This window comes from Caballeronia sp. LZ008 (genome assembly GCF_031451435.1).
Taxonomy (GTDB): domain Bacteria; phylum Pseudomonadota; class Gammaproteobacteria; order Burkholderiales; family Burkholderiaceae; genus Caballeronia; species Caballeronia zhejiangensis.
On record NZ_JARUXK010000003.1, the window covers coordinates 1,104,967 to 1,162,637 of the forward strand.

A 57,671-nucleotide genomic window follows, 5' to 3' on the forward strand; every position below is an offset into this window, starting at 1 on the left:
GAGTCCATGCCAGTCATAGGTGTCCACCTCAAGATAGGTGGACACCTATGCTCCTCGCTACTGTCGCTCACTGCCAGACGTCGAAGATGGACCGCTTACAGCCTTTAGTGCTTCAGCACTTGCGGATTTACCATGTTTGCCTTAAGAGTGCCGTTCAGCGCCTCGATTAGATTCTCAGCCGCATTCTTATTCATCGCCTGACGCGTCTCATGCGTAGCCGATCCGATGTGAGGCAGCGTCACGACGTTCTCCATCTTCAGCAGAGGCGATTCCACTGAAAGCGGCTCTTCCTGATACACGTCAAGTCCAGCACCCGCGATGACGCCATCCTGCAGTGCCTTGACGAGAGCGGGCTCGTCGACGATGGGACCACGTGACGCATTGATCAGGTAGGCACTGCGCTTCATCGCCTGTAACTGCGGTGTGCTGATGAGATTGCGCGTCTCCGGAGTCAACGGGGCTTGGAGCAAGACGAAATCGGAAGTTTTAAGCAATTCGTCAAGACTCACCTTTTTCGCTCCGTACTCACGTTCGGCCTTCTCGTTGACACCTTGGTCGACATAGAGAACGTTCATCTGGAAGCCCAACGCGGCCCTTCGAGCCACCGACGTACCGATCCGGCCGAGCCCAACGATGCCCAAGGTCTTGTGATGCACATCCACGCCGAACCTGTCCTCAGCAATCTTCTTCGTCCACTTGCCCGCCTTCACGAAGGCCGCCAACTCGGCCAAGCGTCGGGCCGTCAGAAGGACCAGCGAAAACGCGGTGTCGGCGGTGGACTCGGTCAGGACATCCGGCGTGTTCGTCAGCAGGATGCCGCGCTTGTTCAAGTAGTCGACGTCGAAGGCGTCGAAGCCGACTGAAACGGTCGAAAGGACTTTGAGCCTGCTTGCATCTGCGAGGGTCTCGGCATTCATCTTCACGCCGGTTCCGATCGCACCATCGGCGTCCTTAAGCGCTTCAATGAGCGCGCCCGGCTGCTTCGGATCGACGATAGTGACTTGCGCGTGCGAGCGCAGGTATTCGATCGTTTCTTCGGGCAGAGGCTTGTAAACTACAATTTTATTCATCTCAATATCCTTACGCTGCTGCAGCGCTGCGACTTGCCCCAGTTATCCTGAATGACTCAATCTGACGAACTGCCACGCGTCCGCTCTCGGGCATCGTTGCAATACGCCGGCCCACGGGGGCTAAATCCTTGGGCGCTTAGAGATCGCGCATCACGGCTGCCTTCGCAGTCGCTCCGCTGACCAGGAACGAAATGTCAGTGCCCGTGGAGACGTATCGAGCACCCATTTCAACGAATTGGGCGACCAGCTTCGGATGGGCGTTGAGGCCGCCGACCCCGAGGTGCTTGCCATGCTTGCGACAGGCTGCCATAGCCTTCGAATAGGCGTCGCGAACCAACTCGTGCTCGAACTGGCCAGCGATGCCAAGCGACGCGCAAAGGTCGTTCGTCCCGATGAAGAGCAGATCGACCCCCTCGATTGCTGCGATCTCGTCGACCGCGTCGAGTGCCTCTTTCGTCTCGATCATGATGACAACCATCGTCGCATTGTTCACCGCTTCGCCCACTTCAGAGGTCGGGAACGAGCGAAAGCCCATGTGCGGCATGACGCCACCATGAGAACGTTCCCCCAGCGGCGGGAACTTTGCGGCGCGTACAACATGCTTTGCCTGTTCGGCGGACTCGACGTGCGGGGCAATCACACCAAGAGCGCCGCCATCCAAGATGCGGGCGATGACGTCCGAATTAAGGTTCGGCAGCCTCACGAACGGAGCGACGCCCGAGTTCATAGCCGTCATACAAATCTGGGAAGCGGTCTCAATCGACAGAGTGCTGTGCTCAAGGTCGATGTAAAACGTGTCAAATCCGGCTGTCTTTGCGATGGTGACGATCTCGGCCGTTCTGACCAGACGGACAGTCATGGACAACGCGACTTCATCGCGCGCCAACTTTTCCTTTACAACGTTGTGGACCAAATCCCGTGCGGCTACTTTCATTTTGTCTCCTCAATCCCAGGCGCAGAGAAATCGAGCACGAATCGAGGTGGTCCATTCGGATACGAACAAATCACGCGAACTCTCTTCGGGCTTCGCATTCATCTGCGTCTGGGAAGATCAACTTCACTTTCTGACACCGTTGGCTACGGACATGAAGCCTCGACACAGTCAGGCTCTACATGCCTTCGCTAGGTCACCCACCGCGCTTAGCGGACGTTACCCAGCGCTCGCTTCAGGGCTGCGACGCCACTCCGCGGACTGGAGAGCACGGGAACGCGCAAGGACTGCAACTGCGGAACAAGTCGGGCCATGGACGCCTGAGCGAGTACGACTACATCAACCTGCTCCGCGAGCGCGGAGATCGCGTTTTTCACGATCTCATCATGCTTCGTCGCGTCACCACTGAGAAGAGCCTCAAACGCACCCTCGGCAATCCGCTCGGTCACTTCGATGGTGCGACCCAGCTCACCGGCCTTCTTTTTAATCAAGCGAACCGTAGGTTCGAGAGTCGTGGACACCGTAGCGACGACGCCAACCCGCGGCCCAATGGAGCTCGCCTCTTCCGCCATCGCCTCGTCGATCTTCACAATCGGCGTCGTCACGAACTTGCGGACGGAGTCAACTGCCTCCCCGACCGACGAACACGCGTTCAGGATGATGTCGACGTGCATCGCCTGTGCGTTCGACATGTATGAGTGAATTCTGCTCGCTACTTCGGGAGTCAGATGGCCGGCAGCTCGAACGTCGGCAAGCAGACTGTCATCGATGATGTTGATGACACGCGCCTCCGGGATCTGTTCGTTGATCTGCTCCTTGATGGGCTGTACAGTGACGGGCCCGGTGTGAACCACAGCAATCGTAGTCATAGCTTCATCGCCTACGTAATAAAAGCTTTGTTGGGACAGAAACATCGGGGGCGCGTCTTCAACGCACACCCCGAAGGCATCAGAACGTCGGGAGCACAATGCGGAAAAACTCAGTCTCCTCGATGGCTCGGAGCGGTACCGGGCCTTCGTTTGCTTCGAATTCGAACGCGGTATGCAGACCGTATTCTTTTCCTTCGAAATTGACCTTTCCCTTGCTCAGGAACAGCAATTCAATCGATGACTGCGTACCCGCGGCGAATGATGCGCCCGCCTCGATCTTCACAAAGCCGAGACGCGTGTTGCGCTCCGTAAACGAGCCGAGCCACTTAGAAGAGACGCCAGGTGTGCCTTCAGGGATCCATGCATAGCTAGCCGGATTCATGAGTACCAGGTCGCTATAGCGCGGCGGCGCGTATTCGAGCTTGTGACCTTTCACAGCTTCAAAGCAAGCCTCGAAGCCGTCTTGATTGTGCTTCTTACCCGCCTCGTCGTACCACGTGTAAATGCCGTCCTTGAATTCACCCTTTTGCTTCAGCGCCTGATTTGCAGCTTCACGCTCTTCAACGCTCACAAAGCCGTACCCATTCGCTCCCCCGAATTGGCATACCATCATCTCCAGACCTTCGGGACGGTCTTGAGGTCCGTAGTACACGCTCTCGGGGAAATAGCCCACCCATCCTTCAGGCAACGTCTTGCCTTGGCCGTAAGGAAAACTACCCTTGATGACGTAGCGGACCTGATCAAAGTTGTGACGGTGACTGGGTGCGACCCAACCGCCCGCGCCCGTGCGGCCAACATTGATTAAATAGTTGTTCGGGGAGCCCGGCTTCCCTTGAAGCAGAAATTTCTGCTCAAGGACACCTTCTCGCATGTTGCTACCAATCCTGCCGAAATCGGTCGACGACGCTTCTGAAACTCGCATTTGACCCTCCTTTGGTCACTATATGGCCGCCCGCTCTTTCAGAAACGCATAACGGCGCAAGACAAATTCACCACTTTCTACTTAGGTATCCTTCGTTTAACTTGCTGGATTTTTCTCAAAGCAAGAAACTGTCGGTCCTTACGGCTCAGCCACCAATCGAATGCCGCCCGACGATATCGCATGCCCTATGAATCACCTCAGTGCTATCTTGCATGGGCAATTCATCCAATCTTGCGGCGGATAAGCGGTTAGCTGAGCGCTCCAATCACGTCGGTAGCGTCATCGACGCTCTCAAGTTGTTGCACCAATTCTCGCGCCCTTCGAACAGCAGCCTCGGTGGGCGGTTTCGCAGCGACAGCCGCGCAACTTGCGAACTTCTCGCTGAGTTGCGACCAAGTCAGCGGCGCCTCCGGGCTGCCAGGAATGTTGTCTCCGAGTCTTTCGAACGTGCGACCATCTCGAGTGACGATTTCAATACGGCCGTCCGGCAGCTTAAAGGTCCAGTTTTGACCCGGATCCTCGACAGGCACGACTTTCGCTGCCATGGCGAGCACCTCAGGATCCTTCAAGGCTGCTTCGCTGAAGTCTGAGATACCCATCCGCCCTTTGCTCGCAGCTACCCCGATAATGAAGGGCAAGCTCATCTTCGCGTCTACGATCGTAGCTGGTGCTCGCCGCACTTCAATCGGGGTGCACATAGTCTTGGTAAAGTCGCCGACGAATGCCCGGATTGTCTCGATATCCGCGGCAGTGATTCCCGCCTCCTTCATCAATTCGATGGTGGCGTGAATATACGTATGCGAATTGCCCACTGCCGGCCACGCCTTGTAGAGCGTCGTCGCCCCAAGAAATTCCTCGCCTAATCCATGAAGCATCTTATCTCGGTCGTATTTCCCGCCGAAATAGACTTTGAAGATTCCCGCTTTCCCTTCAAACAACGTGTTGATTCCGGTAATGCCCTTCTGCGCCAGCAAAGCGGCGATTACCGCGCCCTTCGCAGTAAAGCCTGCATACATTCCGCGGAGGTCGCTACCGGTCGCGAAGATCACCTCCATCGTTCCGCAGGACTGCTGGCTGGCAATTCCAAGGGCATGACTCGTCTGTTCCGCAGAAAGGCCGAGAAGGTGGGCCGCCGACGCTGTTGCGGAAAACGCGCCAACCATCGACGAAAGATTCCAGTTCTGGTTCCAGCCTACATTGCAACGAATGCGCGCGAACAGATCTTGTCCGACTGCCACCGCCGTGATTAGCTTTTTCCCAGAAACGCCGCCCATTCGTTCGGCGATTGCGAAGACGGACGGGACGATGGAACTCGCCGCGTGCGCTCCCCATGGGGTTTGGTCGTCAAAGTCGAGGCAATGCGCCATCGAGCCGTTCGCGAATGCCGCCGAGATGGCAGGCAACTTACCGCCGAATCCAAGAACCGTACTTTCTGCGCTTCCACCACCCTGTTGCACGAGCTCGACCAAGGCTCGCACAGCTGGCTCCATTCCACTTGCGGCCAACGTCACGCCCAACGTGTCGAGGATGGTCTTCTTGGCCCCTTCAATCGCGTCTCCGGGCAAATCGTCGTACCGCGTGCGAGCGACGAAATCTGCGAAGTGTTGGCAAAGATCCAAGTTGTCATTCATGAAGAAGTTGCTCAGCGGATTCAAAAACAGAAAACACGTTCCCTATTGCGCATACCGCAGTTGCTTGGAACCTTGTTTTAGAGTCGTAGAAGGCTAGAATACCTCTCGCGTCTCGACGCCTTTCGACGATAAGCCCGCTCTGTTGCTCGCCTATATCGTTCATTGATTTTGCGCGTGACGCCTGTTTAAGTACAGTTCGTTTTCATCCCCAACCCGGTAAGCTGCGCTAACGGCAGCCTGTCCATTACTCGAGATGCCGCGCGGATCGGACTGACTGATGGCATAGGTGAGCACCATCTCCCCGAATGGGAGGAAACAGGCCGCGAATACGGCGCAGCTGCCAGCTGAGCCTCGCTATCCGGATCCGAAACGCGTAGGGGGACGTATTTGGGCTCGTTAACCCTAGTGCTCGCGTGCCCCTGCAAGCCGACGGACTGCCTCACGGGCGCTTAGGGGCGCCCACTACGCAGAGTGCTTTCGGCCGTTCGATGTCCGCTCACCACCGCTCCAGCGTCCCTTGGAAGCCCCAGCACGTCGACGACGCCCAGAAGACCGATGGCAGCCACGAACAGGAACGCCATTTGGAAATCACCTGCAGTCATCGCGTCGGACCCGTGACCGGACATCCAGCGGGAAAGCTGGAGCGACATCGCGCCCGCAGCAACGCCGATCCCAACACTCAATTGCTGAACGGTGCTCGAAAGCGACGTGGCAGCACTCATGTTCGACTTCGGAACATCAGCGAAACTAAGAGTGTTTAGTGCCGTGAACTGCAGCGAGCGCGCAAGACCACCCACAAAAAGAACGAAGAAAACTATTGCCGTCGGGGTCCCGGCCGATATGAGGCTCGTCATAGCCAATGTCATTGATGCAATGACTCCATTTACCAGCAGCACGGAGCGAAACCCAAAGCGTCGGACGATCCGAGTCGTGAAAACTTTCATTGACAGATTGCCGACAAATACTGCAAGCGTCAAAAGACCCGATCGGAACGCGTCCATTCCGAAACCCACCTGAAACATCAAAGGCAAAAGAAATGGCACGGCGCTTATGGAAATACGAAATAGCGAACCACCTCCCATGACGACGGCGAAGGTCCTGATTTTCAGCGTTGAAAGGTCGATAGCTCCGTTCTTTGCGCGCTTAAGGTGCAGCCAGGCGCAACCCAGACAGCTAATGCCGATCGTGAGGAGAAGTCCGAGCCTGCTTAAGGAAACGTCACCCCTCCCGATTAACTCCATTGCGTAGAGTAGAGTTGCGCAACCAATGCCACATAGGACAAAACCAACGATGTCAAACGAACGTAAATCCTGCTCTCGCCGGTTATCGAGCAGACGCATAGAGACAAAGACCCCGACGACGCCCAATGGAACATTGAGGTAGAAAATCCACCGCCATGAGAAGTAGGTTGTAAGAAAGCCGCCTAGCGGGGGACCTAGCACCGGCGCTATCAGGCCCGGCCACGTCACAATGGCGATGGCGCGCATCAGCCCTGCTTTTGGAGTGCTCCGCAGCACAGCAAGTCGCCCCACCGGCACCATCATGGCACCACCGATGCCCTGAACAACGCGCGCCGCCACGAACTCGCCGAACGTATCTGTGATGCCGCATAGTATTGAAGCAACCGTGAAAACGACTATCGCGCTTGTGAAAACGGTCCGAACGCCGAAGCGATCGGCAGTCCAGCCGCTGATGGGAATAAATACCGCAAGCGCCAGAAGGTACGCCGTGATTCCAAGGCTCATGTCGGCAACGTGCGTACCAAAACTTTGAGCCATCTGGGGAATCGCTGTTGCGATGATCGAGCCGTCGAGGTTCTCCATGAAGAAGGCCGCAGCGACGAGCATGATAATAGGCGTTGACGCGGACTGGGCCACCTTCGCGCCGCCGCTTGCCTTCATCGGCGTCTGCATCGCTTGCGCTTCCCTTTGGAACAGGAAGGAATACCCGCACCGCGAATCGCTGTAACCTGACCACGGCCGGCGACTGACCAAATCAGCTGGTCGAGAGCCGGCCGTCGCGCCGGGTTGGACGCTGCAGGTTGTTGCGGCACTCTCTTAAGGCCTATGGACATCAAGAAAACGACGCATATTTCACGTTTTGGAAAGCACGCAAGCCTTCAATTCCGCCTTCCGAGAACATGCCACTTTCTTTGTGACCGCCGAAGGGCGTCTCCGGATAGGTGACCCGCCAACCGTTGCAGATCACGTTACCAGCTTCCAAGTCGTTAGTCGCACGATGGAGGGTCGCGAAATCAGGAGCGTGCACGTAGGCGCCCAGGCCATAGGGCAATCGGTTCGACAGCGCGATCGCTTCCTCGTAGTCATCAAAGGGCGTCAATGCCGCGATCGGACCAAAAGGCTCAGCGTTCGACAGCTTCGCTTCAACTGTCGCATCGGCAACGATAGTGGGTTCGTAAAAGAAACCTGGGCGGTCATACCTCTTGCCTCCGGTCGTGATACGCAACCCGCACTGCTTTGCATCGGCAATGAGGTCCTCAATTGCCTTGAGACGCCTCTCGCTCTTGAGGGGCCCCATCTGCGTTTTGGAATCAAACCCGCACCCTACGACGATCTTCTTTGCTTCCGCCGTCATGGCCTCGACCACGTCCGCATAGATCGATCGCTGCACATAGAAGCGCGTCGGCGCGAAACATACCTGTCCGGCATTGGCGAACTTGGCAGCAACGGCTCGCTTGGCGAAGGTCTGGACGTCGATGCCTTCGAACGCCAACACCGGCCCATGACCACCGAGTTCCATGATTGGACGCTTCATGTGCGCGACCGCCTGCTGCGACAGGAGCTTACCAACAGTGGTCGAGCCTGTGAACGTAACGGCACGCGTCACAGGACTCTCTAGCAACTTATTGGACATCATCACGGGCTCGCCAGCCAACACCGACAGCACACCCGCGGGCAAACCGCACTCATGCACGATCTGGCCTAACGCAAACGCACACGCCGGTACCTCTTCGGAAGCCCGAAGCACAATCGAACAGCCCGCCCCGAGCGCGCCCGACATTTTGCGTGATGGCGTAACAAGTGGCCCATTCCAGGTTACGAACGCAGCAACCGGGCCCACAGGTTCGACGAGGGCCATCTGGCGCGCAATTAACTCCCTGGACGGAATAACGCGTCCGTAAGCGCGTCTGCCCTCCTCAGCTGCCCACTCCCACATCCCAGCTGCCACCTCGACCTCTCCAAGCGCCTCATTCCATGGCTTGCCCAGCTCAAGAACCAGGAGTTCAGCGAGCGCTTCCGCTCGCTCACGCATACGATCCGCCACCCGCCGCATGAGCTTGCTGCGCTCGAACGCCGAGGTGTTTCGCCAGATAGCGAATCCTTTGCTCGCAGCCTCGAGCGCTTCGTCCACTTCTGCTTCGGTTGCCATCGGAACAGGGCCGAGAACCAATCCTGAAGTGGGATCGATGACATCCATGGACAAACGACTGCTGTCGTATCGGACCTCTCCTGCAATCAGCTGGCCCAATTTTGGATAACGCTTGGCCGCTTCTGCTCTGATAGTGCTCATTTCATTCCTTCTGTCTACATTCCCGTGGAGCGACGTAAATACCCTATCGCCGCTACTACATCAAGAACACGCCCTTGCCACCACTTTGCCGGTTGAAAGCTTGATAGGCTTCCTCGGCTTGCTCCAGGCGCCAACGATCAGTGAACAAAGCGTCGAGGTTCAAACCTCGATCTACCACAAAGTCCGCACACGCACGCTGCCCCTGGACGGACATCGTCCAAGACGTGAGGATGCGGACCTGTGTGCGTAGATACTTGGCGAGTGACAGGCTAAATTCAGAGCCAATACCTACCAGACACACTGTGCCCCAAGGGCTCACCGAATCAAGGGCGTCACGGTTCGCAGCAGCGGCACCGGACGTCTCCAACGAAACGCTCGCGCCTTTCCCGCCCGTCAGTTCTCGAATTGCCTCCGCAACCGGGCCATCGAGCGGATTGATTACTGCATCAGCTCCGAACTCCTTTGCTGTCTTGCGACGGCTCTCGTCGATATCAAGTGCGATGACCCGCGCGCCCTGCGCTTTGGCGAGCATCGTTGCGGACAAACCTACGGGGCCTTGACCAAATACCGCAACAGTGTCGCGCCCAGTCAGGCCAACGCGCTCGAACGCACCCCACGCTGTACCGGTTCCACAGGAGATAGCGGCACCTGCCTCGAAGCTGAGGCGCTCGTCCAGCGGCACAAGCGTGTCGGCAGGCACTTTCATGTAAGGCGCATGAGCGCCGTGCGCGTCAGTACCGTAGACCGTGATCGGCGCGGTGCGGCACATTTGCGGCCAACCAGAGCGGCAGTCCGGACATCCCATGCACCCACTGTAGTGATGCACCATGACACGCGCACCCACGCGCGCGTGGGGCCCAATTGCACCTGGGCCGACTGCTACGACCACACCGCACGGCTCATGGCCAGCAATGACGGCGGGAACCTCTCCGGCTGGTCGGCGATACCAGTGAAGGTCGCTTCCGCACATCCCCGAAGCTTTGATTTCGAGAACGACCTCGCCCACGCCCGGAGTGGGATCTGGGAACGTTGCAAGTTCGAGTTTTGAATCACCGCGAAAGACGATACCGCGCATGTCTGAATTTCCTCTTCTGTATTAGCCATCGATTGCGGACAGCTCACGTAGCTTCTAGTAACGGTATGAGTGCCCCAAAACGGGACACTCATACCTGCAGCCAGCTGTGTTGCAAATCTTTTCGATCTATTAGCGTCGTGTCGCGGTCGACGCGAGCGCACTATCCGCGTCAGGCATTTCCTCTGGTTCCAACGCTTCCAAGGATTGCTGGTTCGTCTCTATGCCGGCCACCATGATCAGAATCGCGATGAAAATATATGCACCGGAGATGGCGAAGACAACACCCGTGATTCCAAAGCTGTTGAACAACTCGAGCACGATGAAAGGCGAGCCAATGAGACCGAGCCGTCCGAACATCTGCGCGACGCCACCTCCACGGAATCTATATTCCGTCGGAAACATTTCCGGCGTCATACCCAGCCCGAGCGTCAAGAATATAGCCACAGACGATACAAGCAGGAAGCCGCAGAAAATGATCGCGGTTGACGACGTCAGGAAGGGATAGATTGCACCGAGGCACGCACAAACGGCCGCAAACACCATGATCGCTGTACGCCGCCCCATCCGGTCAGAGACGTATGAAAGAAACAGAGGTCCTGCGATCCAACCCGCCATCATTGCAGCAGTGAAGCCGAGCGAATGTGTGACGCTCATGCCTTGCTTGACAAAGAATGTCGGCATCCAACCGGTAAGGCTGTACGACCCAAACAGGCAGATAACGTTGACCACAATTGCAAGCAAGGTACGTCGGATGACCGTTCGCGAGAAGAGCGTTGACAACGGTACCCAATGCGGCTCCTTGGCCGGCGCCTGCGGAGCGGACGGCAGTGGTGCCGTGACACCTGCGTCCTTTTCGATAGCCTGCATGATTTCTTCCGCTTCAGCGTGGCGTCCCACACGCTCCAACCAACGGGGCGACTCGGGAAGATGACGACGCATCCACCACACCCAAAGCGTACCAATACCACCGATCACAAACATCGGCCGCCAACCGATCCACGGAATAATGAATGTTGCGACAACAGCGGTCACAAACACCCCCGAGCCCCCAATAAGCGCGAGCTTCCCAAGGTATCGTCCGCGATGCGACGGCGGAACGAATTCAATGATGAGGCCATAACCCATCACATACTCAGCACCCATGCCGATACCCATAATGAAGCGAGCCGCTATCAGCCAATGCATTGACGGTGCGAGGGCGGATACGAGCGCCATTCCGCCAAAAATTGCAAGGTTGAACTGATACGCAAATCGGCGTCCGAATTTATCACTCAGCCAACCAGCGAGGGCAGCACCGATCGTCAAGCCCACAAACGTGGCAGACATGAAGATAGAGTTCAATTGCAATGTCGACCAGCCGCTCTTCAGCATCGCTGCAAGCACTGAGCTCGACAGCGTATTGTCGAATGAGTCAAAGAACATACCCAAACCGACTAACCATAGGACGCGCGTATGAAACGGTCCAATTGGGAGGCGATCAAGTCGCGCACCAGCATTTACTCTATTCATTCGAAGTCCCCTGGAAACACCATCACACTAGTCACTTGCATTGAAGCGCTCACCGGCGGGCAGCGCCCATCGGTTTCGTTGCACTTTTCCAGCGGCACGCGCAAAAACGTGAAAGCCGCGCGATAGCGCGTCGCCGCCAGAGCCAACGACAGATCAGACATAGGAACGAATAAGATCCAGCTCTCGCTGGTGAACGAAGCGACGCATCTGTCCATACTCTTCGGTCAACTTCAGCGAGCCTCCCTCAAACCGGACAGTGTCGGACCGATGCATTGGACGGTCTGAACCCGATTTACGGTGCCGCCGACGCGGCAAGCGGAGTGCGCGAGAGGCGTCGGCATTGCGGAGGTGGAGCGGACAGATTGATAGAAGTCGTCTCCCTGCTTATTCGGCTCATGGCCATCTTGTTGAGCTAAGTTTGCTCCGCGGGCCCTGTTGCGTACAGTTGATTATTCTTCTTTTTGCGTAAGCTAAGCTAACCGCAGACGGATTTAGTGTCAGGAAAATCTCCTTTCAAATCCGTAAAAACCCGATAGTTGGCGCGAGCCGGATGCCCTCGGGGTGCTTGTTAGTAGGGCGGTCAGATATTTCCAGCCGTATGACAAGGGGTTAACCCTAAGGAGCGCCACAACACCGCGACGGCAGGCGCAATCAGCTCGCAAACACATTGCGCTTCGCGGTGGTCGCTTGGCATTCGGACGAAGATCCAGTGCTCATCCGGCTCTCCGGTGGGCGCGTCGAACTGGCGCTCAAGCAAATCTTGCCAGGGCTAGGAAGAAGGAATGTGAGCACTGCCCCAGCAACGCGTCCGGGACATAGGGCATTGTCTAACGGCTTTGGAGATGGGCCAGAGCAGAGCCATAGCTAACCTTGCTGCCGTGTCGGCCGAAAAAGGATTTCGTTCACGTCGACATCGTCTGGCTGACTAATTGCAAAGGCGACCATCCTTGCGAATGAATCTGCAGGGATGGCAATCGACGAAGCCTTTCGGATTTCCTCCAGCACGTCCGGCTCGCTAATCGACTCGAGAAGCTCTGTAGCAACTGCACCGGGTGAGATAATGGTCGTGCGGATGTCATATGGCTTGACTTCTTGACGAAGCCCTTCAGATATCGCTCGAACCGCCCACTTCGTTCCGCAGTACACGGTACCGGTCGGAAACCAAGTATGACCTGCAACCGACGCAACGTTGATGATGTGACCGCTCTTCTGCCTCTGCATGTGCGGCAAAGCGGCCGCGATGCCGTACAGGACGCCCTTGATGTTGACGTCAATCATTCGGTCCCACTCTTCGATCTTGTAACGGTCGATCGGAGACAACGGCATCACCCCTGCATTGTTCAATATGACATCAATGCGGCCGAAGTCCGCTACGGCCTCGTCGACCAGACGACGAACCTGCGCAGCGTCGGTGACGTCCGTCGGGACCGCCAGAACCCGCCCGCCGTATTTTTCTGAGAGCTCAAGCGCTAGGGCCTCGATTCGTTCTAGACGTCTAGCCCCTAGAATAAGCGTCGCGCCCTCATAAGCGAGGAGTTGAGCCGTGGCAGCGCCGAGACCACTGCTCGCCCCGGTGATTGCAATTACCTTCCCTTCAATTCCCTGAGCCATACGGTTCTCCACATTCGAGCCATCATCGGGAGCAGACTTCAGAACAAGAAAGAAGCCAACCTATGGTAGGGGAAACGGCGGCCGGTTTTTATGCGCGAATGGTTATTGGACTTATGAGCGCAGCTCAGCATTTGAGGTCTGATCAAGACTCCTTCCGGCCTTTTGTATTGCCCAGGTAGTGCTGGACCACCGCTGAGCATGTTGTCGAACGATCGCGCCTACGCTGCGTCCGCGAGCCTAGATGGATTGGAAGGAGTACACGCGCGTTCACAAACTTCCTTCGCGACAGCAGTCGCAGTCAGCGAATCTTACCAGTCGATCTACAAAATCCGACTGGACCACAGAAGACGCTCCTGACATTGTCTTTTTGAAATCGATAGCCCGCTTGGCCGTCTTGCGGACAGTCTCGAGCACGTGCGCGTGTCGAGGCGCGATTTTTTCAATGAAGCTTGACTCTAGGAGAAAGCATTCGATTAAGCGTATGCGCGGCAATTGCAAATGCAGCCCTGCGTATACCTGAGACAGCCATCAAATGCTTTCGGTAGAGCGCAGCATAGATGAACTCAGCGACGTAGCCTTTCACAAAGATCTTCCCTCCACGGGACAGTCCAGCTACGCTCCCAACGACCGTCGATGACCCCAGTGAAACGAGAGAACCATGGTCCTTGTATTGAAAGATGCCGAGCGGCCGCCCGTCGATCCGATCGCACAACGCTTTGAACAAGAACGTAGCTTGTTGATGTGCGGCCTGGGCTCTCGGCGGGACCATGTTCTCCTTCGTCCATGCGCAACTCGCACAGTCGCCGAGCGCGAAAACGTTTTCGTCCATTTCGCTCTGAAGCGACCTTGACACTTTGACCTGGTTGATACGATTGACAGCGATGCCATCAAGCGATCCTAAAACGCCTGGCGCCTTAATGCCCGCCGCCCAGATAGTGACGTCGCTGGTTAGCGTCTGCCCATCGGCAAGCTCGATCTTCGTTGCGTGTACCCCAGTAACCGCTTTCGAGACAAGGACTGACACGCCCATGCTTTCCAACACGGTATGTGTCGAATCCGACACTCGCTGTGGAAGCGCTGGTAGAACCCGCGGACCGGCTTCAAGAAGGTTGATCCGCAATATTGCCCCCGGACCTTTTGTGAGAATCCCGAAGTGTTTGAAGGTGCTTTCCATCCGGCGCAATTCGGCTGCCAGTTCAACACCCGTAGCGCCAGCGCCAATGATCGCAATGTCAACGACTGGACTTTCGCCGGTCCAGCTTTGCGCTGTCTTTCTTAGGCACGCTTGGAGTAGCCGCTTGCGCAGCCGCTCCGCTTGCTGCAGGCTATCGAGGGTAATCGCGTGCTCCTCCGCCCCGGGCACACCGAAGAAGTGTGTGCGGCTACCTAGTGCGAGCACCAGCGTGTCGTACTCGATGCTGCGGCTCGGCAACACTTCGATGCCCTCCGTTTCGATAATTGGACCAACTTTCAACTGCTTCGTGCTTCGGTCAAGACCCGTTAGTTCTCCCTGAACGAAAGCGAAGTGATTCCAATGAGAATGTGCTGCGTAAGATATTTGATGAACGTTGGTGTCAAGGCTACCGACGGCGACTTCATGCAGGAGCGGTTTCCAAACATGCGTGGCGGCTTTGTCGACAAGCGTCACATGGGCTCGCTTGGACCTTCCGAGGCGATTTCCGAGCCGAGTGGCGAGTTCCAACCCGCCCGCTCCGCCCCCTACGATCACAATGCGATGCATTAGAACCTCCCTGTAGACAGTCAGTTGTAGCCTAGGATCGCAACAGAAGTTGCGTCGGCACGCTCCGGGACGTTGCCCGCAATAGTTGAAACAGGTCCCTCAAGGAGCTTCGAATATGAAGAGAACCGTTTCTGTGCAATGACGATTTCAGATGCCGAGCGCCGCGGATGAAAATCAGCTTGCCGAGTGAACTCGGCGTCATCGATTGAAGGATTCATGTCTTTATTGAGAAGTGAAGGTTTCATGTTCGATCCCGAATTTTCCGTCGGGTGAGCATGATTGATTTTCACGACGCCATTAAGGTTGAGCAAACGATATAAACGCGCAACATTGTGCGCAACAGGAAGGATGTGTGAGACGCAAGATTCCGAGTACAGACGCCCTCATTGCGTTTGAGGCTGCTGCGCGACATTTGAGCTTCACCAGAAGCGCTGAAGAGCTTTCGTTGACACAGAGTGCGGTCGGTCGACAGGTCGCCGCTTTGGAGGAGTACCTTGGGACCCCGATGTTCAACCGATTCAAGAGGCGGATAAGTCTCACAGAGGCCGGCGAACTCTACGCGAAAAGAGTTAGAGAGAACCTTGAGCGGATCGAACGTGACACGCTTGCGACCATGGCGCACCGTAGTGCGGGGGGAATACTTGAGCTAGCTGTGATACCTACCTTTGCTACGAGGTGGCTGATCCCCCGGCTACCAGAGTTCTATGCGAAGCACGAAAACGTCGTAATCAACTTGACCACCCGAGCGGCTCCGTTTCTCTTCAAGGACACGCCGTTTGATGCGGCTATCCATTTTGGCGATCCGGTCTGGCCAGGGTCGGTAACCAGATATCTGTTTGGAGAAGAAATTACGGCAGTGTGCAGCCCACGGCTGCTGGAGGGCAAAGAAAACTTGTCTGCACGCGAAGCAGCGGAGTTCACCCTGCTTCATCAATCTGCCCGTCCGGACGCATGGCGTCAGTGGCTCGCGCAAGCAGGCGTGCATGACGTTGACAGTATGAAAGGACAGCGATACGAGCTGTTCTCGATGCTCGTAGAGGCAGCCAAGGCGGGGCTTGGCGTTGCGTTGATCCCAAGGTTTCTCATCGCTCATGAACTGAGGTCCGGAGAGCTTGTAAGGCCGTGTGATTTGAGCTTGCCGAACGACAAGGGTTACTACCTCGTTTATCCGGAGCACAAACAAAACTCTTCGCTAATATCGACTTTCGAGCGTTGGCTCATCTCGGCTGCAGAGGATTACGTTCGCGACGACGTTGCGATGAATAATCAAGGATTACGTACGAATCCTCATCAACAAGGACGCTTCGATTAACCTCGCGCGGGGAAAGCTGGAGCATGTCCGCCAGCGCCTACCTCCCTGCGAGCAAAGACAAGCTAACGCACTGCGGGCTGAAGGTCGCGCCTCCAACTCACGCAAGTCAACACCGCTTGCGTTCGGCGTCGGACCGCTGCCGTAAGCTGTTGTGCATGTGAAGCCGAAGTGCTCTCCGAGGTTCTTGTGTTCCGCTTCGAATGTGCCGTGGATCATGTTCGAGAGCAGCTTTTTGAGCCGGCTTCTCGGGCCCGGTGCCCGGGAGTGCAGCCGCTCGATCACGAGTCCGGCCGGCGCCCACGCGGCGACAAGCCGGTTCAGGCAACAGCCAACTTCGCTCTCCAGTCAACAGCGCATCCCGGCGACCTACTTGCGGTGCCGTGTATGTCGAACTGATCTGAGACCGCGCATCTGAGGCTACTGAGCAAGCTTCGTTATGCGTCGATCGTAATGTTCGAGCTTCCAGCGCCACTGCTGGCCGATCAGGTCACCCTGATCTGTGGCGAACAGGATACTGAGTCCCAGGTCCAGGGCGAGCGATTCGCACCTCGGCTGGCAGGCAGCGCGCGACGCCGCGAAAGCATCCGTGACGGTGGTCAGACATCCGCCCCGGTGCCTGTCGAATGACAAGACGGCCGATTCGAGTCAGCGTGTTTGGGGCGGTGTCGTTTGTTCTCGAACGCACCCGTCGAAAACACTGCGCAGGGCCTTGATGGAATGGCGTCGGCCACCGCTGACCAGGAAGCAACGTCATGCTATAACCTACTCCAGTTAGGTCCATCGACAACGCTCAGCACAGTTTGCTGCTTCCGACAACAGCATCCCTGGTTGCGGGATGCGTAAACTTACGGGTCCCATACACCCTCCGTCGGAGCAACATTCAGTTAGCGCAGAGCGAGTTCTCAATAATTTCTCGGCACAAGATGCCGCCGCCCGATAATCACTTCCCTGGCTGCCAGCCGCGCAGCGGCCCTCAAGCGCTTGATACACGAGAGAAGAAGGTATGCTTCCGCAAACACATGCTCCAAACGATTGAGCATATTCTCAGGTAAGCATATCGTCTTCGAGAAAAGGAAATACATGCTCACAAAAGAAAATCCTCAAGTGAACACGTGTTTATTTGAGAGTAGAAAGGCAATACCGGGGCCCCTGACTTTAGCGCAGGTGCCCCTTCCATCGGTCATCGCTTGACCGACTCCGCCAGACTGTTTCGGGTCCCGCGCCTCTAGCTTCGCCAGCGCCTCCGCTTTTTCAGGCCCCATCCCCGTGGTGCGGAATTTTCTCCAGCGCGCCACCGGTCACAACCCGTCCACGCATGAAGGTCACCGCCGAAGCTCTTCAGTCGGAAGAGTTGGCATTAACGTCGGGCGGCTCGTGCTCGGCCAACGTGTGACTATGCGAATGTATAACATCCAGCCGCGATTAAAACAATGCGCTGTTCGCGCGGGACTGCCCGTTCATTGCAAAATGAAACAATAGAAGCCGTTATTTCAAAGCGAAATTCAGAAAATTCAATCGTGAAGTTTATTGTAACAATACGAATTGAGGCGGCAGAACAGCCGACTTTCATCCAATGAAGGATGCACGCGGCATCGCGGCAAGGGCCTCGTGCCCAGCCGATACTGAGCCACCAGGTCGATGGCTAAGCTGAAGCCGGCCGCACAGCTCGACGTACCGATACGTCGATGCCTGTTTGGCTGGTGCCCAGCGTGTCGGTCGTCTGCTTCTTCATCTTTCTTTGCCTGTCAAGGCGAGCCTCAAAGCGCTCCGCGAAGCCAAACGCGTGAACAATCCTGCTGAAACGTGTGATGGCCGTGCCCGTGTTCCTGGGGACCACGAGGTGCATCGGAAGCACCTGCCTGCTGAACGGAACTGCCTGCGGACGCTCAGGGATTCAACAGTGTGGAAGCTACGTCGCAAGACAGCTTACAGTCGGCGACATCGAAGTCGCCCGCCTGACCAGCCAACTCGAGCCTCTCGCACGCGAACGATCCACCGTTATGAATCGCGACCTTCCGCAACGGCTGCACGACCTCCTCCGAACCGGGAGCCGTAGACCCGCACTGCTCTTGATTAGCCATAACGGGCACCAACCATTGCTCCAATTGGCTCGCACGTGCTTCCTTCTCGGTCCTATCGGAACGTCATGCGGGATGAGGCGGCGCGAAAGACGACGGCGCACCGCTCACGATGCTACTGGTCACCGCGCACGAGCGCGGGCTTGCTGTCGGTTCATCGTACGCGAACTCCTCCCGCTGGCCTTGGTACCGCGCTCCTTCATGCCACGCGCAAGCGTTCGGCCCTCTGAGACCGGAATGCCCAGCAGGATGCCGTGGCTTTCGAACGTGAGGTTCAGCTTTGTAGCGTCGAGTCTAATATAGGCACTTTAGCACCCGCATCCATGCCCTTGTCTCGCTCGCCCCACGCGATTTACCAACGGTCACCGGGCAACGGCTGGACCCGTCGCCGTGCACGTCACCGCCGGTTAAGTTATTCAGCACAATGTCGCAACCAGGGTCGCGGATGCGCTGATTGATCTAGGGACGCCAGAATTGGGAATGCGTGTAAACAAATGCGTTGGCGACTTGTAGGCAGCCGCCGGCTGCGTTGGCGCCGATATCGCTCGCGTAATCCTGCAGCGCGGTTCTGACGTACCAGCCAGACGTCCTCGATCCGTCGTGGCATCTGCGAGCGCCGTCGGCATTGGTCATTGGGGATCTCGCTTCCTTTCGCTGGAACGGGGTTCCAATTGCGTGGGGCGACGAACAGTCTGGCGTTGCATCGCGGTCACCATGGTCGAGGATCGCCGCAACGATAACCCGGCCCATTGATGAAGCGCTCAGCCGCGCGAGTATTTGCATCATTTTCCGCCGCGATACGGACCGAGTTCGGCACCCAGGTTTGTGGTTGGTCAGCGATATCGCATAGGAACTCGACTTGAACCTGATTGGGCGAGTGGAAGCGATTGGCGGTGCCGTCGTTTTGCCACATTGCGCCGAACGCGTACTGGCCGATCCCGTGGAAGTAGAAATAGTCGCAGCCTTTTGCGGTACAGGCACCTTGTGGCCCCGCTCGATGACCGCCGACGCTGCCGTTGTCCCAATTGTATTTCTGAAAGTAGGCGTGCCAGCCCTCATGCATGAAGTCCCCTGCACGTGATGCAGGATTGGCGTTCGCCGAGCTTGAGTTATAGAGAAGGCACGACGTTGCAACCGTGCCGTTGTCATATGAGCCAAAAATCGAGGTATCGTCGGTTGGTACGTGCTTGAGGTGATCGTGGAAGTTGCTTGACCGCGCCTCGGCTGTCGCACGGTAATCAACTGTTCCATGAAAAGACTGATCGTTATTGTCCGCGAGCCCGTAGGTAACGAGATAGGCTGCATTCCAGTGCTTGGGATACTCTAGATTGACGTTGCATGCGTCGTTCCAACCACGGTTTGCCCAGTCGTCGCTGTTCATGTCATAGGCTTGATACTGCCAGAGATAGAAGGCGTCCCAACATTGATGGTCAGCCCACAGATCCTTGTCGGCCTGACTTGCGTCCCTTTGGTTGCAAAGCGCCTGCGCCGTACCGGGTAGCGGGAGCGACAGAATCAGCATGAACGCGCAGACGACACCCTTAGTTCGTGGCTTCACTGTTGCCTCTTCGAGTCGGAGTTCGAACGATCGGTCGGCGGCGAGATCTGCGGCTCGTCAAACGTATGCTCACCTTCGATAGCTCGATGCGCACGGGTTGGTTCGGGTGCCTTGAGTTCCGGATACCGTTCGGCGTACACAGCGAGTTGGCGGTTGAACTCGTTCGGGCTCATGCCGTCAACGCGCACAGGCCGATGGACGAGCAGGCGCTCGTCTTCACGCAAATATTGTGACAGCCTGCGGCGTGCCTTGTCGGTGTTTCCCGCGTTCCAGAGATAACTCGATGCGGCTTCGACCCGTACGGGCTTCAACGGATGCTCGGCGACGACTTCTAGCGTCGCCTGAAGTGCGCCTGCGGTACGCGCATAGGGCAGTCCGTTCGCCGCTTTCACTTGCAAACGTTCCATCGCTTCCGCTTCAGGCGATAGCCCTAGCTCGCTCGTCTCTTGTCCGTCGAGCGGCAATGGCTGATGGAGAAATTCGATGAGAAACTTTGTGCCGGTGGAACTCCGCTGCTCGCCAATCAGCGATAGCACGACAAGCGCTTGTGAAAAATCCACCTTCCGTGCACGGTTGAATTCCGTGATGAGCTCGCTGGCAATCGCCTCATTGTTCTTTGACGCCTGAATCGCGCTGCGTACCACTTCGCGCTTTGAAACCGGTGCGACGCTTGCCGCCGCTACGAAGGAAGGAACGTCCTGCGGACCTCGAAGTGCGGGCAAGGACGCGCTTTCGCGAACGCTGCGCGACTGAGCCGGCGAAAGGCCTCGGGACTGAGCGGCAGTTGGGGCGCCCTTGGGGGTGCCAACCGAAACGCTGCTGCCATTCGACTCGGGGATCGCGCAGCCAGCAAGCAGCACCGGAACGGCGAGCAACATTGCCTTGGTTCTGAGCAGAATATGACACTTCATAACCCGAATCCTGTCACTGGACCGCACGTGAACACGCGTCGTCAAGCGCGTACGTCTATCACTAAACAATCTCTGACCGGAGCTCCGGACCATTTCACTGTAGTTAGTTGTAGGCTGCATAGCAAGATGGCCGTAATTTTGCTAAGCGCTCACGACGTTGGTGCAGGCATGGCGCAGTCTCGACGCACGTAAGCCGACGTATCCAGCCATTTCTGGCACCGTGCATCTTGCTGTCGGAAGGCCTTCCAGCCAAACGGCTGCCGCACCCGCCCGCGCCGACGCGTTGAAATCATCGCTCTTACTTGAATGCGGCCGCGACTTCGTCTACAACTTCGTTGCGCAAGCCTTACGGATATATACTCCGCGCGGGCAGGACGCCGACGCCAAAAAGCGCTCCGCTGGCGGCCGAAAGAAGCAATTCGTGAAGGACGATCGCGGTATTTTGTGACGATTAGCGACTCAGCGTGGCTTTCGGCACGCTCGAAATCGGGGCAGCCGACGTAGTTCTAACGGGCGACGCGAAGCTAGACGGTGCGGTAAAAGCCTGGAACCGACGAACTTCATGGCACTGGACCTGACCGTGCGTCCATGGCGGAAGATGATCAAGACCGGCACGTCCTCAATGCGGACGCCGATGGTAAAACCGATTGCGTGGCAAGCAGCGAATTGGCGGAGCCAGGATGTCGGTTTGAATGTCTGCAACGGATTTTTGTTTTGGCCGCAAGAATTGCGCTTCCGTTTCGCGACACATCAACCGGACATGGCTATGGCGGATGACATTCACGTGATCGACTGGGTCTGCGGCACTGGCGCGCGAGCGGTGCCGCGGGGTTCGTCGGTTCCTGAGATTGCCCAGTTATATGCACTGGGGCTGTATCGGGCCTGGTTCCGGAGCGTCTATCCTGCGGGAGAGGTGTTCACCGAATGGGATCTCGTCGGCAAGGTTAGCGTGGGTATGGGCCGGACCGCCATCGACATGGCTTTGAAAATCATCAAGTCCGACTTCCGAAACTATTATTCGAAGAGTCAGCGCAACCGCATGCGAATTCGCGAAGGCACACCTGCCTCCGGGTTGATTGAAGGACGCAGCGTTCGTGCCGACGGCCTCGGCATCGCACTGGACCCAATTCATCGCGCAATCGTCGCCGAGCTGATCGAAGTGACCACCGTCGACGAAGCAGAGGCGACGATCATCGAAGACATTCAGCCGAAGCTGGCGCTCCTGCGCGGCCCGATTAAGAAGCTGCTTGAGCGCGAATTGGCCGAGGCGAGGACAGGAGTCAGCTCAATGCTCCCGGAATTCTTCAATGCGAGCGGGTCGCCGTGGGTAATTCCGTTGCCGTTGGCGATCGTGCCGATTTTTAATGACGTCACGCGCGAAGTGACTGTGCCGCAACGCTTCCGCTGGATCTGCTTCGGCCCGACCTATCGCTATCGTCCGATCCTCGGCGGGTTCGCAGCCCCCGAACCCGAAACCGCGCCAGCGCGCGGTCTGATTCTTTACAGCTATCACGAAGCGAGCCAACCACAAGGCGTTCCGCAGGAGGTGCTGAGGCGGTTTCGCGATTGGGCAAAGCAGCAGCAGCGTCGCTATCAGCGGCTCGAACTCTTACCGACGCCCGAAATGTCACGCTACTGGCAAGACAACAACGATGATCTGAAACAGTTACTCGGCTACGTGGCGCTGGCAACGACGGCCGTCGCAGTCGTAGTCCTCGCTATCTACCTGGCACCGCTCGTCGCCGGTGCGGCGACTGCCGCGCTTACGCAACTCGGGGCGGGCGCTGCACTTGACTTCATAGCGGTGAACGCCGCCGCACTTGTCGCGATGATCTCGGCAAACGTGCCACAAATCATGAACTTCGCGCGCTCGGCGGTGCAATCCGCCACGAGCTTTGGCCCTCGCTTCGGCTACGCGTTCGCCCAATGAGTCGCGCCTCACTTCGACGAGAAGACAACGATATACACCGCAATGAACGACTTGTTTAGATTCCTGATGATGCGCGCGGCGAAACCCGCCGCCGACACCGAAACCGACAAGCTCGCGTTCTCTAATGAGGCGAAGCGGCTCAGCCACGGTGAAGTCCATCTGTCTCTCGCTCGAATCGGCGCTGCAGTACGAAACAGTGAACGCTTCGTTGCCTCCGTTCAGGCGCTCCGACTTGGCGAACGCGTGCTAGCGGTGATGGGGAAGCTGGGCCCGCCGCCGGTGTCCGGCGCTAAGGTGCGCGAAACCGTGGAAGCCGTTCTTGGCAAGTCAGCCTCCGAAACTGTCGTGAGCGACGAGTTCAAGGACGACTTGGCGCGTCTCGGTGACTCTCTACTCGCGATGAAGATCACGTCCTCCGGTCATGGCGCGGACGCCGCAGAACTCATCGCTGCGCGTCGCGCGTATACGCTCATCGAGCGCAGTGCGAACACCGATGATGCGCTCCACTGGCTGCCTATGCTTTACGATGCCGTAGCGCCGCCAAGTCAGGCCGCGTCGCCGATGACGGAAGCGTCTGTCGAAGCCGACGAGGACACCGGCGCATTGGAGAAGCTCGATATTCAACTGAGGCAAATCGACGACGCGCTGTCACACCTAGCCGAAATGCGGCCGGCTGATCTGTTGCCAATCGTGCCGCCGCCGAATCAAGGACCGCCAAAACACGACGAGATCAGCGTTCTCCCGGAAAGCGGCGGCGCCTCCGCTGCGCATAGCCTCGGTGGGTTCCGGCTGAACACAAACGCGATTGGACGCATGCCGGTCGGCGTTTCGCAAGCGCTTGCCACTTTCGATATCGACGTGCGTCGGGATGGCCTCCCGGCCATGACCGTCCGGCTCGAGCAAAAGAAAGCGGCGATGTTAAGGACGAAGCGCGGTCTTATGAAAACCACCGCGAAAAAAGTGCATGCGCTGGGCAAGCATTTTCTCGCAGACGGCCTTGCGATTGGCGGCGCGCCGCGCGGGCGGATGCCCACTGGATCGGGACAGGTTTCTCCGGTCGGCATCGGCGAACTTCTCGTCGTCAGGCAGCACACCAAGGCGTATGTGCCCGGTGACGTGGCACACATCGAAAACGTGCTGAAGACCGAGAAGATGTCGCGCGAGACGCGTCGCCTAGAGCGCAGTGAGACGACTTTCGTCACCGAGACCGAGACGACAAAAGAAGAAGAACGCGACACCCAGAGCACGGAGCGCTTCTCGCTCAAGCGGGAAACGTCCGACACGATCAAGAGCGACTTCGAGATGAAAGCGGGGCTTGCTGTTGATGCGCGCTATGGACCCATGGTAGAAGTGAAGGCCACGATGGACATCGCCTCAGGCACCTCAGAGGAGAGTTCTACAAAGCAGTCCTCAGAGTTCGGCAAGGACATTGTGAACCGCTCGGTCAGCAAGTTGACGGAGAAAGTGCGGGAGCAGCGCAGCATCACGACGATCTCCGAATTCGAAGAGAAGGTCGGACACGGCTTCGACAACACGGCAGGCAACGGGCACATCAGCGGCGTGTACCAATGGGTAGACAAGCTGATGGAAGCACAGGTCTACGACTACGGAAAACGTCTCATGTTTGACGTCGTTGTTCCGGAGCCGGCGTCGTTCTACATCTATCTAACGGACCGCGAAAAAGCCGAAGGCGCAAAGATCGAGAAACCCAAGGAGTTCACTCTCTCGGCTGATGACATCGACGAAACAACGTATCTTGACTCCGCCCGCGAATACGGCGCGACGGGAATGGAACCTCCGCCCGCTCTTTACAAGATGTTGGCCAAGGCGTGGGATGGCGCGCCGGGCCCAAGCGCGGACTACATGAGCAAATCCGAGACGATTCTCATCGACGATGGCTACAAGGCCCTCACGGCCTACGTTGGTCGGCAGCGCACTACTCCCGCGGCGGAGGTCGCTTACTTTCGGATGGTGCTTGGAAGTTCGACGCTGGACATCGAGTCCATCGCCTATCATGAGGTCGATATGCAGGAACGCACGGGATCGGTTGCGGTTTCTTTTGAAGGTAAGAAGGTTTTCGCGTATGCCGTAAACCTCGAGATTTTGTGCCAGCGCACCGATCGCGCTATGCAGGTCTGGCAGCAGAAGATGCACGCAGCCATCACGCAGGCATACATCGCGAGAATGGCGGACTACGAACGCGCGCTCGCGGCCGCTAAAGCCACAGAGGGCGTAACGATCAGCGGCCGAAATCCGAGCTTTAACGCTGATTTCATTGCATCGGAACTTAAGAAGACGTGCATTTCGATCCTGACTGCGCAGTTTTACGACGCCTTCGGGGCCGTGAATCTAAGTGTTCCGGAGAAATATCCGCAAGTCAATATTGCAGCGGCTGACGTGCAAGGTTCATACCTACGCTTTTTCGAGCAGGCGTTTGAATGGGAACGCATGATGTATTTCTTTTACCCCTATTTCTGGGGGTTAAAGAAACACTGGGCCGATCGTGCACTGCTGGATGATGTCGATCCTCTCTTCGGGCAGTATCTCCGCGCGGGTGCGGCGCGGGTTGTTTTTCCGGTGCGTCCCGGGTTCGAGGAGGCCGTGATTCACTACGCGGAAACGGGCGAGCTATGGTCGGGTGGCGACCCGGTCGATATTCACAGCAGTTTGTATCTTCCAATTGTTCAAGAGGTAAAGCAGTCCCAAGGTGCGCCAGGCAACGAAGTCCCGGTTGGCGAGCCGTGGAGCTTCACGCTGCCCACTACACTCGTGAAACTGCGCCCGGACGACAAGTTGCCAAAATGGAAGAAAGTGGGAATGCTGTGGCAGGAGGAAGACTGATAGAGATGGGAGTCCCCTCAAGAACGTGAAGCACCCGCCGCGAGGCCGTTAGAGTGCATAGAAGGAGCTACTAGGCCACCGTCAAAAACTTGGCCCGCTGCCGCGGGCATTGTTCACGCCGCACGGTGTCTGGGCTTTTGCGTCTATATGCTGGCTACTTGAGGACGTTCCGCATCGACATGCAGAACACCGACTTTCTATCCCGGACCTTCCGAATCGCGCCCAGATGGTCGGCGCTGCACCAGCGCGATTGTGGGGGGTTATCGTTGGAATAGTCTAATCGCGCCGTTCGTCGGCATCATGTAGCTCGTCTGAGATGTACGTGCCCGTACTACCCCGCAGCCCGTCGGTCAGGTTCCAGAGTACTGCAGGCGTTAGGATGACAGATTTGCTAGTCCACCGAACGGCTGGTTATGGCCGAAGGCGCCAATCGTTCAGAGTTGGGCTGAGCCAACGATGCGGTTCGCGACGTCAGCTCTCTCCGGAATTGCTCCAACGCGGGCAGACGGGCATGAACTGGCCAAACTTCGGAAGCGGCTCGCACCATTCGGGGCAGCCAACCTCTGCCGCCCGCCCGTCTGCTGACGGGGGGAGCGAACCTTGTCGAACTTCCAATTCGGAACAAGCATGTTCGACGCTCAAATCGCTGCGACTCTGCCGAGAATTCGACCCGTTTCAGCCGCTTAATCGGCCGAGTGACTCCGATGAGTCGCCATACGGAATGGGCATTAGGCGCTCATGCGGTTAGGCAACGATCATCGTTATATCAGTAGCCGACTCTCAGCGGTTCCGGATGGTCGTCACTGATAACACGGGTTGCTCCCACGGCCCAACCCTCCACGCCGAAGCCTGGTCGTTGCTCGCATCCCGTGGTGGTGTCGAGAAACGAATTTGCCGTGAAGACTCGCTGCGCACCATCGGCGGCAAAGTACAGCGTAACAACGTTGCCCCGCCTCAGGGCAAAGGTGGCGTGGGGCCCATTCGTTAAGTCAAGAATCGGATCTCCACTGCAATCGGAGGACGCGAAGGAGACACCGACGGCCGCTACCCACCGAAAGTCGGTCGCTGAGAAACGACGACTCGCATCTTGCACACGCTCGATGGGCACGACCGTGGTCGCGTTTCCCACGGTGAAGGCTACACCGTTCAGCGCCCCGAAGATCGTGAGATCGCCGACAACATGCCCATTCGCATCGAACACGCGCACGGGATGGTGCCGCAGGTGACGCACAGACTCATCGGCCACCGCCGTCATTACAACGCTCAACAGCAGTGCTCCAATCAAGGATGGCTTCATGTTGCCCTCCGTCGAGACGCCTCAAAGGCTAATTAATGCGAGACGCGCAGCGGCTCAGGAAAGTGCTGAGTAAGCGGGTAGGTGCTTTTGATGGGCCAACTGTTGCCGCCCGCATCGAACGGTACGCTTGTGCAGGTCGCCACGCCTGTGAGCGCGTTTACTGTCTTGTAGGACCAAACTTGCACGCCGCCGGACGGCTCCGTAGCTGCGATGTAGACGGTCACATCGGCACCTTCTCTGACCGGCATCGCCGGTGCGGGACTGCCAGCGTCGGCGACGGCCATGCTTCCGCTGCAGTCGTGCGACATGTACGGAACGAAGCCAGCACCAACCCACTCGTATTCTGAGGTTGTGTATTGAAGGACACCCACGCGCTTGTGATCGATTGCCACAAAAACAGCCCTGCCCCCTATGTTCAGGAAAACGCCGTTGACCCCGGAGTAAACCTCAAGAGGGCCAACCGCCTTGCCCTGCGCGTCATAGACCACCGGCAGGCGCAGCTCGTCATTGGCATGATGGCGCCTCTGCTCTCGTTCGTCGGCAAATGTTGTGCTCGCAAAAAGGGCAAGCAGGACAAGAAGAATTCGATACATGACGCGCCTCCTCTACCGATCTCGAACAATCAATAGCTTATGGTGAGCGGCTCGGGATAATGCGCCGTTAAGGGATAGCTGGTCTCGGCGGCGAATCCGGGCACGGGCGCCGGGGGCGGCTGATAGTGTCCGCCGCCTGAGGGAGGGTGGCAGTTCGTACCTTCGAGGACTGCTACGATTTGAAAGCCTACCGAGTCAGTATCGCCCGCAATCAGCAGTGTGACCTCAGCGCCTTTTCTAACGGCGACGGAGGGTCGCGGACCGGTGTCGACAGGAATGACCGGCGAGCCGCTGCACGCAGGAGTGGGATAGCGAAGCAGGAAAGAGTCCGACCACTGGAATTTAGCCGAGTCGTATGAGTGGAAATTGCTGTTCAGGCGGGTGATCCTAGCGAAGACCAGCGCGCCGTCGATGGACAGGAAGACACCGTCGTAGCCGCCGTAAGAAGCCAGGCGTCCAATAAGCTTCCCTTGCGCATCGAACACCTTGAGAACGCGGTGATCTTCGTGTCGCATCCGGTCCCCGTCTTTGTCGGCACCAGCACTTGAATGAAGCGAAGCGGTGCTTAAAAGAAGGGACACCACAAGTATGAGTAAGCGACGCATGCGCCTCTCCTTTGAGTGGCGGCACCGCGAATGTCGCGCGGCTCCGCCTTCAGTCAAGGAGGATAGATTCGGGATGCGCCCAATTCAAGGAACATCGGTCGGCGTCAAGGAGAGAAGAAGCGAGATCCATCGATTTCCGGATGCAGCGCCTTGAAGTCCTTCAGCAACTTCAGCGAATGGTGATAATCCGAACCCGGACGCGCTTCCTTGTAGAGACGCGGCACCGTTTCGAGGTTGTGGTTCATCACATCGGGCGGCGCGGCGGTCAGAATGCCGATCGCGCGATCCAGACGCCCGCGGAAGTCCGGCGTCAGAATTTCGATGCGCGTTTCCGGCGAATGCTCGCGAACCTGCCTGATGCACTCGACGAAGTGCGCGGCGCCGCCATCGCGCAGATCGTCGCGATCGACGGACGTGATCACCACGTATTTCAGCTTCAGCGCGCCGATGGTGCGCGCGAGATTCAGCGGCTCGTCGGCGTCGAGCGGATCGGGGCGGCCGTGTCCGACATCGCAGAACGGGCAGCGGCGCGTGCACTTGTCGCCCATGATCATGAACGTCGCGGTGCCCTTGCCAAAACATTCGCCGATGTTCGGACAGTTTGCCTCCTCACATACTGTGTGGAGGTTGTGCTCGCGCAGGATCTGTTTGATCTCATAGAACCAGGCGTTGCCGGTCGGCGTTCGTGAACGGATCCACGTTGGCCTCGGAATCTTTTCACTGTGAACGATCTTAATCGGGATTCGCGAGGTTTTAGCTTCCGCTCGTTGCTTGATCGAAAGGTTCTGTGCCGTTTGGATTTTGTTCATGCGAGGGCTTTCCTTTTGAATGCGCCTGCTGCACTGCAGTTGCCCTACGAACGGTGGCATACGCCGCCAAGCCGACGGATTAGTTCAGAAGCTAACTGCTGAGCCACCTCCTGCGACTGCGCTGAGGCGCCGACCGTTGACATATCCACCGATTTGAGTTTCGCGTCTCCACACGCATTGATCGCGGCATAAGAGGCCAGATCCATCTTCACGTTGAGGCACACGCCGTGATACGTGCATCCCCTTGATACCTTCAAACCCAGAGCCGCAATCTTGGAACCGGCATGCTTCCCGCTGGCCGGCGAACTTCCGATGTAGATCCCGGGTTTTCCCAGTTTTCGCTCCCCTTCAATGGAAAAGCTTGCAAGCGTGTCGATATCGGTATCGAAATCGAATTTCTGCCCGTGGGCGGCGGGGGGCGCAGCGGTGATGCAATTTGCCTGCGTTGGGGCGCGCCGGGCGACTATAAGGTGATGGTCTACGACGGGGGCACCCAAGAGTCGGGGCAATTGCTGGTCGACCACATCAAGTCTCATTACGGCACGACGCACGTCGACTATGTGGTGAACTCCCACCCCGACAACGACCATGCTAGCGGCCTCTCGGTGGTCCTTGAGCAAATGTCGGTCGGGGAACTGTGGATGCATCAGCCGTGGAACTACTCCGAGCAGATCCGCCACTATTTCCACGATGGCCGCATCACGAGCGACAGCTTGGCCAAACGGCTCCAACAAAAAATGCGCGCGGCTTATAGCCTCGAGAAGCTTGCAGAAGAAAAAGGGATTCCCGTCTACGAACCATTTGCCGGTGCGTTAATTGGCATCTTTCGCGTGCTGTCGTCGGACACAGATCGCTATGTGCATGAACTGGTACCTACCAGGGCACTCTAGTCGTTCGCTGCAGGCATAGCTGCCCCGGTCGAGTCGCCGGTTTCGTCGATCGGCCCGTCAGTGTCCTTCTGCAGCGATTCTGAAATGTAGTTCAGCAGGGATATCGCGCGGAATCCATTCTTCCTGTTGCCGTAGTCGAGCGATTCCCTGTGCAGAACCATGTGCCGGTTCAGCCCAGCAAACCCCTCCGGGCGGGCTTTCTGCGATTGCACTACGGACATGTCAGATTCGAATGGAGCAAGGAACGCCCTTGCGATTTCTGAACCTGCAAATTCAACAACGTGCGCGATTACCTTTTCGCGATCTCGTCCCATGAAGAAATGCGCTTTCGCTACGTCTAAACAGATCCCATCCACCTGAGCGAGCATGACGGGTATTGAGAGTATGTACTGGCCGTTCCGGTGCGCGTTGAATGCAGCTTGAAAGAGCTCGCTACGATGTGGATACTTCTCCGTCAGTTCCGCGCAGATCCGTCGGCACGCTGCTCGAAGTGCGCAATCATCTTCCGCTCCGCTTCAGGGGCGCGGCCGGCATCGACTGCATTCTTGTACCGCAGCGGTGCCCCCATTCCAATCTGGCGATCCAGGTACCAGCCGAACTGGCTCATCAAAACGAGCGCCTCACGAACCCTAGAAGGATAGGCTTCGAGGCTTTTTGCAACTGTTCCGATATCCTCGGCTATCTTCCGCCAGACGCCTTCGGTCCTCGCGATACTGTTTCCGATGAGATGCGCCGTTTTTTCGAGCTCCGTCGCAATGGGCGTCGCTGCTTCGGCGGCCTGCTGGATCCTCTGCACGATGGTATGGACGACGCCGCGCGGCCTTAAAACTGATTGCAACCCCTGCAACCAGGCCGACTCGGGCAGTCGCGCGCCAAGCGCAGCAACGGTAGCACCGACAGATGGCGTCCACACAGGCGAAATTGAGGAACGAGTCTCGCCCGGCGATGCCGTGCCGACGTCCGCGATTGTCTCCGTCCCTCCTGCGAATCCGGTGTGGTCCTTTTCCATCTACACCTCTCTTGTCTCTCGTCGTCGCTCTATCCGCGGGCGGGCATAACAGTTGCGTCGAGTCGGCGGTGAATTAACGACGCCAGCGTCAACAGATCCTCAGCGTCGCTCCTACTCATATTCCACGACACTTTCGGGGCGTTGGGCCGTCGTATTCCGGAACATCCCAAACATGCCCTTCACGAGATGGGCAAAGCGCCGTTGCTCGCTGACTTGACTCTCGTCGGCAAGCGAGTTGATTGCCAGCATTGGCGGATTGCCACCGAGAGCACGATCGACCAGGGCTGCGCCATCATCGATTAATCCCGTCCGTTCCCGAAGTTTTGCCGCTACGCTCTTTGTTGCCTCAAGAACAGAATGGAAGTAGTTATCAGCAACAAGTTCAGACCGACAAAATTCGAGTACATCGGGGTGCACCTCGCGAGCCACAAGATCTGCGCGAAGTTCGGTTGCCCTGCGGATTGCATCCGGGAGCGTGGACACACGGCTGCTTTCTACAAGATCACCATTCTCCAGTACTTGCAGCCCAACGAAAGCAAGAATGCGATTCAGATGCGCCCGCATCGGCTCGGACCGCGCCGGCTCGTGTGCGTAACGATCCGGTTTCGTTGCAAACCGGATTAAGGCCGGGATGTTGCGACGATGACCGAGGTGGTTCTGACTACCGGTGAAAGCGTTGAAAAGCCGAATCCATTTTGTGATGCCTGGATCGGTATCCGTGATACGGGCCACCGCGAGCAGATGTTCGATCTCCCTGCCCGTCAGTCCCTCTGTGGTATGCCCCAGAGCGCGGGCGATCGCCTCAAGCTGGCTTGACGAAAACGTAGATTGTCGGTCATGTCCGTTTTCCTAGGTGTGAGCCGTCCCGACATACGACAAGTGCTAGATGGTAGGACAGCCAGTGCTCCTGACCGACGTCCTGTCCATCGGCAACAACATTCCCTTTGTGAGTGGTTGATGGGCACGTGGCGTGCACTCCCTGTTTCGTTTCAATCACGTGACCTCATATCGCCTGACTTGGGAAAGAACAGCGCAAATACGCAGGTCAGGACCATTCCGTCAATACACGTCATGGCCGTTTGCCATCCATTCTAGCTGCTCGCTGTACTGATCTATCCATGAACGGAACCCTCGTAACATGATTCGCGCAGCATCGCAGAAGCCGTTGCATTTTCGGAGTTAGATTCTAAAAAAACCCGGGTCGCTTTCGCGTTCCCGGGTTCCCTTCCTGTCGACCAGAGGCTTCAACACGCCCGGCTCCGTTTTCGAGTCAGGCGCGTCGATCTTAACCTCCGAAGCCCGCTCCATGGAGAGCCAGATTTACAGCCTGCAGCAGTTCCGCCTTGACCTGCGCAAGGCTTGTCGGATTTTCATCCTCGTGGACGCCGTTGCTGTAAATATCGGCACACCACTCGCCATCCTGAAACACACCAACACCCAGATCGAACATGAAGCCTTTGTCCATGACCACGTGGCGCTTCGGCAGCTTCGGCAACGCAAACACCAAGCGCGAGCCCCCGAGGAAAGCCTGGATGACGGGACCGATAGCGATGCGTACGCGCCATGCTCCGTATTGATAGCGGTCAGGCCGGAAAATCGAACAGCGCACGCGCGATGTCAGCGCCGGAAGAATCGCTCGCGCCAGCGCGGCTTTCACGGACCGCAAGCAGCGCGAATCGTCTCCCTGATGCTGCGGCGAGTAGACATACAGCGCGCCCTTCCAGTGACCATCGACTACCTTCGTATTGAGCAGACCCCGACCCGACTGCATGCGCGTTACCGCATACTCACCGTCGACGCGGAACGACCAGTCGCAATCGAGGCGATACAACTCCGTGCCGTCGGGCCTGAGAAATTCCGGAATCAGAAACTCTGGCGATGATTCAAGCACCTCCGGCGGAACGCCCGAAATGTCGACTGTCACGTCGTACGCGATATCCGAATAGCGGACAGGATTCTGTCGCGCGGGCGAGCGCCGGACGATCTTGATCTCGATACGCGCGCCTTCCAGAATCGCGCTCACCGACTCAGCCGTGCGGTCGTCAGAAAGTTCAGTCATGCGAGCAGCAAACGCTGCATGATCAAGCAGTTCGACGTCCGGCGCCTTCAGATGCTTCCGCGGATGGTTTCCGTCGAGGGCGGCGATAAGCGCAGCGTAGGTGTTGACACCGAAGCCACGGGCGAAAGACTCGTTGACCTGCGAATCGGAAACGCGAAAGAAATCGCGGGTTGCGGCAAGGAGGTCACGCTTAAGGGACTGGAAATAGGCGCGATCGAACGCTGAGGGTTGCATAGGCACCTCGAAATGTAAGTGAGTGAAAAACGACGACTTTTGTTTCTGTTTGCCGGTTTTTACGACAGAAACCTCACCAACGAGGGCTGACGCAAAGTTTGCTGCGGGGTTACTGCGCTCTTCAAGTTTGGCAATACTTCAGTCGAGCAGACCGTGGCGGTTGGCCAGTCGCTAATCTAAAGGAAAAAGTGGGATGTGACAAGCACTGGCATAAGCGCGGCGGCCTGTTGCCGCGGCAGACTGGGCGCTGCCTCCGGTCACTCGAGGAATGCGGACATCCCCATGCGCTATATGCACGAGGCGCGCTTGTGGCTGCCATTACGCTTGCTCCTGCACCACGTTTGGTTCGGCATAGATGTGTCGAAAGCGGACTACATGAAGCCATCACCTCGCCGGATTGGCGGCTACAATCGATGCGCGCGCGATTCGGACGCAAACCTCGAACGTTCCGGGAAAACATGGCGGACTTTTTCATCAGCTATACCTACGCTGACACTGACTGGGCCCAATGGATCGGCTACGTGCTGGAAGAAGAAGGCTTCAGCGTAGGCATTCAGGCTTGGGATTTTCGGCCGGGCAGCAATTCTGTGTTGGAGATGCAAAAAGCCGCGGCTTCGGCGAAACGCACCGTTATGGTCCTGTCGCCGGACTATCTTCAATCGCAGTTCGCATCCCCGGAATGGGCGGCAGCGTTTGGCCAGGATCCCCAAGGGCAAGAGATGAAGCTCGTGCCGGTCATGGTTCGCAAATGCGATCCGCCTGGCCTGTTCAAGTCGATCGTGCAGATTTGAATCGTTGGCCTAGACGAGGGCGCGGCTCGCCAGGCGCTCGTCGACGGTATCAATCAAAAGCGGGCGAAGCCGTCCACGCGGCCTCGTTTTCCCGGTGCGGCGGCGGCTCAAGTTCCACACAAGGATTTTCCGGGACCCAGTGCCCGAGACGTTGAGCCGGTCGTGGCATCGCGGGTCGACAGCCTCATTCCGTCGTTGAAAAGCGCCCCCACCGACGCCGACAAGCGCCGTTTCGTTAAGGCCGGGTTTGCGACGATCAAGAGCTTGTTCGAGGCTAATCTGGACGCCGTATCCCGTCAGGAGGCGCGCATCGACACCGACTTCCAGCTAACGACCGCGACTGACTTCCGGGCCGAACTGTTTCTTGACGGCAAGAGTACGTGCGTCGGCCGCGTCTGGATGGGCGGATTCCATTCAGGTAACGGCATCAGTTATTCAGAAGGCCGCTCCATGTCCAACAACAGCTACAACGAGATGCTGTCGCTCGCGCAGAGCGGAGAACTGCAGTTCCAGGCGTTGATGGCAATGGGCATGTACGCTTCCGAGAAGAAGTTCGACATGAAGCACCTCTCGGCGGAGCAAGCAGCCGAATATCTATGGCAGCGGTTCGTGTCGCCGCTCAACTCTCGCTGACGTCTGACGCTCGGGCAGCGCTGCTCTCTTGTTTGTGCACGTCCCCGGTCGACACAAGGAACGTCGCCATCGCGCCGGACAGGTTGGCGGCCAGTTCGGCGTGCCGTGGCGAAGGGCGTGCCCGGACGGGGCCGAGACTATGCGCATCGCCGAGTTTGTTGCGCATTGAACCGAGGCCTTGCACGACCGACTGGCAACCACCAAGGATCCGTTTGAAGATGCCTTCGGTATGATCGTCGGGGGCATGCTTCAGAATCTCGGCGAGCTGCTTGTAGAGAACAAGAGGTCGGCCGATTCCTCGCAGGCGTCGCCGGACTCCACGATGATCTACTTGCACACATCCTCCAGCAGAGTACGCGCGAGAGTGGTGGTCCGACCAGGATCACCGTACATGGTGGAGCATTTGGAGGCGGCGCTTCGAAAAGCGCGGTGGGATAAGACGTAACAGCGAATGCGGGGGCAAGCATTGATTAGTCTTTCCCAGCTGTGAGCGGGCACCAGCGCGCGAAGGAACCGCGATCGGGCAGCTTGCTGGGACCGAGGTTGTGTTTTCAGTGCGAAGACCTGTTGCCTCATCTAGAGTCGGCCGTCGCGTCAACGCTAGACGAGGAACCGCCCGCCTGGTCCGCCCTGCGCACTGAATTGTATAACGCGCACAGTGCGACTTTGCGCCTAGCCGTAGCGGCGCTTTGCGTGGGAACGAACGCTTGTCGAAGACACGCTGGCAGGCTCAAATGCTCACTCCTGAGCTTGGACACAGAGCTCGGTTGCTCCGCGGACGAACTAGCCGGGTGACGAGCGAATCGCCTTGGTCTCGACCGGGGAGACCGTCGAGTACACGCCTTTGCCCAGTTTGGACAGAAGCTTTCTGCTTTGGAAGCACGTCGAGACAGCGTTTGCAACGGCCGCCTTCCAATCGGCGAATGGAATCGATTCCCTGATCTCGTCGTATCGCTCGTACCACCCTTTTGCAAGGCCATCCGTTTCTATACGGCTTCCGTGCTTCAGGTATTGGATTTGCGACTGCACCAACGCCAATGCAGCACGGTAAACAATCCGCCCGTAGGGAAGGTCAAGATCGAATATTCCTCCAGCGCCATGTTTTTCAACATACCTGTGTGCCCGGTAGGCGGCAAGCGATATGGGCAGACTGCCGATCTTTCGCGAGACTGCCTTGTCGTCAACGCTGGTTTCCATAAGACGATCCAGTTCAGCCAAGCGCACCAGAACGTCAGTCGACGGCCGTAAGGGTCGCCTCTCCTCGGCTCCCGAGCAGAACACGCAACTCGTCCAATTCATCCCGATGTGCGGGCTGGGCCCACACCGCTCACAGTCTCTAATTACGGCCGTCCCGAGTCCCGATATATCGTTAATCAAGCTTCCTACGGGCCTGAAATGTCTGAATGTCTCGCGCGCAAGAGGATGCCAGCAGAATGCCGACCATTCGTAGTGAGAGGTAAGATAGTCCAGCCATAGCCCATCGGGGCTTTTCTCGCTGGCTTCCATCACCCACGCACCCCAAGATACGCACCACCCCAGCTTGACAGTGCGCAAAGGCAACCATTCCACTTCCACGCTCGTCTCTATGATCGTGGATGCCATTGATGCCTGACGCGCGCTGCTGACCAAAGCCTGATTGCGCTCGTCTTGCATGATGGATTCGAGAAACCGTCCCTGTTCAGTTTCAAGCCACGCGATAGCCTTGGCGTTGTATAGCGCAACGAATGCTGTGGTAGCACGCGAGTAAGCGCAAAACAGCTGACCATCCGCCATGCCTTCAGCTCCGAGGGCGACGACCACTGGAGCTTCCAAACCACGGAACCGAGAGACGACCTCATAGCCGACGCCAAGGTCTATCAAAGCAGACTCGTAGGAAGCCGGGAGCTGGAACTTAGTCAAGACAACGATGTCATGTGCCATGACTCCGTCGACCTTAAACCGGTCGATTAACTGCATTAGGGCAGCGTTATTGTCTTCAACAACGAGTTCTTGAACAGTGTCCGGTTCATGAAGGCGAGGACAATGCAACTGATACCCGACCGGTTTCACCTGTAGCAGTCGTTCAGTGACTGCTTTCGGCATCCGCAGGACGATTGTTAAGCGGAACGGTTCCTCCACTCCGACAATTTCGGTTAGCTGGCGCAGAGTTGCGCCTTTCTCAAAAGAAAATGCCTGGGTTTCATCACAGAACGCAACGACCTTCTTGTTGCGAAACCATGCAAGCAGAACCAGAGACCACTCGGGTCGGAGCGCCTGCGCCTCGTCAAGAATAAGAACATCGTAGGAGCCAAGTAACTTCCCTTCCAAAGCCGTTTGTAGATCGGCCAAACATCCTGCCTGAAACCAGTCGTCGTCGCTGGACTCGTCAGCTCGACCGATCCGCTTACGAGCCTGTGCACACAGGCTGTGCCATGTCGAAACAACTCCCTCTGCAACGGAGAAGCTCAGTTGTTTCGCAATGTAGTCGGTCAAGCGACTGTTGAAGGTCAGGAACAGCACACGTTTGCCTTGGCGCACCATCTCCCGCGCAATGGCAAGACCGACTAGAGTCTTGCCTGTACCGGGCCAGCCAGTGATCAAGGAGCGCGCTTGTCGGCATGCGTTCCCCACGACCTGACATTGCTCCGCAGTAAGCGGCAGCCAAATACGGGAATCGAAAAGCACTCTTGTACCCCAAGTCGGCGAACCGTCGAACTTGGGACAAAGCGTTTGAATGAGCTTATCCACCGTTTCCTTCGGAAGGCTCCGGTAGCCTAGTGTGCGCCGCCAGTATTTCATCAGTTCGACGACTCGGGCGCCCAACTGTGGAATTTGCTTCTTGTCGATTACTATTGATTGAGGCGGCGTTACCGACACATCTATCAGCGCCGAACTGATAATCGCATCGCCGAACTCGCTATCCGGAAAAACAAGTCCATAGCCGATACGAAAACGAAGGGTCTTGTCTACCCCGAGCCACTTGGCTAGTCCGTGCACATTGCGCCGCACTTGATGAACCGGAGTGATTGTCGTTCCGAGCCTGAGATGAACGAAGTGAACGCCGCTAACGCCGTACGCGCCATCCTTTGCTTCAAGCGCAAGTATGCCGAGATCACGGTGTATTAGCAGAAAATCTATTTCGCCCGTCGGCGCAAACGACTCAGAGATCTCCTTTACAGCGGCACATAGCCATGGAAGGCTGTGTATAACGGTGAACTCATCAGAAAGCTGCTCCTTCAGGATCCTATAAAGAATCGGCTCGCTACGACTTTCGCTGTCCACCGGCCCAAATACCGGAATCATATTTGCCATTTTTTGCGTTGCTATTTCCGAACGGGGATCTCTTCTCAGGTTGAAAGCTCAAGCGAAAGAAAGGCGTCACTACCGATTAGTCCATCCTCTCATCGACGGATAACGGCAACTTATCGATTTTCTTGAGCGATGTTGCACTCAAGGCGCGTGGGCCCTGTGGCTTGCGAGTGGGCTCGCAACGTCGCGCTCGTCCCTATACGCACGGCAATGAACGGGGAGCAGTCGGATTCGAGGCCGCTGCTCACCGAGCCGCTCGCGCCGACTCACGGGAAAGTCAATGAACCGTGACTGGCTCACTGAAACAACACTTCACGTATTCCGACCACTGCCAAGTGGACACCGCTCCCTAAGTGCTCCTCCATGCCGCGCGCGGCGCATCAGTTGGGGCTAGCGGTCGCAGTGTATCTCCCCGCATGGGAGCTAAGTCATTTGAAGTTCAACGGATTTGAGCGTATCGTTTAGTTCATCGCAGCGGCATCAAACACTTTGACATGAGCGCGTCCGTGGAAACCGCAACAGATACTATCGAGAATCAGGGAACCAATTGTCTTCGCTCGACGCTCAGGTAGCACGTTACCTCGAGTGCGGCGAATACGACGGCATGTTCGAGAGCTGGCCAGGCGACAACTTTGTAGACGTTGCGCAACGGGCCACCCAACATCTAAAGACTGCGCTCGTGAAAGAGACACTCCGGCTAGCGCGCGGTCTCAGCACCAAAGTGAGCGCGCCGGACGACTTGCCTGCCTGGACCTACAACAAGCTTTCGCCGATGGTATGCGGGCTGTTTCCCGCCGACGAGCGCTCCATCATCCTCAATACCCTCGCTCACAGCGTTGTGTTTCTCACCCAAGACAACGTCTCCGCAGTCCTCACACAGCAAACTTGGTTGTCGACTGCGTGGCACTTGGCCAACATGTATCTGGCCGGTGTCGGCGCGCCTGTTCTGTCGCACGAGGCGACGGACATCGTTGGACTGAGTGAAGAGACCACCTGTTACGTCTCGATGGCGTACTTCGAGGAGACAGAGCCTTTCGCAGACTTCGTTGTCCACGAGGCCGCACACGTGTTCCATAACTGCAAGCGAGCCACCGTCGGCCTAGACGAGAGCCGTCGCAGGGAGTATCTCCTTAACGTCGACTACTCCAAGCGCGAGACCTTTGCCTATGCATGCGAGGCCTACAGCCGGATCATCTCGCTCGGTGCAAGCGTCCGGCAACAGCGAGCGGCCCTAGAGCAGCACGCCAAAGCCTTGTTGCCGCCCGATGATCGTGTGGACCACGACGAATATCTCGACATTCTCCGTGAAGCCACAAATGCCCGTAATGGATGGCAAAACATCCTCAAACGATGTGCGCCGCGTCAAAAGCGCTGATTTCTACGTCTTGGGAAACACGCTCCGCAAGTTGTTTGTGCACTGCGGATTGGGCTAGCGCGGACCAAGGACAGCGCAGTGCTTCCGTTTTCCACACGCTTGCCCACAATTCTGTGGTCAACGTCGAGCCAAAAGCGGCGCCACCGCCGCGAATGTTCTGTCAGGCTTTCGCCATCGACGCTTCGACGGTCTGTTCCAGATTTCGCCCCGCACAAACAGCCAAGCAGACGAAGTGCACGTCCGCGAGACGCGACAGAAGACACGGCTCGCCAGGACAGGGAAAGTTTTTATTTTCCGCGCCGATCTCACTTCGCTTTATCGAGCATTGCATGACACCGTTCCAACTCCTTGCTGAGAAAATCGATCTCAGCTTGCATGCCGTTCGCTCTTTTTAGAAGCTTCCCTACCGTGTACCAGTATTCGTGTCCAAGGTCACCTTCTGCAACGGCGATCTCATGAATCGTTTTGAGAGCGACGGTCAGGTCGATGTGGCTTTCAGCGGACAACTCTCCCTCTTCAGCTGCGTTCCGCATTTTGCTCTCGCGCCGTGCGCCAGGTTTCCAGCAAAACAGTACGCCCTCGTTCACGTACCGAGTCTGCACACGCACCGCCACCACGCTGAGCACAAAGCTGATCGCCGGAGCGATCAGTAGTACCGGATTGTCCAAAGCGAAGGTCCAGAGCTGCTCAATTATCTTCACGACTTCTGCGTCGCTGACGCGGTCCCTTGCCGTTCTCGAGCTTCCGAAAGCGTTTTGCCGTGCGCAAGACTTGCTTCACGTCGCCGCGCAAAAGTGCCTGAAGCGGTGTTAGGCCGCCAAGCGACTCCTTCGGCCGTGTGAAGAAGCTCCATTTACTCCATCCGTCTAAACCGCCCAGCTGTTGCGCGACTTTCGCCAGATCCTTCCGGTCGAGCCCGCGTGCGAGAAAGAATGCCGGGTAGTACTGTTCGCCTCCAATCTCAACGCCGAACATGCGCCCTTTGGCGACGCGCTTGCTTAGTCTTTGCTCCGTGATGCCCAAAGCTTCGTAGAGGAGCCCTGCGCGCAGTAGCTTGCCGTCAGCGACAAGGGCGTCTCGCGACGCCATCCGGCGAATCGCACCGCGCTTGCGTCTGCTACGCCGTGTCTCGCCTTTTTCTCCGAGTGCACGTAGGTCTAGGTTTAAGACTGTCGCCAAGCCCATTACTCGCGCGAGACATATCTTGAAGCGCCGCCCGACTTCAGCATCCGGGAGTTTCAAGAGCGCTTCGGCGCCCATCGGGTCGAATAGTACGGCCGCCAGGGCAGCGCGGCGGAATAAGTAATCGATTTGAGCTTCGCGGAGCGTTGAACGGGTGCTATTTTTTCGTGCTGAACGTGACATCTCCGCTCCTTGCGAGATCGATGCGGACCTCCGAACGCGAACCAGGCGCTCATGGGTATGAGACGCCTCGTTCTTTTCCTTCTCACAGAGACTTACTCTCTTTGCGGATCGAGGCAGGCGAAAGCGCAGCCAAGGACCGGCTGAAGGGCGCGTCTCGGTGAGCACTCACGAAGGGTCAGCAGTAGCGCACACGGATGCACGGCTCGACCGAGACCGATAGAAGGACCAGTTACGCATGATTGCCCTCGATAGGAGGGCCGGCACGGAGCACGCGCTGAGCTCTACTGCCGACTGCCCGAGCTACCGGGCGGCGAATGTCGCGGCGAGATAGTTGTAATTTGACTTTTAACTCGACCGACCCGCACTCGAATTCTTGCGCAAATTACTATAGGCCAAGACCGTAGCGAACACAACTTTCCCTGCAGCGATTGGGGCGCCTTGACGCTGCGGCTCATACCAGGCCGCGAATATAGGTACGGGCCGCTCCTCATGAGGGGACGGGCCAGACCGGCGCCATCTACATCGCACTGGAATCGGCACCGAGAGAGTCGCTTCTAACGAAGCGTGCTCGCAAGCCAAAGGCCGGAAACCGCAGAGGATGCGGGCGCGGGGGGCCTCGAGCACCGCACGGCAGGTAGCTTATCGAGCGTAAGCGGCGCGGCGGTACAAACTCCGCCTGGGAAGGGTAGCGCAGCCGGCAAGGAGCCTCGCCAGCACGATAGGCTGCGTGCGAACGGTTGTCGCAGCATAAGCTGCGGCACATACCGAATAAGAGCATTGTCCGTCGAATCGAAGGCTCAAGTTACGCCTAATTGTCCGCGAGCCGCCGTTGTCCTTGAGCTGTGCCGTTTCGGCTGCCGCACGGCGAGCGTGGCGACCTGTCATCAAAGCAGGCCATCGTTCTCCTGCGGCGGCCGGTACGTCAGCATCCTCCTCGCAGAGTCGCCAAGGCCGTCGGCAGTTCTTACGCAACAGATTGTCGAAGGTCACGATGCATCCGCAGATCCCTCCGGCGATCCCCAAATTTCGGGGGAATCGAGCGACCACAACACGATTTCGCTCGGTGTCGGAAAGCTCATCAGCAGCCCTCTCGCGAGCGCCCGAATTGCGCCAGGCACGGCCTCGTAGGTCGTCCCTGCAGCCAGTGTCTCCAGGAAATCCCGTGTTTCCAACACAGCAGCAGTACGTTGGTCGGGGCTGGTCATCGCACCTCTCCTCAAAGCATTTCGATAACCGAGGATAACCGAAGTGCGCGAATACGTGTATTACCCCTCGCCAGATGGCGCGCTGTAGTCCGTTGCCCTGGGTAGACCGCGCCGCGCCGTCGGCATCGCGCTTTCGGCCGCGGCGCGGAGGTCACTGAAGTCCACAAACATATCCAATCCCTCGAAGGAGCAAACTACCGCGCACTGCAAAAAGAGCGTCGCTGGAAAGTTTCCCGATCGGAGGTGTGCGGAGAAATTGCGCGGCGTCATCTCTTCACCGATCGTTCGAAGGCGTCGGGAAATCTCCGGCTTAGTCAGCCAGGGCCGGCTTGCGATCTCTTCCCCAAGAATTCCCGACGCTTTCTGCTCCCAACTCCTGTTAGAGCGCATGACGTCTTTCCAGTGAGGCGGATAGTCAGCGTTCAGCGCTTCCAGCGACTGCAGGAAGTAGAGAAAACGATAGGTCCCCCGCTGCGTCTTGCCTTCGACGCCGCGCTCCGTCTCCTCTACGCCAAGGCGGCCAAGCTCCGCAGCCAAGTGGGCGTAGCTCGCTTTCTTGCGGGCGAGAAGAACGCGAAGCGCCCGGCTGGCCAAATCCGACCAGATCGATTCGTTACCTTCCACAGAAAACCTTGTTTTTGCCCACATATGCGGTTACCATTACCCGTAGAAACACACGTATTGACGACCTGTTAGCCGCAGCGTCAACAACGTAGAGGCGTCTGTCGAGGTTGTTCAGAACCTCGCATTGTACGACAGCGATCCGCGCTAATTCGCGGAGGCGTTCCTGCGCCCGTCGCTTGAGTAAATCCACTACCGCGTGAAAGGCAGCCGCTCTGGCTTCGGCTTTGTGTGTTTGGCACGCAATTGAAGATTCCAGAGCGGCCCGGCAGCGTTCCCAGCGCTGGCTCCAGCATGGATGGGCTACTCAGATTTGCGATGGACTACCCGTCGCTGCTCGTCTTGCCTGCCTGCGGCGGAGTAGTCTCTTTTGCGCTCCTGCGACTGGAGCAGAACTACGTCGAATACGGCGCGCTGTCGCACCGCAACTCGCCCCGCGTGTGCAAGGCCGTACCCGTACAGACACTGAAGAATGCTCCGAATCGGGCAAGCTCTCTCGATAGAGAAGAACTCGAACTCCGCATGCGCACCGCGTTGCTTGACCTGTGCGCGCTTCTCTCACGTTCCCTCAACGACGGTCGCACACTCGGATGCACCTCGTCAGGCGATTCCGGTTTGGAAAAGCAGCGCTTGGTGGGCGAGGCGACGCACGCCCAGTGGATCGCCATCAAAATTGTGCGCTTGAGCTCGGAAGCTATCAAAGATCGGCAAATCGCCTTGACTGGTCTGAAGGGCACCGACGACGCGTCCTGCAAGATGCGAGAAAGCATGGCCATCCTCCGCGCCAGGCCAACACTCCTGCGCGTACAGTCGGCGAGCGCGGCCGTCGACGCGTTCGCAGCAAGGTGGGAACAGACAAGCTTTTTAGACGGCGAATATCCTAAGCTGCAAGCTAGCCGATCGGCGCGCCTGACGTCCTCTCATTCTTAATGTAAAGGTGCCTTCTGCGAGACGGCCACGTCAGGCGGCTCACTGGATGCGAGGCCTTTCCTCGAGGATGTTGATCTCGAGGTCTTAGAACCGCGTGCCTCTGGCTTACACCGCCGGCACCTGGCGGCTTCGTGCGGCTCGCGCAGTCCGGGCAGAAAAGGTACAAACAGCCTATTTGTTCGCCTGCGCCGATGTCGCGAAGATGGCGAAAGTCGCGCTTTCCTCGACCAGCCGGTCGAAATGATGGCTCGTAAGCGACAAGAGCAATAAGAAACCGTTGCAGATCCCCGATCTGCTTGCCGCTGATGCACCCTGTCTCAATGTGGCCGCACGCCGATCCTCGCCGCGCGGCCACAAACCGTGATTGGCGAGCCGCTGAGCGGGCTGAGATTGCCCCGGTGTGACAGCGCGTTATGTGGGCAGCACCGTCGGCTGGCCCCAAAACAACCTGCCATACGCATGAGCCGCGCCACCCGCTTGAGGCCCATGTGCATGCCTTCGTGCGAGTTGCGCGTGAACACGTGGCGCGCCACATGTCCTGCGCGAGCTGGCGTGCAGCGTACGGCTGCGTGCTAGCAGCAGCGCATCGCTGCTCGCTTGCTGCGATGGCTCGCGTACAAGCCACGCGTAGAAGCCGCTCGTCGGAACTCCAAACAGCCGTGCCATCTTCGCGGTGGGCCAGCGGGCCCGTTTCGCTGCCATGAATCCGTCCCTTCGGTGGCACGGCTCCAGTCTTTCTCGCAAACCAGGGCTCAGCCTGCGAGAGAGTGTCGCGCCGCATTTTTTAATTGGCGATTCTCACGGCGCAGACGCCTCCGTTCCAGCCGTTCGGCCGTCGTCACCCCGTCATGCCGTACGCCGGCATCACGCTCAGCCTGCGCGCACCAGTTGACGATGCTCTGCGCTGTCGGTTCGAACTCACGCGCCAGCTCCCGCGGTGTACGCCCGGCCTTGACCAGTTCCACCAAATACGCCCGGAGCTCCGCCGGGTACGGTACACGACTCTTGCCCATTTCGGCACCTCCGCTTTAAATAGATACGCGTCCGTTTCGCGGGTCAACTTCAGGCCGCGAAACGAAAACCACGGTCACTCAGTGCGATCCCTTGACATGGCCGGCGTGGAGGCCAATACCTCGTTGCGCAGCGGCGCAGACCCTTCTGAGGTGCGGCGTCAACGGCGCCGAGCTAGCCGGTAAGGTCATACTGCCGGCGTTGGAGAGTCATGTACGAAACCGACGTTATTGCGCAAAGGCAAAGGGAATCAAGCGCTCAGTGACGATGATGTTTGTCAACACATGCTGCAATGGCATTTCGAGCATGCCAGTTGTCGCGCGCACCTTTCGGTGGCCCTCGCCGATGGCCCACAAGAGGGCGTCCCAAGTACGTGCCGGCGAAACTATCTGCGCGACGTCTCTTGCGCCCCGCTCCGCGACTATCGGCATAGTTACGACGCAGACCATCCGGTGTCCGCGGACGCTGTGGCATACCCTAAACATGATCGGGATTTTCCGACTTTGTTGCCACAGTACGAGAGCGTTGCAAAACCGTGCGTCGTTCGCGTCAGCGAGCCAATGAACTTGCAACCCGCCCAATTGAAGACAGATCGCCATCAATTTGGCTCCGTCGATGTCAAACTCGCTAAACGAAAGGGCGGCCCTCTCATACACCGTCCCAAACCATTCGGCCTCGTGCGGCATCAAGGAGCCGACTAATACCGGAGTCTCAGGAGGAAGGTTGTCGGCTCGCCGAGGCAGAGGATTGAGCGACGACAAGGGGATCAACGACCCGACGGCTATGCGGCCAACCTCCGTTTCTATAACGCACGTCTCTGAATCCATACCGTCCTCATTCAGTTCAATAGATTTTGTTCCTTCGTATTCCGAATCACATGCAATGAAATTAGCCAATCAAATTCGCGCAGGAACTTACAGTGAATGCGCGAAGCCACGAGTGGCCTTTCCCAGCAGCCAGCCACCAAACCATCCAACCGGACGGTTGCCGCAATGATGGCGGACCAAGCTCCCGGCTTATCGGCGGCTTCGAGCCGTCATCTTTTCCGTCTCTGCCCAGACGCCCGGTAACGCGAGCGCGGACTCGTCGATGTCGGCCTGGCTGGGATAGTGTCTGAGCAACACGATTGCCAAACTTCGCACAAGGTCTGCGCAATACGGTCCGCGTCCATTGGCAAGCGTTAGGAGCAGATCGCGGGCACCGGCGACTGCTCGCGTCCTTTCTTCAGCTGTGGTCATATGCGCCCCAAGAACTGACCTTCTTACTCACGTCAAGGTATTCGACAACGCCACCGACGTGACACCATCGATCCCAAACGTACTGAGCCTCGTCCGCGTGCCCGCTTCGACCTTGCAACATATAGATACGGCCCGATTGGGTCGTGCCTTGCAGTGCTTTGGCATCGAAGCTCTCGATTGGGGAGCTCACTCGGCCGGTCCCGTCGTCCGCATTCAGACCGACAAAATGACGAGTTCCCTGCGGTAGGATTTCGAAAATGCGCCATTTGATTAGGCGGATGCGCGGTTCCTCGGGAACCGGCGGAAGCGGCCAGATGGGCATAATTGCCCCCTATTACAAGACTGACAGGATGCGATCCAGTCAGGCCGCCTGAACCAACAGAAAAGTTATAGGACTTTCGTATTGTCTATCCGCGGCGGCTATATAGAAGGAGCATTAATGGAATTGTATTTTTTCTGCCCTGGAGCTGTGACGAGTGTTTTCCCTGCTCAAGTTATTTTAGGCTAGTTTGCCGCGAAAACAAGCATCGCGCAAACCTCAGAACCGTTCGACGCAGACCCTGCCCGCTTCTGCGGTTTGCCGCATCGCCTCGGGATCAACGAAGAGGAATACGCCGTCGAACCTGCAAACAGTGGCGCACTGCAGATAGAAAGCAGCCGTGAAGGTCCCTCGCCTGATCTGCTGGCGGAGAACGCGAGCCGACATAGCAACGCCGATCGTGCCTAGGCGACGCGACAGCTCCTTCACATCGATCCATCGTTGCTCGGCCAGATCGGCGTCCAGAACGGCCGTTGCGCGGGCTTCCCAAGAATCGCACGAAGAAACGCTTGCCCAATTGGTTGGGCACACGGCCCGAGTCGCTGAAACAACCTGAAGCAAGAAGACAAAGCGAAACGTTCCGCGCTGAATCTTACCCTCCACCGAACGCGCGGACTCTGCCACGCCCCGCGAAGCGAGGGATTCCGCGAGCTGAGCGTACCCCACCCCTTGGCGAGCGAGAATCACCCGAACAGTCCTGGACGCGAGCTCCGCCCACGCGGCGTCCACCGCAGAGTGCGGAACCCCTTGATTTTCCGCTGTCATGCACTACCCTACTGAGAGTGAAATCACTCACAACTGCCACATTCCTCTCTTCCAAAAAAAACGTTTTCTCTGAGAGGAACCTTCCCTCGCCGCAAAGCAAGAAAATGGGCCGACCAGGTCCTCAAAAAAAGCGGCCCAGAGAGAACGGTCGCTATGTATCCCATCCTTTACCTTGGCATCGAAGGCGTGCTATTTCGCGCCAGCGTTTGCCGTCATCCCCTTGAGCGGCGCGGCAGAGAGATTCCTCGCTCGGATGCGCTTCCGTTACTCGCGCTGGTATCGCACATCGTCCAACACGAGACCAACCTCCGAGTAGTTCTTAATAGTTGGTGGGTAGTCGACTACGGATTCCGACGCCTGATCAGTTGCCTTCCATCGCCCATCGCTCAGCGGACAGTCGGCGCGACCATCCCAGGAAATCGCCTGCATCGAAAGGTAGCATACCAAGAAAGGGCTGATTTGCTTAGGGCAGACGTGAAGAAACGCGAACCGACAGAGTTAACTATCTTGGATGCTTCACGTGCTGCCATACCCATCGAATATTTGAATCGCTCGGTTTGGGTCCGCGGAGATCACACGGAGCATGTTAACGAATGTGCATCTAGATTACTGCATCTTTTGAATTACACCGGCCCTATCGACAACGAATCAAAGATTCCGAAAACAAGATCGCTTGGCTCGACTACTGGCTCGCCCGATCGCGAAGCAAATACGATAACGATGGTATCTGTATAGCATAAAATTGACAACATAAACAAAGAAACTTAACTCCGGTAATTGTTAATCTTCATTATTATGTTGTACTTAGAATAGAGAAGTGAAATCTTCTCGCCCTCGGTGTGAACGAGCGCGAAGATTTACCTACTGGAACTGAAGAGCAGAGCGTCCTAATATTGGACTAACGTTTGTACCACTCGAGGAGGTGCATATGCGATAGCGGAGAGGCTTGCCTCAGTTAACACGGGAGTCCAAGAGGGCTCCGCCGACCGCGACCTTTGGGCTGAAATGAAGGGGGGTCGGCTGACCCAAGCGAACCCGAACCAGTCGACCCCGGCGGTTTCACGAGAGAAACCGGCCTCAGCAACCTAATTCTCTCACCAACTCCGTCGGGCGTCAAAGCGATTTCTTTGTCTGGAGTAGACACTGAGTTCGGTGGATGCGCTCGTCGGTTCTATCCTCAAGCTCCGGCCCCCAGCTTCGGTTGAAGCTCGCCTACCGGCACGCCGGCACCTGTCTGGGGACTACCGCCAGCCCGTCCACGCCCCGCGCGCGAATCGCGCGAGGCTAATGGTTTGGTTCCTGCGTTTTCAGACTCCCCAAAGCTGGCATCGAGGTTCGAGATGCACTCGGATCTCCTTTGCCATTTACGTGCCAGTCGCGCGTGCTGGAGCGAAGCGATTTGCTCGACTCACAGCTCGCTGCGTAAGGAGTTATCAAATGGATCACTCGACACTGCAGTTGCGTCACGAATGGTTTGCAGAGGCGCAATACTACCTGGACGCTTATATGCGGTTGTACTTTCTTCGACGGAATAGGTTCGATGCAGATACCCTTGCCACTTTTCTCCAAGGTCTTCGGGACATTCCGACGCAGCGAGACTACGTCTACGACCATTCGTACAAGGCCCATCGACAACCGCTTCCCTACTGGATTACCGCACAGCGACAGCGAATGATCGAAGCAGACAGATTGCTTGCAAAGAAATTCGTGGAAAAGTTGGTAGCGAACTACAACGGGCCGAGGTTCCAAAGATCGACCTTTGGTCGAACTCGCGAAATGAACCGATCCTGACGCCCTTCTACCAGCTGACCGTTGAGTACGGATAGCCGCGCAGCGGCTCCCCTTGGTCGACCCTGCGCTTGAATATCGCGCCGGGTCGAGTCTTCCACCTTGCGCCTTCTGGCCGGAGGGACTCATGGCACGCCACCGAATAGTATTGAAAAAGCTTGCAACGCTTCTTTTTGGACGCCGCCGGCGAATTGCGGAGGTAATCATGCCGAGATTCAGGTATTCAATGACGTTTGCCAAGCAGAAGCGCTTTAACCGAGAGCTTCGCGGTAAGGGCGAGGGAGCTGACTATCGTCCTTGGCTCACGGTTTCTGACGTTCCGTCGCGAGGCAGGTCACATCGTCTTGCCTGCGCAAAAACCGGCTTTAGAACAATGCACTTTTTGTCCGACCTCGAGTACGCAGCTTTCCTCGAAGCCTGGTGGGACAAATTCGTCAGGGATATTCGCGAACAATACCCCATCGACCTCAAGGCCACCCTCGCGATCGCTTGGAAGCTCAATGTCAAGCATCCGGTGGACCCTCGAACCGGCCTTCTTCTCACTCAAACGACCGACTTGCTGTTGACAAAAGGAGCCGCTAACGCGGCGCCGAGTCACGCAGCTTGGGCCGTCAAGAGCCGCCAGCAGCTGACCGAGAAGCGGACGTTGGAAAAGCTCGAGATCGAACGCCGTTACTGGGAAAGCCGCGGCGTCCCTTGGACCCTGGTCGTAAGCGACGGGCTCAATTCGGCTCGGGCGTTGAACCTCGACTGGCTCTTCAACTTCGAATTGGCTCTACGCGGTAACACTCGCGTAGACCAGGCGTGTGTCGCACGGGTACTTGCTGCGACTCGTAAACGGCGTGCCGAACCTGCCTCTCTCGTGTGCCGCCACCTCGACAGGCTTTGGCTGACCGAAAGCGGTGCTCATCTCACAGCGTTTCGCTTCCTGCTGTTCGCGAGAGTCCTGAAGTGCAGTTTGAATGTAGGTACGTTTGCCGACCAACCTCTTTGCTCATTCACATCATGAACACAACCTACTTCCTCAAACGCAAACACCAACCGCGCGAAGGCCAGCAGTTTCAGAGTCCGCGACATGTGATTCTCTACACCGCTATCGCCGATGTAAATCTTTACTTTCGCTTCGATCGCACAGTCATTGTAGGGAGACCCACTGTCTATCTGGCGATCGACCCCTTCAGTCGTCTCATACTCGGACACTCCGTCCGATTTGAGCCGAAATGGGGAATTTCTGACCGATCTCTTTGATAGCGACCCGTTCGCCCCTACCAACTCCTTCTCACATCATGGATACCACCTACTCCCCACCTGCACTAGCGGTCGGAGTGCTGCTGCGGGATCCTACCAGCAAAGCAGTTTATCGAGTCGTCACTCCGGAAGGAGCCGGCCAGTTCGTTGCCCTTTACGACATCGGCAAAGGGCAGAACACCTGGCCCGAGCCGATACCCGCGGATGAGATCCGTCGGCGAATGGACCCGAGCGGACCGTCGGAGGACCGGCTTACCGTAGAAGCCGCTGACCCTTGGTCGTCGGAAAACCGGCCGCCACGGTCAGGATATGATCAAAGTCGGTTGGACAGCGATTGGCACCTCATCGAAGCCCTCCTTACGGGGCCGACTGCCTTCCGTCTCATGCTCCCAAAGTATCGCAATGGGATCCTGAACGACCACGCTCGACTGAACCACACAACGCGGCAAAAACTTACTCGCCTGCTTAGGCGGTATTGGCAGCGCGGTCTGACCCGTTCGGCACTAATGGATGATAGAAATCTGTGCGGGGGCAAGGACAAAGTCAAGATCTTCAAAAATGTAAAAAGCGGAAGGCGTCCACGAAACAACTATCCTGGTCTGCCTCTTAACGAGATCGCACGTCAGATTTTGAATCAGGCGGCTGATTGGCTCTTACAGGACTGGAAGCATAGAACTTACCGAGGCGCGTTAGAAGAATACGCTCAGAAGTTCTGTGTCGGAAGAACGGCTCTGGATGCACATGGACGAAAAGTCGTTATCAAAGCCACCGATCGAAGATTCCAACCGACCGCTCGACAACTGCAGCACCTCGTGCTGCGGTGGCGTCCCCACGCTGTCGTCAAGCGCTCCAAGCTAGGAAAGCGGAAGTTCGAGCTGATTGGGCGCGCCTTCACCGGCCGGGCGGACCAACATGTGACCTGCCCTGGTCACGCAGTTATCGACGCCACAATAGCCGATGCTTACCTTCTTTCCATCTTCGACCGTATTTCCCTCGTCGGCCGCCCAACCGTCTATTTCGCTATCGATCTGTTCAGTCGCCTCATTGTAGGGATCTACGTCGGATTCGAGCCTCCGTCGTGGGTCGCCGCAATGATGTTACTCACGAACGTCGTTACACCGAAGGTAGCCTATTGCGCGCAATTCGGAATAACGATCTCCGAGGATCAGTGGCCGTGTCATCACATGCCGACAACACTGTTCGGTGACAAAGGCGAAATGATGAAGGTACGCGCAGGGCAACTTCTCAGCAGTGAGTTTGGCATCCACATCGAAAACGCGCCGTCGGGCCGGCCGGACGCCAAATCGATCGTGGAACTGCGTTTTAACACCATCCAGCGTCCATGGGGAGCCTTCATGCCAGGCTACGTCGACAGGGACTACGATGAACGTGGTTCTCGCGACCCTCGTCAAGATGCCGCACTGACCTTGTACGAATTCACCCAGATTATTATCTTGGCCGTCCTGCGGCATAACGCAGCACCGATTTCGGACTTTCCGCCCATTCCCGATCTGGTTGCTGAGGGCGGAGCGCCAACTCCGCTCGAACTCTGGGACTACGGGATTTCCTCAACCGGCGGGCTCCTTAGAAATGACTCCGTTGAAACTGTTCGACGGTACGTGCTTCCCCGTGAAAGAGCGACCGTAACTCATAAGGGAATCGAGTTCGGCAAGTATTGCTATCTTTGCCCGGCGGCAAGAGACGGCGACTGGCATATTAAAGGACGTGACACTCGATGGACCGTGGAAATCGCATTTGATCCAAGCAACCTTGATTGTATTTACCTCTGCGAAGATGGCCGGTTCGAAAAGTGCACGAAAGCGGGGACCAACTCAAAGTACGTCGATCGTGAAGGCGCTTCAATGGCGGAACGTAATGTTCTTGAGGACCGGCAGAAGGCAAATCTTGAACGCGCGAAGGACGATGACTTTGCATTTAGGGTGAGCGCAAAGGAGATTGATAACGAAATTGTTAAGGAAGCGACCAAGAAGACGAAGGAAGCGTTGAAACAAGCGGGCCTTCGCAAGCCTCAAGTCTACGATTTACGAAAAACACGCGAACGCGAGCGCGCCGCTGAGCGCGAGCATCTGACGCGTGTCGAAGCCGATTTTATTGCTGCTGTCGGCGACGAACGTAAGTCAAGCTCGGACCTTCACTCCAACCGAGATTCGAAGCAGCGCGGCGATGCAAGACGCCGCATAACTTCCTCAATGCGCGCTCATCAACAAGCCGCCGCTGAAACTTTGCGCATGAGCAAGAAGAGCAAGACCTTAGACATTCTCAAGCAAATTAGGAGGTAATCATGGACTTCCATCCAAATCTCGACGCCGAAGAGCAAGCTCAGGAACACGCTTCGACGTCTGACCTGAAGTTCGTCGACGCCATTTACGTGCCCCGCGATGAGGATCTTGGAGTCGACAATCCGCTGATTCGATCTCTTCCCATCTACATCAACTCCGAATCAGTTCTGGAGGCATTCTCAAACGCACCACAGTTCTGTCTAACCGACCGGCAACTGCCAGCTAGCTCTCGGATTCAGAGAGTCGCCTCACTCGGAACCTACTTCGATTCGCTGACATGCCATCCCACTCTTATCGACTCAATCTTTCGGCTAATCATCGAGGGGTATATGTGGCGCAATCCCTGGGACCACTCGCAGGAGGTCGTCCGGTCGCGCTATGCCTCGTCGATGGGTAAGAAGACGATGACCCCTGTGCTCCCGTTCCGACCGGCGCACTCGGCCGTCATGGCGCTGACCGGCGTATCCGGGGTTGGGAAATCGACGTCCGTATATCGCACCCTTTCTTTCGTGCCGCCCGTGATTCGTCATGAAAGGCTCGCGGGCAGCAACCTTCAGGTCGTGTGGCTCAAAGTAGATTGTCCGCCGGACGGAAGCATCAAGCAACTTTTTCGGTGGATTTTGATTGAATACGACCGCCTGCTCGGCACCCACTATGAGCAAGAAGTTGGCAAGGCGGCTCGACTGGACCAGCTGATGAACAAGGCCGCTGCTGTCGCACGATACCATCACACCGGTCTGATCGTTGTAGATGAAATCCAGTTTGCGGCTAGGGGAGCGGCAAGGCGAGGTGATCCCTTCATGGATTTCTTCGTAACGTTCACCAATATTGCGCAGATCCCGATGTTGGTCACCGGTACACCACAGGCTCGAGCCTTGATGGAGAAGTCCTTCCGCCTGGCACGCCGAGCTTGTGATCGCGGGTCGATGACCTTCACCAATATGGCATTCGACGACGAATGGCATTTCTTCCTTCGCGGGCTCTTCAAGTTCCAGTGGACATCCAAAGTGCAGCGCTTCAACAGCGACTTCAGCGAGGAGTTCTACGATCTGACGCAGGGCATACATGCTCTCGTCATGCGCCTTTTCCAGTTCACGCAGATTGTCGCTATCCAAGATCAGAGCGAGAAGATTTCTAAGCCCCTCCTGCGCTATGTCTCTAAAGAATGGCTCGGTCCCGTCCAACCGATGCTTTCCGCGTTGAAAAGCAAGAAGAAGAATCGGATCGAAATTTATAACGATCTCCTTGTGGACACGCTAGCCGGGCTTGAAGACGCTGTGAACAAGGAAGCGGAAGATGCGAAGATCGCCGAGGCGAGAGAGCAGCGTCAGCGAAATCAGGCGAAGCTGGCCTCAGTGTCCGATCTCGTGGCTATGGGTGTCCGTGAGGCCAAGGCCCTGGTCGCAGTACTTGAGGTGTTAAAAGATGCGCCTACCCTGACCGGAACGGAGCTTACTCAGGCGGCGTGCGAAAAAGCTGGCGTGACCTTCGACGCTAGTCTCGGCTCAACTCAAGATGAACTACCGTCTCTCCAAGACATCGTCGGAGACACGAAGGATGCCGACGAAGCGGTGGAGAAATTACGACTGGCTGGCTACGTTATCGGGACCCGAGCGCACGCTGAGACCGTGTGAAGCCAGGATTTTGTCTGTCGTCGAACCGGGCGCGTGGGAGAAGGGCTACCCACCGCTCCTTTCGCGACAATGGTGCAAAGGCTTCGTCGGTCATGCTCGTTGGACGTTAGCGCATCGATCGAAGGCAACGCGTGCCTTCTATAACCATGGTGCGGGAGGTGAACCGTGTCAATCGCCCTGCCTATACCCTACGACGAAGAACTGCTCTTCAGCGTCGTCGCACGCTATCTTGAATCGGCGAATGTTTCGGCTCCAACGTTTGTGATTGACACGTTGTTCGGGCGCCTTGCGCGTCCAAAGAAGGAGTTGATTTGCAGCTTGTCCGACTTTTCCCGTGAGACGTATGTCGCCTGGGGGCTTCGACCGCTTGATATCGCCCGACGACACACGGTGGTTCCGTACTACGCTAGCTACACCACGGCCGCGAGGCGCGCCGCCGCCTACGCCGGTATCTGTGGGCAAGCAGGGCCGTCACCCGCCGTCACTTTGCGCGTGAACCACACAAACGTCGCGCGCGTTGATCACCTCCGATGGTGTAAACGCTGTGCGATGTGCGACGTTCTCGAGGGACGACGTCCCTACTGGAGGCGAGCACACCAGTTGCCCGGTGTATTAACCTGTCCAGAGCATGGCACACCGTTGTGCGTCGCTGAAGCTGAAAGCAGCAGCGGACCAATGAAGTGGCGCCCCGTTCTCGACGAAGACACCATTAACTGGAGGGACAACGTACATGTTCGTGCCGCACAGATGACATCTATTGAAGCACTCGCAGCGCGCGACTCAGACCGCTTTTCTCCTGCTCTTGAGACGGACTGGTTGGCCGTCGCTCAGCAGAGAGGTTTCGTTAAATCCAGCGGCTATATTGACACAGGCGCTCTGATGACGAAAATGAACGACCTCTACGGAGGCGCCTATCTGGAAGCGACATCCTTGGATATGGTCGCAAAGCAGAGCGCGCCATGGGTCGTGCGGCTGTTGAAATGCTCGCACACGCTATTCCATCCGTTGCAGTACATCCTGATGGCGCATCTCCTTCGCCAGTGCGAGGGACCTAATCGAAGGGCAGAGGTCGCCCCGAGGCTTCGCACAAATCAGCCCATCGTCTGTCCGAATAGCTATGCGGCGCACGAACCCAAGCACGCTGTTGAAGAAGTCAGGGTTACCGAAACAGCTGACCGCCAGCAGGTTGGTCACGCTCGTTGTATCTGCGGCCTCCGATTTACCTTTTCGAGATGTGAAGCAGACGGCGAGACCCCATGCGATGTGCAGATAACGAAATACGGTCATGATTGGGCAAACGCGGTACGCGCAATGCATGGCCAAGGACACTCGTACCCAGCGATCGAACGCAGCATGGGTCTTCCGCCAAGGGCAGCGCTGCGAATGTCGAAGCGGCTAGGGGACCAGAAGCGATCGAAACCGACGCCTGCCCAATTGCTTCAGTGCCGGCGCGAGTGGAGACAAACGCTGCGCAAGGTGGCCCCAGGGGGTCATCTCCTCGCCGCTCAACGTAACAAGCTTCTCTACAACCGCCTACGAGAATTCGATCGCGATTGGCTTACAAGGTCCGCGCAACGTCGAGGCCAGCCACGGCGAAAGGCTAGCGAAATGGAATGGAAGCGCCGAGACCGCGAGTGGCGCACTCGGCTGGAGACAGCTGCTGCAAAGCTCCGGGGATTGGACTCACCGGCGGTACGTGTGAGCAAGGCCGCGATGGCCGCTGAGGCCGGCGTATGGGTGCTGGGCGCAAGCGTCCGAAACAAGCTCCCGTTGTGCCATGCCGCCTTACGGGATCTCGCGGAGTCAGCGGAGCAATTTCAGATACGCCGGCTCGAAGTCGCGCGGATGAGACTCTCCGCATGCAGCCAAGAAGTTACTCGTTGGAAGCTTCTCAAGCTTGCATGTATTTCCAGAGTATTGAACCCGATCGTCGAAGCGGCGCTGACGGAGCTCGAAATCAAGAATGTCACGCGTCACTCTCCTGCCCGCGCACCAGTGGATTAGCGGGCGAGCGTTTCCGCAACACGCCCGTCAGACGGGCGTATCCGAAAAACGCCGCTTCACTTTGAGGAAAAGTATCGTGACTGTCGCTCTACCACTCCCCCATGAGGATGAACTCTTGTTTAGCGTCATCGCTCGGTATCTCGTATCCGTCCGACTCCTCAACAGCCCTTCTGGCTTCGAGGCGTTGATGCAGGCGATATTCAAACGGGAAACTGCGCCAAAGGCTGACTTACTTTACAACTTATCGCAGGTAGCCGCGCAGACGGGCATAGCGTGGAGAATGTCGGCAACGCAAATTGCCGAGCGTCACACTCTGCTGCCCTATTTCGCAAGTTATCTTCCACGTGAAAGAAGGCAAGCGGTGCTCAATGCGGCGGTCGGGACAGGGAATCCCACCTCATATGCCCTTCTTGGTCACAGCACCGCTGCCGTGAAACGTGTTCCCAAGCTCAGATTCTGCCCTAAGTGCATCACTGAAGATCGCCAACGAGTTGGTGAAGGCTATTGGCGACGGACCCATCAACTCCCGGGAGTCTTCGCGTGCATCAAACACAATGTCCCGCTAAGAGTTTCCAACGTCAGCGTTGACTGTGATCGTCGCAAAGTCATTTGGACGACCGTCGAACATGCATTCGAGGAGCGAGATTCTCATATGCTGGACATCACTGAAACTTGGCTGAAAGACGATAGCCTCATGAAAGTGATGAAATCCTCGGTAAGCCTGCTTTACGAGCCGCCCAGCGAGTACGGCAAGACCTCCAGCGAAAACTATCTTGCTCGAGCCAAGCAGGCAGGCTTTAGCAATAAAGGGAGACGTCTGAATCAAGAGGCTCTAAATGCTTCGATAACGGAATCGTTCAATACCGAATACCTAGAAAGAGTTGGATTGAGCAAAACCGGCTGGCCTATCCGCATGCTTACGTGCAACGCCAAAAGACAGCTCTTTCAGCCCCTAGAGCACGTACTACTGGAGCACTTCTTCGACAAGCTGGAGTCATCGAACTCCAGCTTTAACCATCGATCAAAGCCACCACACGATGAGCACTTAGTTGTGTGTCCGAACCGCCTCGCGGCTCATCCACGCAATCATCGAATGGACAAAGTCTCTATAAAGTATAACTCAGACGGCTCGTTCGTCGGCACAGGGCGATGCGCTTGTGGGATCAGCATCCGCTTTTCGCGATTCAAGCGCAATACTCACGAGCCAGAGATTGACCGCTTTTTCGATTGCGGCGAGAGTTTGCGGAACACTGTTCTTAAGATGCGTGATGATGGAGCATCGATCGAAAGGATTTCGAACCGCTTGGACGTCCCTAAAACGAAAATTGAAAACATAATCTACGATGATACAGCATGTGCAAAACGTTTGAGATCGCATGCGGGGGTAAGCTCACGTTACATCCAAAGCTTGCGACAGGAATGGAAGGATATTCTAAGTTCAGTAGACGGCAAGAGGGTCTCGCTGGCAAAGCAGCGTAGCCCACAAATTTATGAAATACTAAAAGCTCGCGATGCCCGATGGCTCCAAAAGCTGAGGAAGCAGCGGGCATTGGTCCGCATTACCGACCAATGGCGGACGCGCGACAAACGATCAGTTTTGTCACTGACAGCAGCCAAGGAGCAAATCCTCGCTGCCGTCCCTCCGGTAAGGGCCAGCCGATCCGAGATTGCTCGGAAAGCTGCGGTATCTTGGGCTCAATTGAACGGGGGACGAATGCCTCTCGCAGCGGCTACCCTCAAACAACTCGAGGAGCCAGTGGAGGAATTTCGGATACGTCGCATTCATTTCACGTCAGACAACATGATTCGCAAAGGCGTGCGGCTCAGCCGCTCGAGGGTTCTACGTTCGGCGACGTTACTCGAGAGACATGTCACGCCCGCAATAGAACATGTGATCAGTGAAATCCTCCAGCAATTTCTTGATGAGTCGATGAAAGCGGACGACCAAGTCCAAGAAGATCCGAATACATCGTTGCAACGACCACGAGGTGCGGAGATAGGCCAGACACCTTGACGCCGGTAGACCCCGGTCTCGCAACGCTGAAGCCAGGGTACCAAGCAACCTCAGCCCTGGCGGCTGCAGGCGCGCAAGGGCGGAGGGACGCAAGTCAACGCATTAGCGTGCGCCTCGAATTGACGT

At 57.2% G+C, this 57,671-nt stretch carries 48 protein-coding genes and 2 pseudogenes; 16 read left to right on the forward strand and 34 right to left on the reverse strand.

Features of this window, described 5'->3' with window-relative positions:
• Positions 1-104: 104 nt before the first annotated feature.
• The 13 genes from QCE49_RS24025 to QCE49_RS24085 form a co-directional block, all read right to left on the reverse strand.
• Positions 105-1,070 carry a D-glycerate dehydrogenase gene (locus tag QCE49_RS24025; protein ID WP_250458113.1) on the reverse strand — a complete coding sequence of 322 codons (966 nt, stop codon included), beginning with the start codon at positions 1,068-1,070 and terminating at the stop codon, positions 105-107.
• Between the two features lie 136 nt (positions 1,071-1,206).
• Positions 1,207-2,004: an HpcH/HpaI aldolase/citrate lyase family protein gene (locus tag QCE49_RS24030; RefSeq protein ID WP_250458114.1), complete on the reverse strand. Its 798-nt coding sequence runs from the start codon at positions 2,002-2,004 to the stop codon at positions 1,207-1,209.
• 206 nt (positions 2,005-2,210) lie between these two features.
• Positions 2,211-2,870, reverse strand: a complete 660-nt coding sequence (locus QCE49_RS24035) for an aspartate/glutamate racemase family protein (protein ID WP_250458115.1) — start codon at positions 2,868-2,870, stop codon at positions 2,211-2,213.
• Positions 2,871-2,949: 79 nt separating this feature from the next.
• Positions 2,950-3,792, reverse strand: a complete 843-nt coding sequence (locus QCE49_RS24040; RefSeq protein WP_250458116.1) for a hypothetical protein — start codon at positions 3,790-3,792, stop codon at positions 2,950-2,952.
• Between the two features lie 248 nt (positions 3,793-4,040).
• Complete coding sequence (locus QCE49_RS24045; RefSeq protein WP_250458117.1) at positions 4,041-5,423, reverse strand: MmgE/PrpD family protein; 1,383 nt, start codon at positions 5,421-5,423, stop codon at positions 4,041-4,043.
• A gap of 449 nt (positions 5,424-5,872) precedes the next feature.
• Positions 5,873-7,336, reverse strand: coding sequence for a DHA2 family efflux MFS transporter permease subunit (locus QCE49_RS24050; protein WP_250458119.1), 1,464 nt, complete (start codon positions 7,334-7,336; stop codon positions 5,873-5,875).
• Positions 7,337-7,496: 160 nt separating this feature from the next.
• Positions 7,497-8,954, reverse strand: coding sequence for an NAD-dependent succinate-semialdehyde dehydrogenase (locus QCE49_RS24055; RefSeq protein ID WP_250458120.1), 1,458 nt, complete (start codon positions 8,952-8,954; stop codon positions 7,497-7,499).
• Positions 8,955-9,009: 55 nt separating this feature from the next.
• Positions 9,010-10,029, reverse strand: a complete 1,020-nt coding sequence (locus QCE49_RS24060; protein ID WP_284508419.1) for a zinc-binding dehydrogenase — start codon at positions 10,027-10,029, stop codon at positions 9,010-9,012.
• A 129-nt stretch (positions 10,030-10,158) separates the two neighbouring features.
• Positions 10,159-11,451 (reverse strand): MFS transporter, encoded by a 1,293-nt coding sequence (locus QCE49_RS24065; RefSeq protein WP_250458121.1) that lies wholly within the window; start codon positions 11,449-11,451, stop codon positions 10,159-10,161.
• A gap of 83 nt (positions 11,452-11,534) precedes the next feature.
• Positions 11,535-11,699: a hypothetical protein gene (locus QCE49_RS24070; RefSeq protein ID WP_250458122.1), complete on the reverse strand. Its 165-nt coding sequence runs from the start codon at positions 11,697-11,699 to the stop codon at positions 11,535-11,537.
• Between the two features lie 703 nt (positions 11,700-12,402).
• Positions 12,403-13,149 (reverse strand): SDR family oxidoreductase, encoded by a 747-nt coding sequence (locus QCE49_RS24075; protein WP_250458123.1) that lies wholly within the window; start codon positions 13,147-13,149, stop codon positions 12,403-12,405.
• 439 nt (positions 13,150-13,588) lie between these two features.
• Positions 13,589-14,890: an NAD(P)/FAD-dependent oxidoreductase gene (locus QCE49_RS24080; RefSeq protein WP_250458124.1), complete on the reverse strand. Its 1,302-nt coding sequence runs from the start codon at positions 14,888-14,890 to the stop codon at positions 13,589-13,591.
• A 20-nt stretch (positions 14,891-14,910) separates the two neighbouring features.
• Positions 14,911-15,135, reverse strand: coding sequence for a hypothetical protein (locus QCE49_RS24085; protein ID WP_250458125.1), 225 nt, complete (start codon positions 15,133-15,135; stop codon positions 14,911-14,913).
• 107 nt (positions 15,136-15,242) lie between these two features.
• Between QCE49_RS24085 and QCE49_RS24090 the strand changes: the two genes are divergently transcribed.
• A complete protein-coding gene (locus QCE49_RS24090) occupies positions 15,243-16,202 on the forward strand; it encodes a LysR family transcriptional regulator (protein WP_250458126.1) in 960 nt (319 codons plus the stop codon).
• A 2,787-nt stretch (positions 16,203-18,989) separates the two neighbouring features.
• On the opposite strand, the gene QCE49_RS24095 is transcribed toward QCE49_RS24090, so the two are convergent.
• The gene (locus QCE49_RS24095; RefSeq protein ID WP_250458127.1) at positions 18,990-19,802 is read right to left on the reverse strand and encodes a hypothetical protein; all 813 of its coding nucleotides are present in this window, start codon (positions 19,800-19,802) and stop codon (positions 18,990-18,992) included.
• Between the two features lie 32 nt (positions 19,803-19,834).
• On the reverse strand, positions 19,835-20,749 hold the full coding sequence (locus QCE49_RS24100; protein WP_250458128.1) for a hypothetical protein: 915 nt from the start codon (positions 20,747-20,749) through the stop codon (positions 19,835-19,837).
• Positions 20,750-21,311: 562 nt separating this feature from the next.
• On the opposite strand from QCE49_RS24100, the gene QCE49_RS24105 reads away from it, so the two are divergent.
• Positions 21,312-22,679: a hypothetical protein gene (locus QCE49_RS24105; protein ID WP_250458132.1), complete on the forward strand. Its 1,368-nt coding sequence runs from the start codon at positions 21,312-21,314 to the stop codon at positions 22,677-22,679.
• A 42-nt stretch (positions 22,680-22,721) separates the two neighbouring features.
• Positions 22,722-25,520, forward strand: coding sequence for a hypothetical protein (locus tag QCE49_RS24110; protein WP_250458134.1), 2,799 nt, complete (start codon positions 22,722-22,724; stop codon positions 25,518-25,520).
• A gap of 766 nt (positions 25,521-26,286) precedes the next feature.
• Here QCE49_RS24110 and QCE49_RS24115 read toward each other — a convergent pair.
• The 5 genes and pseudogenes from QCE49_RS24115 to QCE49_RS34600 form a co-directional block, all read right to left on the reverse strand.
• Entirely contained in the window at positions 26,287-26,817 is a 531-nt protein-coding gene (locus tag QCE49_RS24115; protein WP_250458136.1) for a hypothetical protein, read from the reverse strand.
• A 32-nt stretch (positions 26,818-26,849) separates the two neighbouring features.
• Positions 26,850-27,410: a hypothetical protein gene (locus tag QCE49_RS24120; protein ID WP_250458137.1), complete on the reverse strand. Its 561-nt coding sequence runs from the start codon at positions 27,408-27,410 to the stop codon at positions 26,850-26,852.
• Positions 27,411-27,439: 29 nt separating this feature from the next.
• The gene (locus QCE49_RS24125; protein WP_250458138.1) at positions 27,440-28,015 is read right to left on the reverse strand and encodes a hypothetical protein; all 576 of its coding nucleotides are present in this window, start codon (positions 28,013-28,015) and stop codon (positions 27,440-27,442) included.
• 131 nt (positions 28,016-28,146) lie between these two features.
• A pseudogene (locus tag QCE49_RS24130) lies at positions 28,147-28,824 on the reverse strand (lipoyl synthase); the annotation flags it as partial.
• A gap of 44 nt (positions 28,825-28,868) precedes the next feature.
• Entirely contained in the window at positions 28,869-29,201 is a 333-nt protein-coding gene (locus QCE49_RS34600; protein WP_409017480.1) for a lipoyl protein ligase domain-containing protein, read from the reverse strand.
• Between QCE49_RS34600 and QCE49_RS24135 the strand changes: the two genes are divergently transcribed.
• Positions 29,109-29,714 carry an MBL fold metallo-hydrolase gene (locus tag QCE49_RS24135; protein ID WP_250458139.1) on the forward strand — a complete coding sequence of 202 codons (606 nt, stop codon included), beginning with the start codon at positions 29,109-29,111 and terminating at the stop codon, positions 29,712-29,714. The two genes, QCE49_RS34600 and QCE49_RS24135, sit on opposite strands and share 93 nt — an antisense overlap.
• Here the strand turns inward: QCE49_RS24135 and QCE49_RS24140 are convergent.
• From QCE49_RS24140 to QCE49_RS24155, 4 genes are all read right to left on the reverse strand, one after another.
• Positions 29,711-30,082 carry a hypothetical protein gene (locus QCE49_RS24140; protein WP_250458140.1) on the reverse strand — a complete coding sequence of 124 codons (372 nt, stop codon included), beginning with the start codon at positions 30,080-30,082 and terminating at the stop codon, positions 29,711-29,713. The two genes, QCE49_RS24135 and QCE49_RS24140, sit on opposite strands and share 4 nt — an antisense overlap.
• A gap of 86 nt (positions 30,083-30,168) precedes the next feature.
• Positions 30,169-30,723 (reverse strand): hypothetical protein, encoded by a 555-nt coding sequence (locus QCE49_RS24145; protein ID WP_250458141.1) that lies wholly within the window; start codon positions 30,721-30,723, stop codon positions 30,169-30,171.
• Positions 30,724-30,834: 111 nt separating this feature from the next.
• On the reverse strand, positions 30,835-31,455 hold the full coding sequence (locus QCE49_RS24150; protein ID WP_250458142.1) for a TIGR02391 family protein: 621 nt from the start codon (positions 31,453-31,455) through the stop codon (positions 30,835-30,837).
• Positions 31,456-32,008: 553 nt separating this feature from the next.
• Positions 32,009-33,016, reverse strand: a complete 1,008-nt coding sequence (locus QCE49_RS24155; protein WP_250458143.1) for a hypothetical protein — start codon at positions 33,014-33,016, stop codon at positions 32,009-32,011.
• 308 nt (positions 33,017-33,324) lie between these two features.
• On the opposite strand from QCE49_RS24155, the gene QCE49_RS24160 reads away from it, so the two are divergent.
• Complete coding sequence (locus QCE49_RS24160) at positions 33,325-33,807, forward strand: toll/interleukin-1 receptor domain-containing protein (RefSeq protein ID WP_309806519.1); 483 nt, start codon at positions 33,325-33,327, stop codon at positions 33,805-33,807.
• A gap of 162 nt (positions 33,808-33,969) precedes the next feature.
• Positions 33,970-34,440: a hypothetical protein gene (locus QCE49_RS24165; RefSeq protein ID WP_250458145.1), complete on the forward strand. Its 471-nt coding sequence runs from the start codon at positions 33,970-33,972 to the stop codon at positions 34,438-34,440.
• Here QCE49_RS24165 and QCE49_RS24170 read toward each other — a convergent pair.
• Both QCE49_RS24170 and QCE49_RS24175 read right to left on the reverse strand, forming a co-directional pair.
• Complete coding sequence (locus QCE49_RS24170; RefSeq protein ID WP_250458146.1) at positions 34,427-34,777, reverse strand: abortive infection family protein; 351 nt, start codon at positions 34,775-34,777, stop codon at positions 34,427-34,429. The genes QCE49_RS24165 and QCE49_RS24170 overlap by 14 nt on opposite strands.
• A gap of 446 nt (positions 34,778-35,223) precedes the next feature.
• Positions 35,224-37,731 carry a nuclease-related domain-containing DEAD/DEAH box helicase gene (locus QCE49_RS24175; RefSeq protein WP_250458147.1) on the reverse strand — a complete coding sequence of 836 codons (2,508 nt, stop codon included), beginning with the start codon at positions 37,729-37,731 and terminating at the stop codon, positions 35,224-35,226.
• Positions 37,732-38,275: 544 nt separating this feature from the next.
• On the opposite strand from QCE49_RS24175, the gene QCE49_RS24180 reads away from it, so the two are divergent.
• Positions 38,276-39,103 (forward strand): hypothetical protein, encoded by an 828-nt coding sequence (locus QCE49_RS24180; protein WP_250458148.1) that lies wholly within the window; start codon positions 38,276-38,278, stop codon positions 39,101-39,103.
• 305 nt (positions 39,104-39,408) lie between these two features.
• Here the strand turns inward: QCE49_RS24180 and QCE49_RS24185 are convergent, their stop codons facing one another.
• The 4 genes from QCE49_RS24185 to QCE49_RS24200 form a co-directional block, all read right to left on the reverse strand.
• Complete coding sequence (locus QCE49_RS24185; protein ID WP_250458149.1) at positions 39,409-39,804, reverse strand: hypothetical protein; 396 nt, start codon at positions 39,802-39,804, stop codon at positions 39,409-39,411.
• Positions 39,791-40,468 (reverse strand): hypothetical protein, encoded by a 678-nt coding sequence (locus QCE49_RS24190; RefSeq protein WP_250458150.1) that lies wholly within the window; start codon positions 40,466-40,468, stop codon positions 39,791-39,793. Before QCE49_RS24190 ends, QCE49_RS24185 begins: the two co-directional genes overlap by 14 nt.
• Before the next feature lie 986 nt (positions 40,469-41,454).
• Entirely contained in the window at positions 41,455-41,673 is a 219-nt protein-coding gene (locus QCE49_RS24195) for a BPSL0761 family protein (RefSeq protein WP_250458151.1), read from the reverse strand.
• Positions 41,674-41,733: 60 nt separating this feature from the next.
• Positions 41,734-42,297, reverse strand: a complete 564-nt coding sequence (locus QCE49_RS24200) for a DUF6471 domain-containing protein (RefSeq protein WP_309806521.1) — start codon at positions 42,295-42,297, stop codon at positions 41,734-41,736.
• A 315-nt stretch (positions 42,298-42,612) separates the two neighbouring features.
• Here QCE49_RS24200 and QCE49_RS24205 point away from each other — a divergent pair, with 315 nt between their 5' ends.
• A complete protein-coding gene (locus QCE49_RS24205) occupies positions 42,613-43,224 on the forward strand; it encodes a hypothetical protein (RefSeq protein WP_250458153.1) in 612 nt (203 codons plus the stop codon).
• A gap of 752 nt (positions 43,225-43,976) precedes the next feature.
• On the opposite strand, the gene QCE49_RS24210 is transcribed toward QCE49_RS24205, so the two are convergent.
• The 4 genes from QCE49_RS24210 to QCE49_RS24225 all read right to left on the reverse strand — a co-directional run bounded on the left by QCE49_RS24210 (position 43,977) and on the right by QCE49_RS24225 (position 46,557).
• A complete protein-coding gene (locus tag QCE49_RS24210; RefSeq protein ID WP_250458154.1) occupies positions 43,977-44,237 on the reverse strand; it encodes a transposase in 261 nt (86 codons plus the stop codon).
• Positions 44,238-44,462: 225 nt separating this feature from the next.
• Entirely contained in the window at positions 44,463-45,131 is a 669-nt protein-coding gene (locus tag QCE49_RS24215) for a hypothetical protein (protein ID WP_250458155.1), read from the reverse strand.
• Between the two features lie 120 nt (positions 45,132-45,251).
• Positions 45,252-45,473: a BPSL0761 family protein gene (locus QCE49_RS24220; protein ID WP_284508420.1), complete on the reverse strand. Its 222-nt coding sequence runs from the start codon at positions 45,471-45,473 to the stop codon at positions 45,252-45,254.
• Between the two features lie 538 nt (positions 45,474-46,011).
• Positions 46,012-46,557, reverse strand: coding sequence for a DUF6471 domain-containing protein (locus tag QCE49_RS24225; RefSeq protein WP_250458156.1), 546 nt, complete (start codon positions 46,555-46,557; stop codon positions 46,012-46,014).
• Positions 46,558-46,710: 153 nt separating this feature from the next.
• Here QCE49_RS24225 and QCE49_RS34605 point away from each other — a divergent pair, with 153 nt between their 5' ends.
• The 8 genes and pseudogenes from QCE49_RS34605 to QCE49_RS24255 all read left to right on the forward strand — a co-directional run bounded on the left by QCE49_RS34605 (position 46,711) and on the right by QCE49_RS24255 (position 57,545).
• A complete protein-coding gene (locus QCE49_RS34605) occupies positions 46,711-47,292 on the forward strand; it encodes an HAD domain-containing protein (protein WP_350029757.1) in 582 nt (193 codons plus the stop codon).
• A gap of 702 nt (positions 47,293-47,994) precedes the next feature.
• Positions 47,995-48,348 carry a hypothetical protein gene (locus QCE49_RS24230; protein WP_309806523.1) on the forward strand — a complete coding sequence of 118 codons (354 nt, stop codon included), beginning with the start codon at positions 47,995-47,997 and terminating at the stop codon, positions 48,346-48,348.
• Between the two features lie 124 nt (positions 48,349-48,472).
• Positions 48,473-49,354, forward strand: a complete 882-nt coding sequence (locus tag QCE49_RS24235; RefSeq protein WP_250458157.1) for a TnsA endonuclease N-terminal domain-containing protein — start codon at positions 48,473-48,475, stop codon at positions 49,352-49,354.
• A gap of 277 nt (positions 49,355-49,631) precedes the next feature.
• A complete protein-coding gene (locus QCE49_RS24240) occupies positions 49,632-51,893 on the forward strand; it encodes a Mu transposase C-terminal domain-containing protein (RefSeq protein WP_250458158.1) in 2,262 nt (753 codons plus the stop codon).
• Between the two features lie 2 nt (positions 51,894-51,895).
• Positions 51,896-53,527, forward strand: a complete 1,632-nt coding sequence (locus QCE49_RS24245) for an ATP-binding protein (protein WP_250458159.1) — start codon at positions 51,896-51,898, stop codon at positions 53,525-53,527.
• 165 nt (positions 53,528-53,692) lie between these two features.
• Positions 53,693-54,157 (forward strand): annotated as a pseudogene (locus QCE49_RS34610) (TniQ family protein); the annotation flags it as partial.
• Positions 54,158-54,202: 45 nt separating this feature from the next.
• Positions 54,203-55,531, forward strand: coding sequence for a TnsD family Tn7-like transposition protein (locus QCE49_RS24250; RefSeq protein ID WP_250458160.1), 1,329 nt, complete (start codon positions 54,203-54,205; stop codon positions 55,529-55,531).
• A complete protein-coding gene (locus QCE49_RS24255; protein ID WP_250458161.1) occupies positions 55,491-57,545 on the forward strand; it encodes a TnsD family Tn7-like transposition protein in 2,055 nt (684 codons plus the stop codon). The genes QCE49_RS24250 and QCE49_RS24255 overlap by 41 nt, the downstream gene beginning before the upstream one ends.
• Positions 57,546-57,671: the final 126 nt, after the last annotated feature.

Bases quoted from the DNA above. Each gene is read 5' to 3' on its own strand.
- QCE49_RS24025 (WP_250458113.1), bottom strand. From the start codon at position 1,070: ATGAATAAAATTGTAGTTTACAAGCCTCTGCCCGAAGAAACGATCGAA.
- QCE49_RS24030 (WP_250458114.1), bottom strand. From the start codon at position 2,004: ATGAAAGTAGCCGCACGGGATTTGGTCCACAACGTTGTAAAGGAAAAG.
- QCE49_RS24035 (WP_250458115.1), bottom strand. From the start codon at position 2,870: ATGACTACGATTGCTGTGGTTCACACCGGGCCCGTCACTGTACAGCCC.
- QCE49_RS24040 (WP_250458116.1), bottom strand. From the start codon at position 3,792: ATGCGAGTTTCAGAAGCGTCGTCGACCGATTTCGGCAGGATTGGTAGC.
- QCE49_RS24045 (WP_250458117.1), bottom strand. From the start codon at position 5,423: ATGAATGACAACTTGGATCTTTGCCAACACTTCGCAGATTTCGTCGCT.
- QCE49_RS24050 (WP_250458119.1), bottom strand. From the start codon at position 7,336: ATGCAGACGCCGATGAAGGCAAGCGGCGGCGCGAAGGTGGCCCAGTCC.
- QCE49_RS24055 (WP_250458120.1), bottom strand. From the start codon at position 8,954: ATGAGCACTATCAGAGCAGAAGCGGCCAAGCGTTATCCAAAATTGGGC.
- QCE49_RS24060 (WP_284508419.1), bottom strand. From the start codon at position 10,029: ATGCGCGGTATCGTCTTTCGCGGTGATTCAAAACTCGAACTTGCAACG.
- QCE49_RS24065 (WP_250458121.1), bottom strand. From the start codon at position 11,451: ATGTTCTTTGACTCATTCGACAATACGCTGTCGAGCTCAGTGCTTGCA.
- QCE49_RS24070 (WP_250458122.1), bottom strand. From the start codon at position 11,699: ATGTCTGATCTGTCGTTGGCTCTGGCGGCGACGCGCTATCGCGCGGCT.
- QCE49_RS24075 (WP_250458123.1), bottom strand. From the start codon at position 13,149: ATGGCTCAGGGAATTGAAGGGAAGGTAATTGCAATCACCGGGGCGAGC.
- QCE49_RS24080 (WP_250458124.1), bottom strand. From the start codon at position 14,890: ATGCATCGCATTGTGATCGTAGGGGGCGGAGCGGGCGGGTTGGAACTC.
- QCE49_RS24085 (WP_250458125.1), bottom strand. From the start codon at position 15,135: ATGAAACCTTCACTTCTCAATAAAGACATGAATCCTTCAATCGATGAC.
- QCE49_RS24095 (WP_250458127.1), bottom strand. From the start codon at position 19,802: ATGCTGATTCTGTCGCTCCCGCTACCCGGTACGGCGCAGGCGCTTTGC.
- QCE49_RS24100 (WP_250458128.1), bottom strand. From the start codon at position 20,749: ATGAAGTGTCATATTCTGCTCAGAACCAAGGCAATGTTGCTCGCCGTT.
- QCE49_RS24105 (WP_250458132.1), top strand. From the start codon at position 21,312: ATGGCACTGGACCTGACCGTGCGTCCATGGCGGAAGATGATCAAGACC.
- QCE49_RS24110 (WP_250458134.1), top strand. From the start codon at position 22,722: ATGAACGACTTGTTTAGATTCCTGATGATGCGCGCGGCGAAACCCGCC.
- QCE49_RS24115 (WP_250458136.1), bottom strand. From the start codon at position 26,817: ATGAAGCCATCCTTGATTGGAGCACTGCTGTTGAGCGTTGTAATGACG.
- QCE49_RS24120 (WP_250458137.1), bottom strand. From the start codon at position 27,410: ATGTATCGAATTCTTCTTGTCCTGCTTGCCCTTTTTGCGAGCACAACA.
- QCE49_RS24125 (WP_250458138.1), bottom strand. From the start codon at position 28,015: ATGCGTCGCTTACTCATACTTGTGGTGTCCCTTCTTTTAAGCACCGCT.
- QCE49_RS24135 (WP_250458139.1), top strand. From the start codon at position 29,109: ATGCTTCCCGCTGGCCGGCGAACTTCCGATGTAGATCCCGGGTTTTCC.
- QCE49_RS24140 (WP_250458140.1), bottom strand. From the start codon at position 30,082: ATGCTCGCTCAGGTGGATGGGATCTGTTTAGACGTAGCGAAAGCGCAT.
- QCE49_RS24145 (WP_250458141.1), bottom strand. From the start codon at position 30,723: ATGGAAAAGGACCACACCGGATTCGCAGGAGGGACGGAGACAATCGCG.
- QCE49_RS24155 (WP_250458143.1), bottom strand. From the start codon at position 33,016: ATGCAACCCTCAGCGTTCGATCGCGCCTATTTCCAGTCCCTTAAGCGT.
- QCE49_RS24175 (WP_250458147.1), bottom strand. From the start codon at position 37,731: ATGGCAAATATGATTCCGGTATTTGGGCCGGTGGACAGCGAAAGTCGT.
- QCE49_RS24190 (WP_250458150.1), bottom strand. From the start codon at position 40,468: ATGTCACGTTCAGCACGAAAAAATAGCACCCGTTCAACGCTCCGCGAA.
- QCE49_RS24195 (WP_250458151.1), bottom strand. From the start codon at position 41,673: ATGACCAGCCCCGACCAACGTACTGCTGCTGTGTTGGAAACACGGGAT.
- QCE49_RS24205 (WP_250458153.1), top strand. From the start codon at position 42,613: ATGGACTACCCGTCGCTGCTCGTCTTGCCTGCCTGCGGCGGAGTAGTC.
- QCE49_RS24210 (WP_250458154.1), bottom strand. From the start codon at position 44,237: ATGGGCAAGAGTCGTGTACCGTACCCGGCGGAGCTCCGGGCGTATTTG.
- QCE49_RS24220 (WP_284508420.1), bottom strand. From the start codon at position 45,473: ATGACCACAGCTGAAGAAAGGACGCGAGCAGTCGCCGGTGCCCGCGAT.
- QCE49_RS24225 (WP_250458156.1), bottom strand. From the start codon at position 46,557: ATGACAGCGGAAAATCAAGGGGTTCCGCACTCTGCGGTGGACGCCGCG.
- QCE49_RS34605 (WP_350029757.1), top strand. From the start codon at position 46,711: ATGTATCCCATCCTTTACCTTGGCATCGAAGGCGTGCTATTTCGCGCC.
- QCE49_RS24230 (WP_309806523.1), top strand. From the start codon at position 47,995: ATGGATCACTCGACACTGCAGTTGCGTCACGAATGGTTTGCAGAGGCG.
- QCE49_RS24235 (WP_250458157.1), top strand. From the start codon at position 48,473: ATGGCACGCCACCGAATAGTATTGAAAAAGCTTGCAACGCTTCTTTTT.
- QCE49_RS24240 (WP_250458158.1), top strand. From the start codon at position 49,632: ATGGATACCACCTACTCCCCACCTGCACTAGCGGTCGGAGTGCTGCTG.
- QCE49_RS24245 (WP_250458159.1), top strand. From the start codon at position 51,896: ATGGACTTCCATCCAAATCTCGACGCCGAAGAGCAAGCTCAGGAACAC.
- QCE49_RS24250 (WP_250458160.1), top strand. From the start codon at position 54,203: ATGAAGTGGCGCCCCGTTCTCGACGAAGACACCATTAACTGGAGGGAC.
- QCE49_RS24255 (WP_250458161.1), top strand. From the start codon at position 55,491: ATGTCACGCGTCACTCTCCTGCCCGCGCACCAGTGGATTAGCGGGCGA.